Origin of the sequence: Acinetobacter sp. 161(2023), assembly GCF_037027805.1 — a bacterium.
Taxonomy (GTDB): domain Bacteria; phylum Pseudomonadota; class Gammaproteobacteria; order Pseudomonadales; family Moraxellaceae; genus Acinetobacter.
Window position 1 is genome coordinate 173015 of record NZ_JAZEYD010000005.1, and the last position, 57671, is coordinate 230685.

51 protein-coding genes, 6 tRNA genes and 2 pseudogenes (2 of these 59 running past the window's edge) are annotated in these 57671 nt (G+C 39.8%); 29 read left to right on the top strand and 30 right to left on the bottom strand.

Annotated features, from left to right (window positions below):
* Nucleotides 1–851, bottom strand: partial view of a pilus assembly protein PilM gene (locus tag WA249_RS06485; RefSeq protein ID WP_336167185.1) — the 5' portion only. The gene continues 208 nt to the left of window position 1, outside the view; the window shows 851 of its 1059 coding nt (coding positions 1–851); the start codon lies at nucleotides 849–851; the stop codon falls past the left edge of the window.
* Nucleotides 852–1012: 161 nt separating this feature from the next.
* Between WA249_RS06485 and ponA the strand changes: the two genes are divergently transcribed.
* The gene (gene ponA / locus WA249_RS06490) at nucleotides 1013–3571 is read left to right on the top strand and encodes a penicillin-binding protein PBP1a (protein ID WP_336167187.1); all 2559 of its coding nucleotides are present in this window, start codon (nucleotides 1013–1015) and stop codon (nucleotides 3569–3571) included.
* Between the two features lie 91 nt (nucleotides 3572–3662).
* Here the strand turns inward: ponA and WA249_RS06495 are convergent, their stop codons facing one another.
* From WA249_RS06495 to WA249_RS06530, 8 genes are all read right to left on the bottom strand, one after another.
* Nucleotides 3663–4481, bottom strand: coding sequence for a putative RNA methyltransferase (locus WA249_RS06495; RefSeq protein WP_336167189.1), 819 nt, complete (start codon nucleotides 4479–4481; stop codon nucleotides 3663–3665).
* 52 nt (nucleotides 4482–4533) lie between these two features.
* Entirely contained in the window at nucleotides 4534–5652 is a 1119-nt protein-coding gene (gene mraY, locus WA249_RS06500) for a phospho-N-acetylmuramoyl-pentapeptide-transferase (RefSeq protein WP_336167191.1), read from the bottom strand.
* Complete coding sequence (locus tag WA249_RS06505; RefSeq protein ID WP_336167193.1) at nucleotides 5653–7053, bottom strand: UDP-N-acetylmuramoyl-tripeptide--D-alanyl-D-alanine ligase; 1401 nt, start codon at nucleotides 7051–7053, stop codon at nucleotides 5653–5655.
* Nucleotides 7054–7061: 8 nt separating this feature from the next.
* On the bottom strand, nucleotides 7062–8561 hold the full coding sequence (locus tag WA249_RS06510; protein ID WP_336167195.1) for a UDP-N-acetylmuramoyl-L-alanyl-D-glutamate--2,6-diaminopimelate ligase: 1500 nt from the start codon (nucleotides 8559–8561) through the stop codon (nucleotides 7062–7064).
* A gap of 3 nt (nucleotides 8562–8564) precedes the next feature.
* Complete coding sequence (gene ftsI, locus WA249_RS06515) at nucleotides 8565–10397, bottom strand: penicillin-binding protein PBP3 (protein WP_336167197.1); 1833 nt, start codon at nucleotides 10395–10397, stop codon at nucleotides 8565–8567.
* Nucleotides 10398–10408: 11 nt separating this feature from the next.
* A complete protein-coding gene (gene ftsL / locus WA249_RS06520; protein ID WP_004789835.1) occupies nucleotides 10409–10741 on the bottom strand; it encodes a cell division protein FtsL in 333 nt (110 codons plus the stop codon).
* On the bottom strand, nucleotides 10741–11664 hold the full coding sequence (rsmH, locus tag WA249_RS06525; RefSeq protein WP_336167199.1) for a 16S rRNA (cytosine(1402)-N(4))-methyltransferase RsmH: 924 nt from the start codon (nucleotides 11662–11664) through the stop codon (nucleotides 10741–10743). The genes ftsL and rsmH overlap by 1 nt, the downstream gene beginning before the upstream one ends.
* A gap of 257 nt (nucleotides 11665–11921) precedes the next feature.
* Entirely contained in the window at nucleotides 11922–12527 is a 606-nt protein-coding gene (locus tag WA249_RS06530) for an NAD(P)H-dependent oxidoreductase (RefSeq protein ID WP_336167201.1), read from the bottom strand.
* Between the two features lie 122 nt (nucleotides 12528–12649).
* Between WA249_RS06530 and WA249_RS06535 the strand changes: the two genes are divergently transcribed.
* Nucleotides 12650–13249, top strand: coding sequence for a TetR/AcrR family transcriptional regulator (locus WA249_RS06535; protein WP_336167203.1), 600 nt, complete (start codon nucleotides 12650–12652; stop codon nucleotides 13247–13249).
* Nucleotides 13250–13327: 78 nt separating this feature from the next.
* On the opposite strand, the gene WA249_RS06540 is transcribed toward WA249_RS06535, so the two are convergent.
* A complete protein-coding gene (locus WA249_RS06540) occupies nucleotides 13328–14329 on the bottom strand; it encodes a sulfate ABC transporter substrate-binding protein (RefSeq protein WP_336167205.1) in 1002 nt (333 codons plus the stop codon).
* 399 nt (nucleotides 14330–14728) lie between these two features.
* Here WA249_RS06540 and WA249_RS06545 point away from each other — a divergent pair, with 399 nt between their 5' ends.
* The 8 genes and pseudogenes from WA249_RS06545 to WA249_RS06580 all read left to right on the top strand — a co-directional run bounded on the left by WA249_RS06545 (nucleotide 14729) and on the right by WA249_RS06580 (nucleotide 19761).
* Entirely contained in the window at nucleotides 14729–15028 is a 300-nt protein-coding gene (locus tag WA249_RS06545) for a DUF4179 domain-containing protein (RefSeq protein ID WP_336167207.1), read from the top strand.
* Between the two features lie 116 nt (nucleotides 15029–15144).
* Entirely contained in the window at nucleotides 15145–16653 is a 1509-nt protein-coding gene (gene gltX, locus WA249_RS06550; RefSeq protein ID WP_336167209.1) for a glutamate--tRNA ligase, read from the top strand.
* Nucleotides 16654–16710: 57 nt separating this feature from the next.
* Nucleotides 16711–16786 (top strand) — tRNA-Ala (locus WA249_RS06555).
* A gap of 25 nt (nucleotides 16787–16811) precedes the next feature.
* Nucleotides 16812–16887: transfer RNA gene (locus tag WA249_RS06560), tRNA-Glu, on the top strand.
* A gap of 128 nt (nucleotides 16888–17015) precedes the next feature.
* Entirely contained in the window at nucleotides 17016–18437 is a 1422-nt protein-coding gene (locus tag WA249_RS06565; protein WP_336167211.1) for an amino acid permease, read from the top strand.
* A 119-nt stretch (nucleotides 18438–18556) separates the two neighbouring features.
* Nucleotides 18557–19457: pseudogene (locus WA249_RS06570) on the top strand (hypothetical protein).
* 121 nt (nucleotides 19458–19578) lie between these two features.
* Nucleotides 19579–19654: transfer RNA gene (locus tag WA249_RS06575), tRNA-Glu, on the top strand.
* A gap of 31 nt (nucleotides 19655–19685) precedes the next feature.
* A tRNA-Glu gene (locus tag WA249_RS06580) sits at nucleotides 19686–19761 on the top strand.
* A 91-nt stretch (nucleotides 19762–19852) separates the two neighbouring features.
* Here the strand turns inward: WA249_RS06580 and WA249_RS06585 are convergent.
* A complete protein-coding gene (locus WA249_RS06585; protein WP_336167216.1) occupies nucleotides 19853–20800 on the bottom strand; it encodes a hypothetical protein in 948 nt (315 codons plus the stop codon).
* A gap of 274 nt (nucleotides 20801–21074) precedes the next feature.
* Here WA249_RS06585 and WA249_RS06590 point away from each other — a divergent pair, with 274 nt between their 5' ends.
* Nucleotides 21075–21413, top strand: a complete 339-nt coding sequence (locus WA249_RS06590) for a hypothetical protein (protein WP_336167218.1) — start codon at nucleotides 21075–21077, stop codon at nucleotides 21411–21413.
* An 18-nt stretch (nucleotides 21414–21431) separates the two neighbouring features.
* On the opposite strand, the gene WA249_RS06595 is transcribed toward WA249_RS06590, so the two are convergent.
* The 5 genes from WA249_RS06595 to WA249_RS06615 all read right to left on the bottom strand — a co-directional run bounded on the left by WA249_RS06595 (nucleotide 21432) and on the right by WA249_RS06615 (nucleotide 28756).
* Nucleotides 21432–22388, bottom strand: coding sequence for a cation diffusion facilitator family transporter (locus tag WA249_RS06595; RefSeq protein ID WP_336167220.1), 957 nt, complete (start codon nucleotides 22386–22388; stop codon nucleotides 21432–21434).
* A 131-nt stretch (nucleotides 22389–22519) separates the two neighbouring features.
* On the bottom strand, nucleotides 22520–25678 hold the full coding sequence (locus WA249_RS06600; protein WP_336167222.1) for an efflux RND transporter permease subunit: 3159 nt from the start codon (nucleotides 25676–25678) through the stop codon (nucleotides 22520–22522).
* Nucleotides 25668–26885 carry an efflux RND transporter periplasmic adaptor subunit gene (locus WA249_RS06605; protein ID WP_336167224.1) on the bottom strand — a complete coding sequence of 406 codons (1218 nt, stop codon included), beginning with the start codon at nucleotides 26883–26885 and terminating at the stop codon, nucleotides 25668–25670. The genes WA249_RS06600 and WA249_RS06605 overlap by 11 nt, the downstream gene beginning before the upstream one ends.
* 2 nt (nucleotides 26886–26887) lie before the next feature.
* Nucleotides 26888–28303 carry a TolC family protein gene (locus tag WA249_RS06610; protein ID WP_336167227.1) on the bottom strand — a complete coding sequence of 472 codons (1416 nt, stop codon included), beginning with the start codon at nucleotides 28301–28303 and terminating at the stop codon, nucleotides 26888–26890.
* 54 nt (nucleotides 28304–28357) lie between these two features.
* Nucleotides 28358–28756, bottom strand: coding sequence for a cation efflux protein, CzcI-like (locus WA249_RS06615; RefSeq protein ID WP_336167229.1), 399 nt, complete (start codon nucleotides 28754–28756; stop codon nucleotides 28358–28360).
* Nucleotides 28757–28913: 157 nt separating this feature from the next.
* Between WA249_RS06615 and WA249_RS06620 the strand changes: the two genes are divergently transcribed.
* Entirely contained in the window at nucleotides 28914–29606 is a 693-nt protein-coding gene (locus WA249_RS06620) for a hypothetical protein (protein WP_336167231.1), read from the top strand.
* Nucleotides 29607–29954: 348 nt separating this feature from the next.
* Nucleotides 29955–30338, top strand: a complete 384-nt coding sequence (locus WA249_RS06625; protein WP_336167233.1) for a tetratricopeptide repeat protein — start codon at nucleotides 29955–29957, stop codon at nucleotides 30336–30338.
* A 43-nt stretch (nucleotides 30339–30381) separates the two neighbouring features.
* Here WA249_RS06625 and ettA read toward each other — a convergent pair whose 3' ends face one another.
* Nucleotides 30382–32043, bottom strand: coding sequence for an energy-dependent translational throttle protein EttA (gene ettA, locus WA249_RS06630; RefSeq protein ID WP_004639772.1), 1662 nt, complete (start codon nucleotides 32041–32043; stop codon nucleotides 30382–30384).
* A 295-nt stretch (nucleotides 32044–32338) separates the two neighbouring features.
* Between ettA and WA249_RS06635 the strand changes: the two genes are divergently transcribed.
* Together WA249_RS06635 and WA249_RS06640 are read left to right on the top strand one after the other, a co-directional pair.
* Nucleotides 32339–33616, top strand: a complete 1278-nt coding sequence (locus tag WA249_RS06635) for an O-acetylhomoserine aminocarboxypropyltransferase/cysteine synthase family protein (protein WP_336167236.1) — start codon at nucleotides 32339–32341, stop codon at nucleotides 33614–33616.
* A gap of 273 nt (nucleotides 33617–33889) precedes the next feature.
* Complete coding sequence (locus WA249_RS06640; RefSeq protein WP_336167238.1) at nucleotides 33890–34780, top strand: SDR family NAD(P)-dependent oxidoreductase; 891 nt, start codon at nucleotides 33890–33892, stop codon at nucleotides 34778–34780.
* Between the two features lie 66 nt (nucleotides 34781–34846).
* On the opposite strand, the gene WA249_RS06645 is transcribed toward WA249_RS06640, so the two are convergent.
* Together WA249_RS06645 and WA249_RS06650 are read right to left on the bottom strand one after the other, a co-directional pair.
* Nucleotides 34847–37033 carry a bifunctional SulP family inorganic anion transporter/carbonic anhydrase gene (locus WA249_RS06645; protein ID WP_336167240.1) on the bottom strand — a complete coding sequence of 729 codons (2187 nt, stop codon included), beginning with the start codon at nucleotides 37031–37033 and terminating at the stop codon, nucleotides 34847–34849.
* Nucleotides 37034–37330: 297 nt separating this feature from the next.
* Nucleotides 37331–39679, bottom strand: a complete 2349-nt coding sequence (locus tag WA249_RS06650) for a Tex family protein (RefSeq protein WP_336167242.1) — start codon at nucleotides 39677–39679, stop codon at nucleotides 37331–37333.
* Between the two features lie 669 nt (nucleotides 39680–40348).
* On the opposite strand from WA249_RS06650, the gene ompR reads away from it, so the two are divergent.
* The 5 genes and pseudogenes from ompR to WA249_RS06675 all read left to right on the top strand — a co-directional run bounded on the left by ompR (nucleotide 40349) and on the right by WA249_RS06675 (nucleotide 44855).
* Nucleotides 40349–41113, top strand: coding sequence for an osmolarity response regulator transcription factor OmpR (gene ompR, locus WA249_RS06655; protein WP_000060753.1), 765 nt, complete (start codon nucleotides 40349–40351; stop codon nucleotides 41111–41113).
* A gap of 17 nt (nucleotides 41114–41130) precedes the next feature.
* Nucleotides 41131–42588, top strand: a complete 1458-nt coding sequence (locus WA249_RS06660; protein ID WP_336167244.1) for an ATP-binding protein — start codon at nucleotides 41131–41133, stop codon at nucleotides 42586–42588.
* A 45-nt stretch (nucleotides 42589–42633) separates the two neighbouring features.
* Nucleotides 42634–42744: pseudogene (locus tag WA249_RS06665) on the top strand (hypothetical protein).
* A 35-nt stretch (nucleotides 42745–42779) separates the two neighbouring features.
* Nucleotides 42780–44294, top strand: a complete 1515-nt coding sequence (locus tag WA249_RS06670; RefSeq protein ID WP_336167246.1) for an acetyl-CoA hydrolase/transferase family protein — start codon at nucleotides 42780–42782, stop codon at nucleotides 44292–44294.
* Between the two features lie 129 nt (nucleotides 44295–44423).
* Nucleotides 44424–44855: a GNAT family acetyltransferase gene (locus tag WA249_RS06675; protein ID WP_336167248.1), complete on the top strand. Its 432-nt coding sequence runs from the start codon at nucleotides 44424–44426 to the stop codon at nucleotides 44853–44855.
* A gap of 172 nt (nucleotides 44856–45027) precedes the next feature.
* Here WA249_RS06675 and WA249_RS06680 read toward each other — a convergent pair.
* The 3 genes from WA249_RS06680 to WA249_RS06690 form a co-directional block, all read right to left on the bottom strand.
* Nucleotides 45028–45103 (bottom strand) — tRNA-Phe (locus WA249_RS06680).
* 127 nt (nucleotides 45104–45230) lie between these two features.
* A tRNA-Phe gene (locus WA249_RS06685) sits at nucleotides 45231–45306 on the bottom strand.
* 105 nt (nucleotides 45307–45411) lie between these two features.
* Complete coding sequence (locus WA249_RS06690) at nucleotides 45412–45795, bottom strand: GNAT family N-acetyltransferase (RefSeq protein ID WP_336167250.1); 384 nt, start codon at nucleotides 45793–45795, stop codon at nucleotides 45412–45414.
* 102 nt (nucleotides 45796–45897) lie between these two features.
* Here WA249_RS06690 and hisB point away from each other — a divergent pair, with 102 nt between their 5' ends.
* From hisB to hisA, 5 genes are all read left to right on the top strand, one after another.
* On the top strand, nucleotides 45898–46491 hold the full coding sequence (gene hisB, locus WA249_RS06695; protein ID WP_002116767.1) for an imidazoleglycerol-phosphate dehydratase HisB: 594 nt from the start codon (nucleotides 45898–45900) through the stop codon (nucleotides 46489–46491).
* Nucleotides 46491–47108 (top strand): imidazole glycerol phosphate synthase subunit HisH, encoded by a 618-nt coding sequence (hisH, locus tag WA249_RS06700; protein ID WP_336167252.1) that lies wholly within the window; start codon nucleotides 46491–46493, stop codon nucleotides 47106–47108. Before hisB ends, hisH begins: the two co-directional genes overlap by 1 nt.
* Before the next feature lie 151 nt (nucleotides 47109–47259).
* Nucleotides 47260–47805, top strand: coding sequence for a DUF805 domain-containing protein (locus WA249_RS06705; protein ID WP_336167254.1), 546 nt, complete (start codon nucleotides 47260–47262; stop codon nucleotides 47803–47805).
* A gap of 86 nt (nucleotides 47806–47891) precedes the next feature.
* Nucleotides 47892–48533: a 3'-5' exonuclease gene (locus WA249_RS06710; RefSeq protein ID WP_336167256.1), complete on the top strand. Its 642-nt coding sequence runs from the start codon at nucleotides 47892–47894 to the stop codon at nucleotides 48531–48533.
* Nucleotides 48534–48627: 94 nt separating this feature from the next.
* Nucleotides 48628–49359, top strand: a complete 732-nt coding sequence (gene hisA / locus WA249_RS06715) for a 1-(5-phosphoribosyl)-5-[(5-phosphoribosylamino)methylideneamino]imidazole-4-carboxamide isomerase (RefSeq protein WP_336167258.1) — start codon at nucleotides 48628–48630, stop codon at nucleotides 49357–49359.
* Nucleotides 49360–49428: 69 nt separating this feature from the next.
* On the opposite strand, the gene WA249_RS06720 is transcribed toward hisA, so the two are convergent.
* Nucleotides 49429–49980, bottom strand: a complete 552-nt coding sequence (locus WA249_RS06720; protein WP_336167260.1) for an XRE family transcriptional regulator — start codon at nucleotides 49978–49980, stop codon at nucleotides 49429–49431.
* A gap of 98 nt (nucleotides 49981–50078) precedes the next feature.
* Here WA249_RS06720 and WA249_RS06725 point away from each other — a divergent pair, with 98 nt between their 5' ends.
* A complete protein-coding gene (locus WA249_RS06725; protein WP_336167261.1) occupies nucleotides 50079–50981 on the top strand; it encodes a DMT family transporter in 903 nt (300 codons plus the stop codon).
* 34 nt (nucleotides 50982–51015) lie between these two features.
* On the opposite strand, the gene WA249_RS06730 is transcribed toward WA249_RS06725, so the two are convergent.
* Genes WA249_RS06730 through WA249_RS06745 form a run of 4 tightly spaced genes read right to left on the bottom strand, consistent with a single transcriptional unit; the run spans nucleotide 51016 to nucleotide 53344 of the window.
* Nucleotides 51016–51321, bottom strand: coding sequence for an antibiotic biosynthesis monooxygenase family protein (locus tag WA249_RS06730; RefSeq protein ID WP_336167263.1), 306 nt, complete (start codon nucleotides 51319–51321; stop codon nucleotides 51016–51018).
* Nucleotides 51322–51324: 3 nt separating this feature from the next.
* Nucleotides 51325–51717, bottom strand: a complete 393-nt coding sequence (locus tag WA249_RS06735) for a DUF4870 family protein (protein ID WP_016139947.1) — start codon at nucleotides 51715–51717, stop codon at nucleotides 51325–51327.
* A gap of 36 nt (nucleotides 51718–51753) precedes the next feature.
* Nucleotides 51754–52383 (bottom strand): DUF1294 domain-containing protein, encoded by a 630-nt coding sequence (locus WA249_RS06740; RefSeq protein ID WP_336167266.1) that lies wholly within the window; start codon nucleotides 52381–52383, stop codon nucleotides 51754–51756.
* A 10-nt stretch (nucleotides 52384–52393) separates the two neighbouring features.
* A complete protein-coding gene (locus WA249_RS06745) occupies nucleotides 52394–53344 on the bottom strand; it encodes a homoserine kinase (protein ID WP_336167268.1) in 951 nt (316 codons plus the stop codon).
* 112 nt (nucleotides 53345–53456) lie between these two features.
* Between WA249_RS06745 and hisF the strand changes: the two genes are divergently transcribed.
* Nucleotides 53457–54215 (top strand): imidazole glycerol phosphate synthase subunit HisF, encoded by a 759-nt coding sequence (gene hisF, locus WA249_RS06750; RefSeq protein ID WP_049837475.1) that lies wholly within the window; start codon nucleotides 53457–53459, stop codon nucleotides 54213–54215.
* A 41-nt stretch (nucleotides 54216–54256) separates the two neighbouring features.
* On the opposite strand, the gene WA249_RS06755 is transcribed toward hisF, so the two are convergent.
* Nucleotides 54257–54895, bottom strand: coding sequence for a hypothetical protein (locus WA249_RS06755; RefSeq protein ID WP_336167272.1), 639 nt, complete (start codon nucleotides 54893–54895; stop codon nucleotides 54257–54259).
* A gap of 108 nt (nucleotides 54896–55003) precedes the next feature.
* Between WA249_RS06755 and WA249_RS06760 the strand changes: the two genes are divergently transcribed.
* Together WA249_RS06760 and aqpZ are read left to right on the top strand one after the other, a co-directional pair.
* Nucleotides 55004–56008 (top strand): AraC family transcriptional regulator, encoded by a 1005-nt coding sequence (locus tag WA249_RS06760; protein ID WP_336167274.1) that lies wholly within the window; start codon nucleotides 55004–55006, stop codon nucleotides 56006–56008.
* Nucleotides 56009–56140: 132 nt separating this feature from the next.
* A complete protein-coding gene (aqpZ, locus tag WA249_RS06765) occupies nucleotides 56141–56830 on the top strand; it encodes an aquaporin Z (RefSeq protein ID WP_336167276.1) in 690 nt (229 codons plus the stop codon).
* 216 nt (nucleotides 56831–57046) lie between these two features.
* Here aqpZ and WA249_RS06770 read toward each other — a convergent pair whose 3' ends face one another.
* Together WA249_RS06770 and WA249_RS06775 are read right to left on the bottom strand one after the other, a co-directional pair.
* Complete coding sequence (locus WA249_RS06770; protein ID WP_336167278.1) at nucleotides 57047–57289, bottom strand: hypothetical protein; 243 nt, start codon at nucleotides 57287–57289, stop codon at nucleotides 57047–57049.
* Between the two features lie 45 nt (nucleotides 57290–57334).
* Nucleotides 57335–57671, bottom strand: the 3' portion of a protein-coding gene (locus WA249_RS06775; RefSeq protein WP_336167280.1) for a LysE family translocator. The gene runs 263 nt beyond the window's last position; 337 of the gene's 600 nt are visible here — the last part of the coding sequence; the start codon falls outside the window, past its right edge; it ends in the stop codon at nucleotides 57335–57337.

A 57671-nucleotide genomic window follows, 5' to 3' on the forward strand; every position in this document is an offset into this window, starting at 1 on the left:
TTGAATTGTGATGAAGAGAAGAAAAATTGTAGAGATCTAGCTGCTTGCTGCACGACAGCATCAAGAAATGGCTCTAAGATTTCGATGTCATAATCATCTGGTAAAGAGCGCTCTTTTTTAGCCCGTCCCGCTTCTTCTAAAGACAAACCATAACGACTTTGGATTTCCAAACTAAGCTGTTTGCCACCAAAGACTTGTTCACGGGTATAAACAATTTTGCCATTTTGCATAACCGATAATGTCGTCATGGTATGACCGATATCTAAAATACCAATGGTATTTGCACCCATTGGCAAGCTATCAGCAAATACACTAAAAGCACGCTCAACAGCATAACTTTCTACATCAGCAAGCTTAGGCGTTAAATCCACCAGTTCAAGCACTTCCACTCGTGTTTCAACATTTTCTGTTCTTGTTGCAACTAGAAGTACATTTACACGGTTTGGATTAGGTAAGCGATCCGATAAAACCTCAAAATCGAGGCTCACTTCATCCAAAGGGAACGGTATATACTGCTCCGCATCTAATCGAATCTGAACCTCTCGCTCATCATCATTCATATCTGCATCCATTTCGATGGTTTTATGAATAACCGTCGATGTTGGAACAGCAATTGCAGCATTACTGGTTTGGGGATTTGCTAAATTCATCGCCCGCTCCAAAGCTTCTGCAACTGCCTCTGGATTCAAGATATTTTTTTCAACTACACTGTTCTCAGGTAAAGGCATCAAAGCATAGCTTTCCACCCAATACTTACCGTTCTTAACAGAGAGCTCCAACAACTTAACAGAAGTCGAACTAATATCGACCCCCATTAACCCCTTATTCGGTTTACGATATAACCTGAGCACACTATTGTCCTATTATTTTTTTATCCCCAAAAAAAATTACAAACCAATAATCTAGGTCTTTATTTTTACGCGGATACAATATCTCATCTAACAATCCGCATGTCTAAAGGCTATACTGACCACAATTAGTTTGTATTCGATCTTATTAAAGCTTACTTATCATGAAAAAGCTATCCAGTTTGGGCTTCGTGCGTCCAATTTTTTTGATCATTATTATTATCTTAGTCTCACTTCCGATGGGCTTTTATGGCATGTATCTCTATATCGCCCCATCGCTCCCTGAAATGAGTTCACTAAAAAAAGCTCCGCTTTTAAAACCACTACAGGTCTACACCTCCGACAATCAGCTGATTGCCGAGTATGGTGGTAAGCTTTCTATTCCAGTTGAATACAAACAAATTCCTCCTGCTTTTATTCATGCATTTTTAGCAGCAGAAGATTCTTCTTTCTTTGAACATAGCGGGATCAGTTTTAAGGGTTTAGGGCGCGCTTTAAGTGAAAGCGTCACTGGCTCTGATGTGCAAACTGGTGGTTCAACCATTACCATGCAGGTTGCCAAGAATTATTATTTGAGCCCAGAAAGAACATTAAAACGGAAAATAACCGAGATCTTTTTGGCTCGAAAAATTGAGCAAAATTTATCCAAAGAAGAAATTCTCAGTCTCTATGTGAATAAAATTTTCTTAGGGAAGAATGCCTACGGCATCGCCGCCGCCTCAAAAATTTATTACAACAAAAGTATTAATGAGCTAAGTATTGCTCAAATGGCAATGATCGCCGGCTTACCGAAAGCGCCATCTAAATACAACCCAGTAGTTAACCCTGAGCGTGCACTTGAACGTCGTAACTGGATTTTAGGCCGCATGTTACAGCTGGGTTATATCTCTCAAGCAGAATATCAAAAAGCTGTTGCAGAGCCGATCAATTTGAACATGCCCAATCGCGACCTAAATAATATTCACCCATATGCAGGTGAAATGGTTCGTTCAGAGCTTGTAAAACATTTTGGCGAACAAGCCATTGATTCTGGCTATAAAGTCTATACAACCATCAATGCTAAACGCCAAGCGATTGCAGAGAAATCTGTGCAAGATGGTCTTGAAGCTTATGATCGTCGTCATGGCTGGCGTGGTGCGGAAGCACACGATAAGCCCTTAAGTGAATTTAGAGCATATGCCAATACTTACCCTGCACAAGTCACCAAGGTAAATAGCAGCTCTTTTGAAGCACTCATGCAAGATGGCACAACGGTTACTGTACAGTGGTCAGGTATGTCATGGGCTCGCCCCTATCACAATGCGAATAGTGTAGGTGGTGCTCCTTCCCGTGCCTCTCAAATTGTTCAAGTTAAAGATATTGTACGCTTGCGTCCAAATGATGCTAAAACCGCATGGTCTTTAGTTCAAGTTCCAAAAGCTCAAGGTCAGCTCATTGCAATTAATCCAAATGATGGTTCAATTGAAGCAATTGTAGGTGGCTATAATTTCTATCAATCGAAATTTAACCGTGCTTTACAAGGATGGCGTCAACCTGGCTCTACCATCAAACCATTCCTCTATGCTTTAGCATTAGAACGTGGTATGACACCTTACAGCATGGTTAACGATAGTCCTATCACGATTGGCAAGTGGACGCCTAAGAACTCAGATGGTCGTTACCTAGGTATGATTCCATTACGTCGTGCTTTGTACTTATCGCGTAATACCGTATCAGTAAGACTTCTACAAACAGTAGGCATCGAACGTACTCGCCAATTATTTATGGATTTTGGTTTACAAGAAGATCAAATTCCACGTAACTACACTATTGCCTTAGGTACACCTCAAGTGTTACCAATTCAAATGGCAACTGGTTATGCCTCGTTCGCAAACGGTGGCTACCGTGTGCAACCACACTTTATTCAGCGTATTGAAGATGCATATGGCAAAGTAATTTACGAAGCTAAACCAGAATATGCATGCATTCCATGTATTAATGCTCCTGAGACAACTGAAGATGCACAGGCAACTACACTAGATGATCAAGTTATCGAAGTTACGAATAAAGAGCTAGAGCAGAAAGATAAAGCAGCCAAACAACTTAACCTTAAACAAACGGATAAGAACAATAGTCAATATCGTCAGGCACAGCGTATTTTAAAATCAAGCTCTGCTTATGATATGGCGAACATTTTACGTGATGTAATTGAGCATGGTACAGGTCGTGCTGCGCTTAAAATTGGCCGTAGTGATTTAGGTGGTAAAACAGGTACAACTAACGATGCAAAAGATGCATGGTTTGCAGGCTTTAATGGTAAGTTAGTTGCGATTACTTGGGTCGGTTTCGACCAACCTACTACACTGGGTCGCCGCGAGTATGGTGGTATTGCAGCATTGCCAATCTGGATTAACTTTATGGACCAATCCCTTAAAGGTACTCCAGCTGCTTGGGTTCGCTTAGAAAAAGATGCGCAAGCCCCTATTTCTCGTGACAAACAAGCAGCCATTACTGAAGTAGGCGATAAGAAAACCTATCGTGCAGCTCCACCATTAGCACGTCCACTCTATCGTCCAGCACCGCCGCAACCGAAAGTTAACGCAAATAATGACTTTGCCGATTTACCGGGTGAGGAAATTGTTATTCCATCAAAAGCTGCACCTCCTGCCATGAAACCTTCACAGGGAGCAGCACCGAAGCGTGAGAAAGATGAACTAGAAAATCTGATTAATCAGATTGAATAGCAAAAAAAAGCCATCATACGATGGCTTTTTTTTGCACTTTTAAAAACAGATCATCAGATGGCTTCTTTTTTTGCGCTTTTAAAATCTGCTGTTAGATAGCTTGTTTATTACGTTTCTGAAAGACATAAATTTGAAAAGATGCTGTTACCTCTAATTGCGATTGCTGCTCTAACTGCAAACGACGCTCAGGAGATGCTTTATAAGCATAAGGCGTCATAGCAATCAGATTTTTTAAAGCCTGTTGATCAAGCACAAAAGGGGCATTAATAATTTGCTCTTGTTTGAGCTCAAACAAATCTTGCAACTGCTCTACAAACTTCTCTGGTGTATGGGGGTTAACCTGCTCAAACAAAGCTTCACGCATTGCATATAAATGCTCAGATGCAGGAGTGACAACAATTAAATATCCATCATCTTTTAAAATACGTGCAATTTCTGCTTGTGGAATTGGGCTAAACAAACTGGTACATGCATCCATGCTTTGATCAAGCACAGGTAAAGTTGCACCAGTTCCTACAACCCAAGTCACCTCAGCATTGAGCTTTGCTGCGCGCTGTACCGCATTTTTTGCAATATCAACACCAACACATTGCTCAACCACTTGCTGCATGGCACTAGTGTAGTAGCCTTCACCACACCCAATATCAAGTACGGTTTTTACACCTAATTGTTTTAATAAGGCGACTACAGCATGTTGTAAAGGCTGATAATAACCACCTTGTAAAAAAGCTCTTCGTGCATCGACCGACTCTGGCGTATCCCCAGGGTTCTTACTATGTTTATGTTGCACAACATGTAAGTTCACATAACCTTGTTTAGCGGCATCATAACTATGCCCTCTTTCACAACGCCAAGTTTTATCCAGTAGATCTAAAGGCTGACGGCAAACAGGACACATCAATACGCTCATGTTTTTCTCTCAATAAAAAAGCCGGCAATGCCGGCTCTTGTGAAAACCTTTCTTAACGCAATTTTAAAGTCATTAGACCTAAAACTACTAATATAATTGTAATAATCCAAAAACGAATCACAACTTGGGTTTCTTTCCAGCCCTGCTTTTCATAGTGATGATGCAACGGCGCCATTAAGAACACGCGTTTATTACGCATCCGCAGCGAGCCAATTTGCAAGAAGACAGATACTGCCTCCATTACAAATACACCACCCATAATCGCAAATACGATTTCTTGGCGTACCATGACAGCAATTGTTCCAAGCATCGCACCTAAAGCCAAAGCACCTACATCACCCATAAAGATTTGAGCAGGGTGTGCGTTATACCAAAGAAATGCTAAACCTGCACCAATCATGGCAGAACAGATCACAACAAGCTCAGAGGTATATTTCACATATGGAATATGCAAATAGTTAGCAAAACGAATATCACCTGACAAGTAAGCAAATACGCCTAAGCCCGTAGCTACCATGACAACAGGCATAATGGCCAAACCATCTAAACCGTCAGTTAGGTTAACCGCGTTAGAAGCTCCATTAATGACCAGATAGGTAAATAGAATAAATGCCAAGCCTAAAGGAACGATAGAGAGTGGAATTGAAAGATTCTTAAAGAAAGGAATCAATAAATCCAGCATATTTGCTGTGTGCTCTGCATTAGATTGTTCAGTTGCAATTAAATATAACGCGATACCGGCACCAAGTGACGCAATAGAAGTCCAGAAGAATTTCTTACGAGCAGGTAAACCAGCATTGTCTTTATAGCGAATTTTAATCCAGTCATCTGCCCAGCCAACTGCACCGAACACGACCATTACACCAAGCACAATCCAGACATAAGGGTTCGATAAATCAGCCCAGAGTAAAGTACTAATACCAATTGAAAGCAGAATTAAAATCCCGCCCATCGTTGGTGTACCCATCTTTTTAGCATGATTCTCAGGAGCAAATGAACTTACTGCCTGACCGTACTTTAACGCTTGTAATTTACGAATCATGATCGGTCCAAGGACCAAACCAATGGTCAGTGAAGTTAATACACTGAGTAAAGAACGTAATGTTAAATAACGAACGACCTGAAACGAACTGTGATAGCCCGCAAGGTGTTCAAACAACCATAACAGCATTTAAAGTTTCTCCATCAAATCAGCCATCAACGTTTCCATATGAGTAAAGCGAGAACCTTTAAACAGGAAACTCATGGACTGTGGTTGATGTGTTTGGATTAGATTGATTAGAAATGGAAGCGCCTCAGCTTGTGTCTGAAATGCTTTCACTTTATTGGAATGAGAGTCTGCACCCTCGAAAACGGCTGATGCAAATTGCCCAACCGCAATAATATGATCTAAAGGAAGCTCGGCAAGATCACGGCCTAAATCATGATGCTCTTGCCAACTGCTATCTCCTAACTCACCAATATCACCCATGACCATCACTTTTACGCCTTGTTGCTGCAACAACACTTGTGCAGCAGCGCGCATTGAAGTCGGATTGGCATTATAAGTATCATCAATAAATAAGTAAGGTGACTTTTGAATAAAGTTAAGACGGCCTTTAGCTCCCTGAGCTTGCTCTAAGCCTTGGACAATATCTTCTAGTCCAATACCAATTGCTAAAGCAAAGGCTACAGCTGCGGTTGCATTTTGAACATTATGCTCGCCTGCAAAAGGGAGTCTAACAGCACTGACGCCTTGCGGCGTATGTAGCGTAAAATTTGTTGATTGAGGTAATAATTCAATATCTGTTGCATACACATCGCCATCTACACCAAATGTAGAAATACGATGCGCTTTTGCGGCGTCAAGAATCTCAGCAGTGAAATCATCTTGTTGCGGTACGATTGCAACGCCATTTGGTAAAATATGACGATAAATTTCCGATTTAGCTCGGCAAATACCTTCACGCCCGCCAAATTCACCCAAATGAGCGGTACCAATATTCAAAATGCCTGCAACATGGGGCTGAACAAGTTTTGATGTGTAATCAATCTCGCCTTGATGGCTTGCACCCAACTCCATCACCGCATATTGATGTTCCTTGCGAAGCTCTAGCAGCATCATCGGTACACCAAGGTCATTATTTAAATTACCACGGGTGATTAATGTTGGCGCTAAGCGCGACAATATACTTCCTAACATTTCTTTAGCTGTGGTTTTACCGCTACTGCCTGTTAAAGCAATCACTTTTAATTGGGTATTTTGCTCACGACGATAAGCTCCTAGTTGCCCCAAAGCCAAGCGAGTATCGGCCACAACCAATTGTGCAATTTCTACATCTAAAGGGCGGTCAACAATAGCGATTTGACAACCATTCGCTGCAACCTGAGCTACAAAGTCGTGCGCGTCAAAACGTTCACCCTTAAGTGCTAAAAAGGCGTCCCCAGTTTCCGCATGACGAGAGTCCGTCAAAATACGTTTAATTTCAGTTTGAGGGATTTGGTCTTTATGCCAATAGCCCTGCGTTGCCTGTTGTAATTGTTGAGCTGTCCACGGTTCCAAAGGCACGGTACTAGTGGTTGAAGTATGCATAAATAATCCTATTGTGCAGGGTAAGCAGCGTCTACAGTATGGTGCTGTGCAGAAATTGCTGATTGTACTTCGACAACATCATCAAACCAGTGACGCACACCATTAATTTCTTGATAGTTTTCATGACCTTTACCAGCAATAACCACAATATCACCAGCTTGAGCTTGCTCTGCAACAAATTTAATTGCTTCACGGCGGTCATGAATTTCATGCATACGGTGCCCTGAAAAATCGATTCCTTGCTTCATGTCAGCAAAAATTTGCTCAGGGTCTTCTGTTCTTGGATTATCTGAAGTCAAAATAACAGGATTTGCTCCATCCAAAGCTGCTTGAGTCATGAGTGGACGTTTACCACGATCGCGGTCCCCACCACATCCGAAAACGGCCCAAAGCTGATTAGATACATGTCGTTTTAAAGTTTTGAGTACTTGAATTAAAGCATCAGGTGTGTGCGCATAATCCACAACAAATAAACGCTCACCATCGCGAATGACCTGCATTCGTCCCGGCGCACCAATAAGCTTAGGAACAAAAGCGACTAAAGCTTCTAAATCAAAACCTGCTTGTTCAGCAGCAATAAGTGCTGCAATCAGATTTTCGACATTGAAATGCCCCAATAATGGACTTTGAACAGCAAAAGAACCTTGCGAGCTGACTAAATTAAAAGTCGCCCCTGCCAAACTGTAACTTAAGTCACTAATATAATAATCAGCAGTATTTTGGGTAAGTGAATACGTCAGAATCTTTGGCTGAGCAGGATTTTGTTTTGCTGCATTGATCATAAGAGCAGCATGCTCATCATCAAGATTAATAACAGCTACCTTTAAAGAATTAAAACGGAATAAGAGAGCTTTTGCTTCTGCGTAAGCCTCTAAAGTGCCGTGATAATCCAGATGATCACGACTCAAATTACTATAAACAGCAATTTCAATCGCACAACCATTTAAACGACCTTGCTCTAAACCATGTGAGCTTGCTTCCAAAGAAGCGAAAGTTGCACCTTGTTTAGCATAATCATGTAATGCATTTTGTAGTTGTAAAGCATCGAGCGTAGTATGAGTTGATGGTGTCAGATCAGGCAAAATACCATTACCTGTTGTTCCCATCACCGCACAGCGCTGTTGTTGTGAACTAATTAATTCAGCAACTAGACGCGAAATTGTTGTTTTCCCATTTGTGCCTGTTACTGCAACAATACGTGCTGGTGTAACAGGGTCAATATGTTGCAAATAACGCTCTTGCCATTCGCCCATACGCTGACGTACGTCAGGGCATACCCATTCATTTGCCACACCCAGCTCAGTTTCACTAATGATCGCAAGTGCACCATTTGCTAGCGCTGACTCAGCGAAAGCACGTGTTTTTTCAGGTTGGCTATAACTGGTCAAAGCAATAAAAATTTGGCCCGATTCAACCTTACGACTATCTAAACTAAAGCCATAAAAAGGTTGCTTAGACCAATGTGCATTAATCTCGACTGGATTAATTTCTTGAAAAGAAACAGACATAGCTTACCTGCGAATAGGATTTACTGAAGTATCAAGCGGCTTATCAAGCGGTACATTCATTAAACGTAATGATTCTTGCATAATGCGTGCAAAAACAGGTGCCGCAACTAAACCACCGTAATAACGACCTTGTGGGTTTTCAACAACGACAATAACGGCTAAACGTGGGTCACTAATTGGAGCAACACCAGCAAATAAAGCACGGTATTCATTATTTGAATAACCTTTACGGTCTGCACGGAGTTTATGAGCAGTACCTGTTTTACCGCCCACACGATAACCCGGAATATTAGCTTGCTTTGCAGTACCGCCAGGCATCGTAACCTGTTCTAGCATGAGCAAAACCTGATCGGCAATTTTTGGAGCAAGAACTTGTTCACCTTTAGGTGCGTGATCTAACTTATGTAGGCTTAAAGGCATTTTCTGCCCATGATTTGCAAGCATTGCATAGCCTTGCGCCAACTGAAGAATCGTCGCATTTAGACCATAACCATAAGCCATGGTACCAATTTGGGACGAGTTTAATTTACTTACAGGAAGCACTAAACCTGAGCTTTCACCCGGAAATTTAACAGCCGAACGTTTACCAAAACCTGCACGATTAAAGAAGCTTGGCAATGTTTCTTTTGGAAGTGACAATGCAATTTTTGCAGAACCCACGTTTGAAGATTTAATAATCACGCCGCTTACAGTTAAAGCACCATAATTATGCGTATCACGAATCGTATGCCAACCTAAACGCATTGAGCCTGGAGACGTATTTACAATCGTGTTAGGCGTATATTGGCCAGTTTCTAATGCAGAAGAAATTGTAAATGGTTTCATGGTTGAACCCGGCTCGAACATATCAATCGCACCGCGGTTACGCATGGCATCTTTATTAGATAAACCGTTTTTATCATTCGGGTTATATGACGGCCAACTGGTCATTGCCAGAATTTCACCAGTCTTAACATCTACAGCAATTGCAGTTGCCGAACGCGCATTATTTGCAACACCAGCTGCGGTCAACTCTCTATACATAATGTATTGCAAACGAGAGTCAATGCTTAAAGTGATGTTTTCGCCTGGCTCACCCTCACGAATAACCTCTGAAACTTTTAAACGGTTTCCGCGCTTATCACGAATAACTTTTTGCTCACCATCCACACCTGACAGCTGTTTATTGAGCTGCATTTCCAAGCCTTCAATCCCTTGGCCTTCGCTGTTGGTTAAACCAATAATCTGGGCATTTGGCTGTGGTTGAGGATAATAACGCTTATACGTTTTCTCGGCATATACCCCTTGAAAGTTACCCTTCGTAATGAGATCTGCCTGTTGCGGTGGGATTTCTTTTTTCAAAACCAGATAACGAGAACGTGGTCGTGCATTCATCTGTTTTTTAAGATCGGCACGGTCTAAACCAACGACATCTGCCAACTCATCAAGATTCAAGTTTTTATCGGGTAATTGTCTTTTTAATTTACGATTATTCGGATCTTTCTTTAATTCCGCTGTAATCTGGTCATATAAGTGCTTGGTATCGAAATAATCACGTGGATCCATTACGATTTTCATGATTGGTGTACTAATTGCCAAAGGCACACCATGGCGATCGCTAATCACGCCACGCATAGCTTCCACACGCTCAGTACGCAAAATATTGGCATTGGCCTTGTTTTGTAAAAAATCCTTATTAATTACTTGTACATAAAATGCACGTGCAATTAAAACAACAAAACAGAGTAACACTACTGCCCAGAGCAGATAAAACCGCCACATATCAAAGGCAAGAGTTGGTTTTTCCGAAATAGACTGCTGTTTTTTCCGTGTTTGTTTTGTTCGCTTATCTACCATACAGCAAGGCCTTACTTATTTTGCTCTGAGGTCATTGGTAAAGAAATTACCACCGTTTCTGCAGCCGGTGGAGAAAACATCCGTAGCTGAGTTACAGCACGTGTACCAATCTGTGCCGTTGCACCAAAGGTTTGTTGCTCAATGAGCAAACGCCCCCATTCAGCATTGAGATCATCACGTTCACGCATATAAGAGCTAAGCTCTCTATAATCATGACGATATTCAAATACTTGAAATACCACCATCATGGCACTTATAAAGACAAGCGCCACTAATACTGTATACACCACAACTTTTTTCACCACTTTGTTTTCTGTGGTGGCGATTTCATCACTGCTTTTCATTACGCGCCTTTTTCTTCCAAGCGTTCAGCAACCCGAAGCCATGCACTACGTGATCGAGGGTTCGCTTTTACTTCTTCTTCACTCGCACGAACCCGTGAAATTTTCTTTAATCTTCTTGTATCTACACGCTGCTCAGGCATTCCCCAACCGAAATCTTCTGCTAACGTTGATTCTTTTTGAATAAACTGCTTAATCAGTCGGTCTTCAAGAGAATGGAAACTAATAACAGACAAACGTCCTTCCGGTTTAAGTAAGTCTACAGCTTGCGGCAAAAATACTTCAATATCTTCTAGCTCTTTATTAATAGCAATTCGAATAGCCTGAAATGCACGTGTCGCTGGATGTTTATGTTTTTCCCATTTTGGATGAGCAGTTTTAACAACTTCCGCCAATTGGGCTGTCGTTTCTAGTTTTCCAGCGAGTTTAATGGCTTTAGCAATACGTCGACTATAACGCTCTTCACCATATTGATAAATAATATTTGCTAATTGTTCTTCTTCAATTTTAAGTAACCACTCGGCCGCAGTTAAACCCTTAGAATTATCCATTCGCATGTCCAACGGACCATCTTGCATAAAGCTAAAACCACGCTCAGCCTGATCAAGTTGAGGAGATGACACCCCCAGATCAGCCATAATGCCATCAACACTCATCACGCCAATTTCCTGCATCTTCTCTTTGATATCAGCAAAACTGGCATGGATGATGGTAAATCTTGGATCTTCTTGTGCCAAAGTAGCAGCAACTTCCAATGCTTGAGGGTCTTTATCAAATGCGTACACTCGCGCATTTTCATCAAGTTTAGAAAGCAATAAACGGGTATGCCCACCTCTTCCAAAGGTTGCATCGATATACACCCCAGTTGTGCGATCTGCCAATAAGCTCTCAACGGTCTCAAAAAGTAAGACAGAAATATGCGACATAGGTGTTAAATCATAGCGTGAAAATGTAACTGCACATTATCACCTTGTTTATGACCAACGCCAAACGGCTTTTTGTAGGAAAATATTAATTTTTCATAGATAAAACCGTTTTGTTAGCACTTTTTAAGCAAAATAATAAAGTAAGGATAATTTTTTAGAGTTAAATACGAATTTATAAAACTTTTTATTAAACGCTTTACTTAAAAAATTCTCTTTATCTTTCCGTTTATCTCATTAGAAACTCTCACGGATTTGCATTAAGTCGAGATGAGATGACAATCTTTCTCGGCATATTTACCGATTTCATTTAACCATTTTTGCCGTTGGTTTGAACTTGCTCCCCGCACGGTTCCAATATAATTAACTTTGACTTTGCGGACCCCACAAAATTGCAAAGTCGCTTTTTTAAGTTGACGCGTACTTGGCTCACCATAGTACCAACGATAAAACCAGCCTGGCTGATCTAAAGTCGTAATGAGTCGTGCTGATTTGGACTGTAAATGACCAATAACACGATTACTGTTTTCTCGGTAACTAAAAACAAGATTTGGTAAAAAGAGTCTGTCAATAAAACCTTTAGCTATGGCTGGAAGCCCTCCCCACCAAACTGGAAAGAACCATACCAAATGATCTGCAGCCTGAATTTTTTCAAGCGCACTCATTAAATCGGGTTCCAGATCCATCCGTCTCTCATAGCCATATTTTAAATTAGGCTCGAAATCCAACTTAGCAATTTCGATGAGATCGACGTGAACACCTAATGTTTTTACGTGTTCTACATAGTTGTGAGCTAATGCATGATTAAAACTAATATCGGATGGATGACCATTGATAACTACAATACGTTTAGAGACTTGAGACATATATCGCCTTTATTGTCGCGCAGTCAAATATCAAGTGATATCTGAAATAAATAAGTAGCGAAAATATCTTATAAAAATTAAGATATCAAGTGATATCTCAACTATTCTTTTAGCTGGCTCTTATGACTCTTTCTCGCAATGAAAAACAGATACAAACTCGACAGCATCTCATTGACGCTGGGTTTGCCCTCATTTCTGAATACGGTTATAACGCAGTATCTATCAGGAATCTATCTAAACAAGCGGGTTATACTCAAGGTGCCTTCTACTCGAATTTCAACAATAAAGAAGAGTTTTTGCTTGAGCTTATGCAGCTTCAATTCGCTAAAGAAAATTTACAATTACAAGAAATCTTTACCAGTGCCCCCTCAAATACAGAGCAACTCATTGATTCATTGCGCCAATGGCTGACCGCTTTTTTCAGAAACGATGAATGGCTTAAGATATCAATAGAACTACAACTATTTGCTGCACGTGATATTACCTTCGCCGAGGAGTATCAAAAGGTTTGGAAAACTCATCAGCAAGAAGTAACTAAAATTATGAAGCAGTTCTTTTCTTTAATGGATATGACTGAGCCTGATGACTATGATTCTATTGTTATAGAGCTTGTATCATTAAGTTATGGGCTGGCCTTACAATATATGATTTTTAAAGATGATATAGACCACTACATTAATATCTTTATCAACACTTTATTAAAAAGATTGGGCAACTTCTAAGTTAATCAAAATTAGATGTAAAAATACAAAAAGCCGCTTAATGATTAAATAAGCGGCTACATAGAAAAGCTTAATTCATTATTGCTTCCCATCGTAAATTTGATCGAAGACAGCTCCATTAGCAAAGTGAGTTTTTTGAGCTTTAGCCCAGCCGCCAAAAACATCATTAATAGTAAATAATTTAATTTTTGGGAATTGCGCTGCATATTTAGCAGCCACTTGAGCATTACGCGGTCGGAAATAATGTTTAGCAGCCAACTCTTGCCCTAACGGTGAATATAAAAAGTTCAAATAGCCTTTTGCTAAAGTTCGGTTCCCATCTTTATCTACGGTTTTATCTACAATCGCGACTGATGGCTCTGCCAAAATTGAGATTGATGGGTAAACGATTTGATATTTGTCTTTATCAGGTCCTTTAGTTGCCAATAAAGCTTCATTTTCCCATGATAACAAAACGTCACCAATTCCACGCTCAGCAAATGTTGTTAGCGAACCACGTGCTCCCGAATCAAGTACTTTTACATTGTGATAAAGTTTTTTAACTAACTCACGAGCTTTAGCATCATTACCGCCCGGTTGTTTTAAGGCATAACCCCATGCCGACAAATAAATCCAACGAGGTGCACCACCTGTTTTAGGATTGGGGGTGATAATTTCAACACCCGGTTTGGTTAAATCATTCCAGTCACGTATATTTTTCGGATTACCTTTTCGAACTAGAAACACAACAGTAGAAGTATACGGCGCAGAATTATTCGGAAATTCTTTTTGCCAATTCGGTTGGATAAAACCCGCTTTCACAATCTCATCAATATCATTAGCTAACGCTAACGTGACAACATCAGCTTCTAGGCCTGTGGCTACCGCCCGAGCTTGTTTACCAGATCCACCATGTGATTGTTTAAATTCAACATCCTGTCCTGTGCGCTGTTTCCAGAACTTACCAAAAGCCTGATTATATTCTTGATAAAATTCTCGGGTGGGATCATAAGAAACATTTAAAAAAGAGGTAGCTGCTTGAGCTGCTGTTACTGCCATTCCCAAGTACACAGCTACAGCCATTATTGATATTTTTTTCATTTACAAAATCCATCATTGGTTTTAGTTTTACTATATTTTTAATTTTATAATTTACAATCAATTACTTATATTAATATATTTTTTATTAATCTCTTTAAAAGATATAGATTAAGATGACTAAGTTATTTCTTTTTTGAAAAATTTTGTAATTATTCTTCTAAATTAATGAGGACCTTCACTTTATCTACACATTAATTTGTTAAATAATGAAGCGCAAAGGATACATATGACCTACACTTGGGTCGACCAGATTAAAATATAGATATTTTTTGTAAAAAGTGTGACTCAGTTCAACTTCTTTATTAAGATTTATGTTTAAATCGTAGCATTACCGTAATTTTACATTTCGTTAAACTCAAAAAATAGATGAAATGTAATGAACAGAGGGGATGATTAATAATGAAAATTCATTATGGAAAAGCGTTAAGCTTAAGTTTGGTGCTAGGTTTTGCATCACAGTTTTCTGCAGCAGCGGCACTTAAAGATACTCCAAATAAAATTGGGTCAGATAAGCAAACTTCGCTTATTGGAAAAGCTTTAGATCAACAGAAACGTAATCTCGTTGTATTACCTTCTACAGATGATGAGCTTAAAGTACTCAATACTATTCGCGTTACACCGACTCAAAATTTCCTCGCTGCTCAGCATGAACGTTTTTCACGTTTTGTTCAGGCAATCTTTCAGCCACATACTTCTTAAAACCTGAAACATCCCCTCTTCGTTTCAGTTTTAGCCCAGTCTGATGTTAAATAAAACGTCAGAATACTGGGCTTTTTCGTTATAATAGTTTCAATTTTTATTTTGACCCATTACCTATGAAAGTTCGTACTCGTATTGCACCATCCCCTACTGGTTTTCCTCATGTGGGCACCGCCTACATCGCCTTATTTAACATGTGTTTTGCGAAACAACACGGCGGAGAATTCATTTTAAGGATTGAAGATACAGACCAGCTTCGCTCTACACCAGAATCTGAAAAAATGATTTTAGATTCATTGCGTTGGTTAGGTCTAAATTGGTCGGAAGGTCCAGATATTGGCGGCCCTCATGCACCGTATCGCCAATCTGAACGTATGGGAATTTATAAGCAATACGCATTAGAACTTGTTGAAAAAGGTCATGCTTTTTATTGTTTCGCGACAGCCGAAGAACTAGACCAGATGCGTGCAGAACAACAAGCACGTGGTGAAACACCAAAATATGATGGCCGTGGGTTAAAACTTTCTCAAGAAGAAGTAACACGTCGCTTAGAAGCGGATGAACCACATGTCATCCGTATGAAAGTACCTGAAGAAGGTATTTGTAAATTTAATGATTTATTACGCGGGGAAGTTGAAATTCCTTGGGTACAAGTCGACATGCAAGTTCTTCTTAAAAATGATGGATTACCAACTTATCATTTGGCCAATGTAGTTGATGACCATTTAATGGAAATCACTCATGTATTGCGCGGTGAAGAATGGCTTCCATCTGCCCCAAAACATCAGTTGCTCTACCAATATTTTGGTTGGGAAATGCCAACACTTTGCCATATGCCATTGTTGCGTAACCCAGATAAATCAAAATTATCTAAACGTAAAAACCCGACATCAATTAACTACTACCGCGATATCGGCGTTTTACCAGAAGCCTTATTAAACTATTTAGGCCGTATGGGCTGGTCAATGCCAGATGAGCGTGAAGTGTTTACGCTACAAGACATGATGGATAGCTTTGATATTCAACGTGTTTCACTAGGTGGACCAATTTTTGATGTTGAAAAACTGAATTGGTTAAATGGTCAATGGATCAAAGGTTTAACCCCTGGCCAATTATTAGACCGTTTATTAACATGGAAAAGTGATCGCAGCACTTTAGAAGATATTGCAGCTGCCATTCAACCACGTATTAATTTACTTTCAGAAGCTGTGAATTGGGCTGGTTTCTATTTTAACCATATGCCTCAAATTACCGCTGAAATGTTTGAAAGCAAAAAATTGACTCAAGAACAGGTTCGTCAAAGTCTACAATTTGCAATTTGGCGTCTTGAAGGCCAGTTTACTTGGAATAACGACACTGTTAGTCAAACCCTAATGGATCTTGCAAACCAGATGGAGATTAAATTACGCGATTTCATGCCAGCGTTCTTTATCGCAATTGCCGGTTCAACCAGCTCAACACCTGTAATGCAGTCAATGGTTACTCTTGGGCCTGATTTAACTTTCGCTCGTTTACGTCGCGCCTTAGAAATTGTGGGTGGACCAAGCAAGAAAGAAGTTAAAAATTGGGAAAAACTCAATGAAAGCTTAAAATTGCCGAAAAATGAAGCAACTAGCGAAGCTTAATTCACTTTTTTGTTGACGTGTGAGCGCATTCGCCCTAATATTGCGCTCACACAAACTGGGGTCATAGCTCAGTTGGTAGAGCGCTACAATGGCATTGTAGAGGTCAGCGGTTCGATCCCGCTTGACTCCACCACGCTCCTTTGTGTTTGCCTCATCAAGTCCCTATCGTCTAGAGGCCTAGGACATCGCCCTTTCACGGCGGTAACCGGGGTTCGAATCCCCGTAGGGACGCCATATTCTGCTTTAAAAATTATAAAAAGACTCTATCGTCACCTTACTGTTTATTCTTTATCTCTTTCTAGATTGCACATTTGTCTATTTTATCTAAAATAGCGTCTTTCTTAATTCTCTCAATGTGTAATATGCAGCCATCTGACAATCAACTAGATGCTCATCAGCATCAGAACAGTACTGCACCTTTAAAAAGAGCTATGAGCACTCGCCATCTTGTAATGCTATCACTCGGCGGGGCAATCGGAACTGGTTTATTTTTAGGTTCAGGGGAAGTCATTTCACAAACTGGAGCTATTGGCGCAATTATTGCCTACATTCTTGGTGGCGCGATTGCGTATATGGTCATGCTCTGCCTAGGAGAGCTTGCTGTACACATGCCTGTTTCAGGTTCTTTTGGTGCATATGCTAAAAAATATATTAGTCCTAGTACAGGCTATATGATTTCTTGGATGTACTGGCTGACTTGGACTGCAACGCTTGGAACTGAATTCACAGCTGCGGCGTTACTCATGCAGGAATGGTTCCCACATATTTCAATGTGGATCTGGACAATTGTTTTTGCAATCACTATTTTTGGTTTAAATATTAGTTCAACTCGCATTTTTGCTGAGTCTGAGTTTTGGCTAGCTCTTATTAAAGTCATTACTGTTATTGCTTTTATTGTGCTCGGCCTCTTAGCAATTTTTGGTTTAATTCCTTTTCATGGTAGCCAAACTGCACCGCTATTTAGCAATCTTACAGCTCAAGGCTGGTTTCCACACGGTTTAATTCCTATTTTTACCACTATGCTCATTGTTAACTTTGCTTTCTCAGGCACTGAATTAATTGGCGTAGCAGCAGGTGAAACCAAAGATCCGGCTCAGAATGTACCCAAAGCAATTAACGCTGCGATTTGGCGCCTTCTTATTTTCTTTGTCGGAACCATTATTGTTATTAGCGCTTTGCTTCCCTTCCAGCTTGCAGGTTTAGGCAGTGAAAGCGTAAGTAGTAGTCCTTTCGTTACCGTATTTAATTATATTGGCATTCCATATGCGGATGACATTATTCGATTTGTAATTATTACCGCCCTACTTTCAGCAGCAAACTCAGGACTTTACGCCGCTTCGCGTATGATGTGGTCACTGTCAGAACAAAAATTATTACCTAGCGTATTTGCTACGCTTTCGAAAAGTGGAACACCGATTGTTGCACTAGTTGTAACAATGTTTGGAGCAATTCCTGGTTTGTTATCAGAGCAATTTGCACCAGAGACTATCTTTAAAAATCTGCTTGGCGTTGCTGCATTTACGATGGTTATTGTCTGGATGAGCATTTGTTTAAGTCAATTTAATTTCCGTCGCCAATGGTACAAATCTGGCCATACAGTTAAAGACTTACAATATGCCGCTCCATTCTTTCCTATCGTGCCAATTTTAGGTTTTATTTTCTGCTTTATTACTTGTTTAAGTATGGCAGCAGATCCTGAAATGCGTGCTGGTTTTGTAGGCTGCCTAATTTTTACAGCTTTATGTTATGTCAGCTATTTTATTTTTTACCGCAATAAAGCCTAAATTGCTTTTATTGAATTAAAGTGTAGCAAAAAGCTACACTTTTTTTTGTCTATATACTGGTTTTATATAACATACCGTTGTAGATTAAAATTTATATTAAAAACAATTCCTTGTATAGAATGAAAATTATATTTATCCACGGGATGAATCAACAGAATTACACTGCTCATCGCTTGAAAGAGCATTGGCTAAAAGTATTTAAGCTTGGCCTAAAACAGATGCCTTGCAAAGTTAACATGCGCGATCTTCATATCCACATGCCATTTTATGGCGATCTAATGACTAAATATCAATTGAGCAATCAATTAGACCTAAATACTTTATTACCCAAGTCATTTATAAATAATTATTTACCCATTCATTTACATCACCATAATCCCCCAGCTAAAGAACACACTCCATTTGTTCCTTTATTACTACCAGCAACCGATCCAGCTGAAAAAAGCTTTTCGGAACGACTCTATCTCACCTCTCAGCTCGTAAAAGACCGAGTACTTAAAGAGTTGGTTGTTCTTTTAAATAATTTCCCTAAATTGCATGAAAGCTTGATACAGCAGTTTCTGATTGAAACTTATATGTATTTATCTAATCCTGAATTTATGCAAGAAGTGAATGAGCGGATTTTAAAGAAAATGCGAGAAGAAGAAGATTATATTATCGTTGCACACTCTCTTGGTTCAGTTATCGCTTTTAACCTACTTTCAAACCCTTCACATCGGTTTTCAATTAAAAGATTTATAACTTTAGCTTCCCCTTTATCTTTTCGGGTTATTCAAAGTAAGCTTCCTAGTCCTATTGTCAGACCACCATGTATTCATGGTGAATGGTTTAATTTTTACTCTCAAGATGATTTTCTGACTGCATTTCCCTTATGTGAACCTCCTTTTACCTTTGACCCACCTATTATTAATCAGAAAATTTTCACCTTCGCCAACCAACCACATGAGATTTTAGGATATTTACAACATCCCTCCGTTATAAAAGCAATTATTGAACCTTTTCAAGAAAAATGAGGGCTAAATATATATATTTTCTACAATTTGAGTTATTTTTGAGCACTTGACTGTTTTTTTTAATATTTCTTCAGAAAACTATTTGACACTTTTATTAAATCGACCTAATATACGCCCACCTCTGAAACGTCCCTATCGTCTAGAGGCCTAGGACATCGCCCTTTCACGGCGGTAACCGGGGTTCGAATCCCCGTAGGGACGCCAGTAATTTCTTCAGATGTATGCCTCACATATTGTCCCTATCGTCTAGAGGCCTAGGACATCGCCCTTTCACGGCGGTAACCGGGGTTCGAATCCCCGTAGGGACGCCAAATTCTAAAAAGCCACTGCATAACGTCAGTGGCTTTTTTCTTGTCTTTAAAAAATGAAAAGCCAATCAATGACCAGCTTTTCTACACTCTATTAACTCGCGATTCCCACTTGCACTTCAAGACGACCCGACTGTACCCGTAGCCCTCTAATTTCAAATTGATCTACCAATTGCTGGACCAGCTCTCGGCTTTCTCTCAAAATATTTAAACCCGGTAAAATACTAAAGTCGGTCAAACTCAAAAGCTTTTCAACCATCCATGAACGGTTATTAATAAAGTCAATAAACCCTGCTTGCTCTAGGTCAATAAACCACATACGGTGACCATCGCGTTGAATGCCAGGAATATCACCAATCAAATGATTAATGAGTGATGGAATCGGTAACATATTTACGACTTCAAAACCAACTCGACCAATACGGCGCACAGCCCAGTTTGATAATGTTCCCCCATGGCGAATCTGGACATCGAGGCTTTCATCCATTTGACGTAGGCGCAAAAATTTTTCCTGCCCAATACGGCATTCCAATACTTTAAAGTCTAAACTTAAACGATACATGAACCGATGGTAGTGCCCATCGATCTCGACTTGGAAACTGTCATTGCCGCACTTGATTTTAATATCATCAATTTCCGAGCGGTCTATGCGTTTACGAATTTGATTATTTAATAACATTTCAGGTAAGTACAACGTTAAGGTACTCTTGCCTAAAAATGTACGTGCCATTATCAACGCAACTTGGCGTGCAGTTTCACTGGTTTCAGACACCATATCTCGGACAGTGCCAGCTGCCAGATTTGTCATTCCGACAACTCCACGTTTGGTGTGGGTAGTCACTTGGTCGAGCGCATCTAATGCAGCATCCGCGACCTCTGCAATATTACGTGTCGTATCACTAGCAAACCCGACCGCATCTTGGGCGTGTTGCAATGTTTTATGCAGTAATCGACGAGATAATGACGGTTTTGCGGTATCGGGGGTGACTACAACTGATGGTGTCGTTGTAGGTTTCGACTCATTGTCATCTTGTTGACCCAAGTCCCTCTCTCCTTTTTATATTTATTCCACATCCTATTTATGAGTATTTAAGCTCATTTATAGTGCTAATCACACTTGATTTTTCTGTAGATTAGCATGCTCTGCAATATTATTTTAAATTTTGTGTGTACGGATAAATCATCTACTTTTTGTATTTCGTTGTTTATTAAAAATTATTTTTTTGCTAGTTCAAAGCACTTCATCGATATCTTACAAATTTTTTTCTTTTTCGTCATTTCCGTTAGAATAGATTCAAACTGAATGTGGAGTTCCCATGCAATATCGTTGCCCTCAATGTCAAAGTGTTAAAATTATGCCTGTAAGCCAAGGCATTAACAGCGCAAAACCAGCAGTTCCTAAAAGCCTTGTGATCTTAATTCCTGCAATTTTTATGCTTTTACTCTTGGTTGTGATTAGCATTTTTATGTGGATTTTTGGCAATGGTGCAGGTAGCTCTCTCCAAATTGCAACTGTAGTTGTTTTTGTTGTGACTGTAGGAGCAGGTTTTATGTTTTGGCGTGATTTGCCAGACTTTAAACTGTCTATGCAAGCATTTATGCAGTCACAAAAACACTGGAAATGCCGTGACTGCAATCACGAATGGGAAATTTAAAAAAGTGTTCACATCAGCTTAATGCTGATGTGAATGTTCTTTGTCATTATCGTCATGCTCGTGTGAAGCATGTTGAGCAACATGCTGACAATTGATCTCGGCATCGTCCTCAATTTGCAATGTCACTTCGCCAATGCCATGTTCGTGAGAAAGCATTTCAACCGCATCTTGATAGAGCTTGGTACGGTCCGCTTGTGGCGCAAATAAGTGCACCGTTAAATGGATATTTTTAGAAGTAATCGCCCATACTTTGAGTTGATGAATACTCTCAACACCATTTAAAGAAAGCAGATCTGTACGTAATTTCTCAATATCCACTTCTTCTGGCACACCTTCGAGCAAAATATTAATGCTCTGTTTAAGCAAAATCCATGTTCTTGGTAATACCCAAAAGCCTATGAGTACAGCAATAAGCGTGTCAATCCAGTACCAATTAGTGAAGTAAATAACAATTGCACCAATAATCACGCCTACCGAACCTAGTGCATCGCTTAAAACTTCTAAATAGGCACCTTTAATATTTAGGCTAGAGTTGGCATTCGACATCAGAATTTTCATTGAGATGAGGTTAATCACTAAACCAATGGTCGCCACAATGAGCATACCCACGCTTTGGATTTCAGGTGGCTTAGAGAACCGAATATAGGCCTCATATAAAATATAAACCGCCACTACAAACAGCATGAGCGCATTAAATAAAGCGGCCAAAATTTCAAAGCGTTGATAGCCAAAAGTACGCTTATTATCAGCGGGACGTTTGGAAATTTGAATGGCAACCAAAGCAATTGCCAAAGCAGCTGCATCTGTAAACATATGCGCAGCGTCAGAAAGCAATGCCAAACTTTGTGTGATTAAACCTGCAACGACCTCAACGATTAAAAACGTTGTCGTAAGCGCTAAAGCAATCGTTAATTTCTTAGCATTACCTTCAGTCACTACAGCATGACTATGATCATGACCATGATGTCCACCCATTTTGCGGACTCCTTTTTATTTATCTTTATGGTGAGTTAAAAGTAACGATAAAGACACCATTACCTTTAACTCTTTCAAACACTTTTTTGAATTGACTCTGTCATCAAAAAAGATATCTCAAAACGATGACATTATGAATGTTCAACGCTTTTCGCCTTGCCTTCATTCATCCATCGATAAATAACCGGTAATAAAACCAGCGTTAATATCGTAGATGAAATAATGCCACCGATTACTACCGTTGCCAAAGGCCGTTGTACTTCTGCACCAGTTCCAGTTGCCAAAGCCATTGGAATAAAGCCAAGTGAAGCAACACAAGCCGTCATGAGTACAGGTCTTAAACGTAAGATCGCCCCATTCCATGTTGCAGTTTGAATATCAAATTTTTCTCTAAGCTCTTTAATAAAGCTCAGCATCACCAGACCATTCAAAACAGCGACACCTGACAAAGCAATAAACCCGACTCCCGCAGACATTGAAAGCGGAATATCTCTTAGCCAAAGCGCAATAAGACCACCTGACAAAGCAAACGGCACGCCGCTAAACACTAACAGACTTTCTTTAACATTATGGAATACAGCCATGAGTAGAATGAAAATCATAGCAAGCGCCAACGGAACAACAATTTTCATTCGCGCAGCAGCTGAGGCTAGATTTTCAAATTGACCGCCATATTCCAACCAATACCCAGCTGGTAGTTGTTCTTTTGCCAGAGTCGCTCTTAACTCTTGAACAAATGATCCTAAATCACGGCCTTCTACGTTTGCAGTAATAATGACACGACGCTTACCATTTTCACGTCCTACCTGATTTAAGCCTGAGGTACGTTCAACTTTCGCGACATCTTGAAGCTGGATCAGTCCACCATTTGGTAGCTGAATCGGAAGTTGGGCTAAGTTTTGGATAGTACGTTGCTGGTCTTCTAGGCGAATTTCAAAATCAAATCGTCTATCACCTTGTAAAATCTGCCCAACATTTTGTCCACCTACACTTGCCGCCACAATATCTTGAATGGCTTTTGCAGATAATCCGTATTGAGCCGCCAGAAGTCGATTAATTTCAACACTCAGCACCGGTAAACCGCTAGTTTGTTCTACCTTAACCGCGGTAGCGCCTGAAATTTTTTGTACTTTCTGAGCAAATGCCTGAGCCTGCTCATTAAGTACTTGCATATCATCACCAAAAATCTTGACGCCAATATCACTCCGGATCCCTGAAATTAGCTCATTAAAGCGCAGCTCGATCGGTTGAGAGAACTCACTGTTATTACCGGGTAATGTCGCTAAAAAAGCTTCCATACGTGAACGCAGCTCAGCTAGCGTCTCTTTAGAGTTTGGCCATTGATCATGCGGTTTAAGTAAAATGACCGCATCAGAGATATTAGGCGGCATCACATCCGTTGCAACCTCAGCCGTTCCTGTTCGAGCAAAAACAGCCTTTACCTCTGGAAAGTTTTTCAAAATGAGCTTTTCAGTATTTTCCTGCATTCGCAGTGATTGCTCGAGCCCAGTACTCGGTGAACGCATTTGCTGCAAGGCAAAATCACCTTCGCTAAGTTGCGGTGCAAATTCACTGCCCATTTTGGTAGCTAACACGCCTGTAAGCACTAAAATACTTAATGCAAAACTAACAACCACAATCTTAAGTTGATAAGCCTGATCGAGGACATCTCGGTATTTCTGCTTTAAAAGTAACATCCAACGTGTTTCTTTTTCTTTCACCTCACCCGTAACAAAAAGAGCAACTGCTGCAGGTACAAATGTCACAGAAAGAATCATGGCACCCAATAATGCCATAACCACAGTCATGGCCATTGGATGGAACATTTTTGCTTCAACGCCAGATAAAGCGAAAATAGGTAGGTAAACCACTAAAATAATCATTTGCCCGAAAATAAGCGGTCGGCGGGCCTGTTTCGCTGCAAGGAAAACTTCTTTGAATCGCTCAGCTCGTGTAAGTGGTCGATGTAAAGCATGCTGTGCTTCCGCTAGACGTCGAATACAGTTCTCTACAATAACAACAGCACCATCTACAATAATCCCGAAATCAAGTGCTCCCAAGCTCATGAGGTTGGCACTAATGTTTTGCTCAGCCATTCCCGTAAGGGTAAATAACATCGAAAGTGGAATAACACAGGCTGTGATTAAAGCTGCTCGGAAATTTCCAAGGAAAATAAACAGAATCACAATAACCAGAATTGCACCTTCAACAAGGTTCTTCTGTACTGTTGCAATTGCTTTGTTTACCAAACTCGTTCGGTCATAAACCGTTTCGATTTCTACACCTTTAGGTAGGGTAGATTGGATTTCCTTAATTTTGGTATCAACCGCCTGAGCAACGGTACGGCTATTTTCTCCCATCATCATCATGGCTATGCCAAGAACAGTTTCCTCACCGTTGTAAGTTGCAGCTCCTGTTCTTAAATCATGCCCAATAGAAACATTCGCCACATCTGCCACACGAATTGGTAACCCATTTTTGGTGCTCACAGCAATGTTTTGAATATCTTCAACACTACTTAGCATGCCCGGCACACGAACGGTGAGTTGCTCTCCGTTTTCTTCAATAAAACCTGCACCGCGATTTTCATTATTTTCTTGCAGCGCAGTTTGAAATTCATTGATTGAAATCTGAAGCTGCTGCAAACGTTTTAAATCAGGCGACACAATATAAGTTTTATTGTAGCCACCAATACTGTTAATTTCGGCTACGCCTTTCACACGCTGCAATTGAGGACGCACAATCCAGTCCTGAATTTCACGTAAATCCATGGCTGTGTAGGCCGTGCCATCTGCTTTTTTAGCGCCAGTTTTTGCTTTTACGACCCATTGGTAAATTTCACCTAAACCTGTTGAAACAGGAGACATGACTGGATCAACTGATTCGGGTAGTTGTCCGTTCGCCTCTTGTAAACGCTGGTTAATCAGCTGTCTTGCCCAATAAATATCGGTCCCATCTTTAAAAATGATGGTGACTTGGGAAAGCCCATAACGTGAAATAGAGCGGGTTTGTTCCAGATTAGGAATTCCGGCCATCGCATTTTCAATAGGATAGGTAATCCGCTGTTCGACCTCTAAAGCCGTATATCCATTTGCTTGAGTATTAATCTGGACCTGAGCATTGGTAATGTCTGGAACCGCATCAATAGGAAGCTTTTGATAACTCCAGATCCCGACTCCAATCCACGTCAGTACAAATAACATGACCCAAATAGCATTTTGAATAGCAAACTGAATAACTCTATCAAACAACCCTTCTGGCTTGGGCAGCTCAGGTTTATTAATGTCCATGCTCCGCCTCTCCTTTTTCCAGTTCGGATTTCAGCAAGAAGCTGCCTTCTGCAACATAACGCTGGCTTGGATTAATACCTTTTACAACTTCGACCCACTGACCATCTTTAGCACGTTGCCCCAACTGCACTGTGACAGGTTCAAACTCAAAGCCTGTTTTAACCATTTTTGGGGTAAAGATAACGTCTTTACCTTCGACTTGTTGAATCGCCTGAGCTTTTACACGTGTCACTTTTTGCGTTGTGCCTGAATTTAACTCCACGTTAACCATTAAGTTTGGACGCAATTCACTACTATTTGCCAAGACCTTGGCACGTACTTGTAAACGCCCCGTTTGAGCATCGGCTTCAGTTGTTAAACTTTGAACTTGAGCGTTAAATGCATTCCCAGTTTGCAAAGATTTAAATTCAATCTGCTGATTTGGCTGTAAATTTAGATTTGCGGTGCTTGGTAAAATAAACTCAAGCCACAACTGATCAAGCTGATTAATAATAAAAAGCTGGTCTGCTAGCTGTACGTTTTCACCTACTACAATATCTTTATTACTGACCATACCAGCAATTGGTGCGGTTAAGGTGTAGCGTCCTCCTGAGCCTGAACCCGCCCCGAACGCACTTAAGCGCGAGCGAGCTGCCTTTACTTGAATTTGGGCTTGTTGATAGGCGTTATATGCTTTTTGATAATCTTGTTTAGCAGAAATTCCTTGAGACCATAAGCTATGTTCACGCTCATAGTCCTGACGTGCTAAATCAAGATTAGACTGTGCAATTTGCAAATTCGCTTGTTGATCGACTAGATCTGGGACCAATAAACTTGCAAGAGCCTGCCCTTTTTTAACCTGTTGCCCCAATTCAACATATACCGCTTCGACACGACCACTAAAACTTGGTGAGACATGAGCTTGTCGGTCTGTATTGACAACCAGTTTGGCTGGATAAGTTTGAAGTTGAGGAACTTCGCCTAGTTCAGCTTGTTCAATTTTTAAATTTTGTTCTTGCATTTGTTGAGCAGTGAGTAGCAATGTTTTTTCACCCTCATCATGCTGTTCTTTACCCTCTTCTTTAGCATGCTCATGGCCTTCCGATGCTTCGGAAGAATTAGATTTATTTTTTGAATTTAAAACCAGTAAACCAATTAATATTGAGGTGATTGCAGCAATCACTCCCACCCAAAGCCATTGAGAATTTTTCTTTAGATTTGTCGACATTATTATTCTCCTGCCTGAGTTGGGAATGTTTGACTTTGTTGCCAAGCACGTTGATTGAGTTGCATTAAGGCATCTTTCGCCATGATCTGTTCTGGTTCTAACCCAAGACGCAAACTTTGAATTTCAATTGAGTTTTGCCACGCCTGTTTTAATAGCTCGACTTTGCGTAAGCGCACGTCTTGCAATTGCATGGTGGCTTGCTGAACATCGGTAACGGCGAACTTACCCAAACGAAAACCTTGCAATGTTTTTTGCTGAACTTGAATAGCAAGAGGAACTTGCTGATCATTCAGTTGTTTAAACTGGATGCATAAACCTTTTAACTCTGACATTAGAGTTTCAATATCAACTTGATTTTGCTGTCGATAAAAGCTTTGCTGACGTTGAGATAGCTCTTGTTTGGCCTGAGCAATCTTGATTCCGTATTGCTGGCGATTAAAAAGATTTAAAGGAATTTCCACACCTAAACGAATTTGGTTATCTGTACTCTGTTCCGGCGAACGCTTGTTATTAACACCCAGAGTTACAGTAGGTTGTGGTCTGGCTTTTGCTTTAAGCTGTTGAATAGTGGCTTGCTGCGCAAGGGCATCTAACTGGAAAGAACGCTCTAATAAATTATTTTGCGCATCTTGGCTTGGTTCTACATTCGCTGCCAACGCCCATAACTGATTTGGACTTTGGAGTAGCTGAAACTGACTTGAACCACCACCCCACAAGTTGACCAGTTGCTGTTTCGCAACTTGCAGTTTTAAATCGACTTGTTGATATAAACGCTGATTTTCCAAGTGAGACATCCGCACTCGATCTACATCAACTTGCGCAATACTTCCTGCTTGATAACGCTTTTCTGATGCCAATAAATTTTCTTGGCTAACGGATAGCTGCTCTGCAATAAGAGACTTTTCAAGCTCAAATAAAGCCACTTGTGACCAGAAATATTTAACAATTAATCCAAGCTCAGCTTGATAACGCTGCTCAGCCAAATCAATTTTTGATATTTCCACTTTTGCTAAGTTTTGCGCAGCTTTACGTTGTCCAAAAATATCTAAAGGCTGAGAAATACCTATCGCGAGTTCTTTTTCTTGATCACTCTGGAAACCTGTTTGCTCAATGGAAAGACTTGGGTTGGCCCATAAACGACTTTGTTTTAAATTAGCCTCAGCCATTTGCTGCTGTGCTTGCCAAACACCTTGCTGACTTTGATATTTTTGTACCTGCTCTAAAGCTTGGTCAAAAGTAAACGCTGCTTTTTGAATATAATGTTCTTGTTGAATATCAGACTGAGCCATCACTGCTTGCCCAGCCAATAGTATGGCAATAGATAGACTTGAGATCGTTAAAACCTTTTTTAACGTTATCTTAATGTTACTCTCTAAGTGAGAAGTAGAACTCACTCGAGTTGAAAAAATAGAAGACATGTTTTTGCCCCGCAATAAATAAGAGATGCGGTGGGCTTGTTTTGGCTACCCCACCTATAGCGGGGTTAAAACAGGAGGAGGTTTTAAAGCAGTAAGATGGGGCGACTGGTAAGAATTAGACCAGTGATAAATTTGTGAAAGTTCCTGCACATGGACTACAGGTGCTTCAGCTTGCTTTGCAACTTCAATCATCACAACATGAAAACATGAAGGCAAATGATCATGATGATCCTGCAAATTTAAAGGCGCTTTATGAGAAGTATTTCCGGCATCTTTCTGTTCATTATGAGCTTGATGTGAAGATTGATATATATTCAAAGCTGCATGATGCCCGAAATGATGCAATGCTTTTTCCTGATTTTCATGCGCGCAAAATGCAGCTGCCACATTCCATAAACTTTGGAATATGAGCAAACTAAACAAGACGGACATAAAAATTGCAGAACGTGGCAAAAGCACACCATTAAACTAAAAAGTTGAATAAAGGCACTATAACAGGCTCTAGGCATGTAATAAAATTACAAAACCTCGATTCATAAATCTCCGTTTTTTAATTTAGAACTTATCTCACATTACACGAGACAAAAATAATTTCTTTTGAGTAATCATTATGTACAAGCTTTTTTCTGCATCTATATTAACAATTTGTCTGGGCTTAACGGGCTGCGCGACCAATATGTTGTCCACTGCTTTACCAAATGAAACAACTGAAATTAAAACAACCGTTCTAAAAACCGATCAAATTATTGCATTGGGTCAAGCAGTTAAAAATGAGCAAGAACAAGGCCTTGTGTTTATTGGCCAAGATTATAATTATTTGATGACCGAAGGGAGTTCTAAATTTCTAAATATTATTAAAAATATTCCAGCAGAACAGAGAACTCTGAATATTTCATCACCTCTTATCCTTGAAATGGATGATCCCACCCATTTTCACGGAGAACTTCAATTTCAATATAAAACTCCTCTATCAAAACTTTCTGATCAACAAAAAGAAAATTTAAAGAACTTGGGATTTAAAAATCATTTTGTCGTGATGGAAAGCCAAAAAGAAGTTTTATATCCATATGCCTTTCTTTCTTTTAAAGGACAAATTTATAAAGCTCCAAGCACACAAAAAATTCAACAAGCCATGCCTACTCCCTACCCAGTCGCTTTACAGCAAAAAGATGAATTAACTAAGAAACATCCGTTTAAACGTGTAACACGGATGGCGTTATATCCTTTAGCAATGACCTTTGACGTGATTACAGTAGCCCCATCATTAATTTGGTCTGACCTACATGGGGACTTCAATAAATAAAAGTTATAAAGACCTAAAACAAAACTAGTCCTTAGACTGGTTTTGTTTAAAAAAATTTCTTTTGTTTGATATTTATAAATTTTTATAAAGGAAATAAAAGACCAATAATTTAAATAAAATTATTTTCTCGTTTTTAAAACCTGTTATACGCAAAGTATAAACAGAGGATCTGAACTAATTCCGTTTAATATAAAAACACGTGTAACTTTTATGTAAGCCAAAACCTCTTTATTTTTCATCCAAATGCGCTATATCACATTTACAAAAAAAAACATAAGATTTCAATATAAGGGACTAGCTTAAAAGTGTGAGTCAATTCAATCAAATTGAGGAACAAGGGAGACTATCATGAATATGAAATCAATCAAGCATGGGCTTAATCACTTGTTTGCTTTTGAAAACTTACATGCCGATATGCATTCGCAAGCTGTAGATGAAATTGAACAAGGTTTACGCTTTGAAGAGTTAGCCGTACAAGATCATGAACGTATGCAAAATTGGCTAGATATTACTCCAAACGACCGCAATGCAATGTGGTGCTACCTCCGCGCAGCTCTAAGAGGTAATGCTAATGCTTCATTTAAACTTGGTATTGGTTATCTAAATGGTCAATTTGGCCTCGATAAAAATTATAGTGAAGCTGAAAAATGGCTGAAAAAAGCAGCCAGTCAAGGTCACCCTGATGCCGAGCATTGCTTACAAGAAGCATTTAGTAAACTAGCTTTCTCATAAAACAAAAACCAGCCCTTAGGCTGGTTTTTTTAATTAGCAGAAATTATCCGCTAATTTTTTTGTATTTCGTACGTTTTTGAGCAGCGTCATCACCTAAACGTGACTGACGATATGCTTCGTATTCTGCATAGTTACCTGCGTAGAATTCTGGCTGTTCATTTTCAAATGACAAAATGTGTGTCGCAATACGGTCAAGGAACCAACGGTCATGCGATACCACCATTACAGTACCTGGGAATACAAGAATTGCATCCTCAAGCGCACGTAAAGTTTCAATATCCAAGTCGTTTGATGGCTCATCCAGTAAGATTACGTTTGCACCTAACTGTAAGATCTTCGCTAGTTGTAAACGATTACGCTCACCACCAGATAATTCACCTACACGTTTTTGCTGATCTTGACCTTTAAAGTTAAAACGGCCGATATAAGCACGTGACGCGATTTCGTAATCACCAATTTTTAAGATATCTAAACCGCCAGAAACTTCTTCCCAAACAGTTTTATTATTATCTAGAGTGTCACGGATCTGACCAACATAAGCAACTTTAACTGACTCACCTAAGGTCACAGTACCTGTATCAGGTTGCTGTTCGCCGGTCATCATACGGAATAAAGTCGTTTTACCTGCCCCGTTTGGACCAACGATACCAACAATCGCTGTTGGTGGCACAGTAAAGCTTAAGTTTTGGTACAGTAAACGGCCGTCAAATGATTTGCTGATGCCTTCCACTTCCACAACTTTGTTACCCAAACGTGGACCAGGTGGAATATAGATTTCAGACGTTTCATTACGTTGCTGGAATTCTTTAGAGTTAAGCTCTTCAAAACGTTCCATACGCGCTTTGTTTTTCTTTTGCTGACCTTTAGCATTTGAACGAACCCATTCAAGTTCTTTTTTCAATGCTTTAGCAAAAGATTCTTCTTGTTTATTTTCCTGCTCTAAACGAGCATTCTTTTGTTCTAACCAAGAAGAATAGTTACCTTGATAAGGAATACCCATACCACGGTCAAGTTCAAGAATCCATTCAGCCACGTTATCCAAGAAATAACGGTCATGCGTAATCGCAACGATAGTGCCAGGGAAATCTTTCAAGAAACGTTCTAACCAAGTTACAGATTCTGCATCCAAATGGTTCGTCGGTTCGTCCAGAAGTAACATATCTGGTTTCGAGAGCAATAAACGGCAAAGTGCAACACGACGGCGCTCACCACCAGAAAGTAATGATACGTCTGCATCCCAAGCTGGAAGATTCAACGCATCCGCAGCAATTTCAAGCTGGTTGTTTAGGTTATGTGCATCCCAAGCATGGATAATTGATTCTAATTTTTCCTGCTCTTTTGCAAGTGCATCAAAATCTGCATCTGGGTCTGCATATTCTGCAAAAACCTGATCAAGACGCTCTAATGCATCTAAAGCTTCACGCACGCCATCTTCAACGTTACCACGAACGTCTTTTGTCGGATCTAGCGGTGGTTCTTGCTCTAAATAGCCGATTTTAATTCCAGGTTGTGCACGAGCTTCACCAGAGAAATCTTTATCTACGCCAGCCATAATACGAAGCAGGGTAGATTTACCTGCACCGTTCAAACCGAGCACACCAATTTTGGCACCCGGGAAAAATGATAAAGAGATGTCTTTTAAGATTTCGCGCTTTGGCGGAACCATTTTAGACACTCGGTTCATCGTATAAATATATTGGGCCACGCAGGACTCCTCAATTGAAAAACCAATACATCGCATAAGCGATAAATAATCGCGCGTATTATACGCTGAAAACCTCTATGACTTGAAGTTATGATTTCCATCGTACGGATTTATCAAACAATTTTCTTTTTCAATAAGTTGCAAAATGTTTATGTATAAGATTTATACAGCGTTTCAGCGTATATTTTTCTATCTTTATTCCTAAAATTAGAAAACAAACCAGAATTTCTGCAATTTTCTTTATTAATTTTAGGCTAGACTCGCTCAATATTTAACTCACGAAGATGAAGTAATCATGACTTATAAAGATGAAACTCTAGCAATTCATGCTGGCTATTCACCAGAGGCAACCACAAAAGCTGTTGCGGTCCCTATTTATCAAACTACTTCTTATGCATTTGATAATACACAGCACGGTGCTGACCTTTTCGATTTAAAGGTTCAGGGTAATATCTATACCCGTATTATGAACCCGACCACTAGTGTACTTGAGCAACGCCTTGCTGCACTCGAAGGCGGAATTGGCGCTTTAGCTTTGGCTTCTGGTATGGCAGCAATTACCTATGCTATTCAGACAATTACTGAGGCGGGAGACAATATTGCTTCTGTCTCAACCTTATATGGCGGGACCTATAATCTATTTGCCCACACCTTACCAAAACAAGGGATCGAAGTTCGCTTTTTTGATTACCAAAAGCCTGAAAGCTTACGTAACTTAATTGATGATAAAACCAAACTTGTTTTTGTTGAGTCGATTGGTAATCCGCTTGGAAATATCATCGATTTAGAAGAAATTGCAAAAATTGCACATGAATATGGTGTACCTGTCATTGTCGATAATACGGTTGCTACCCCTGCCTTATTAAAACCTTTTGAATATGGTGCCGATATCGTCATTCATTCACTTACTAAATATATCGGTGGACATGGCAATAGCATTGGTGGAGCAATTGTAGATAGCGGTAAATTCCCTTGGGGTAAATATCCTGAGCGCTTTAAAGTTTTGAACACGCCTGACCCAAGTTATCACGGGGTTAATTATGTTGAAGCTTTAGGCGAAGCAGCCTATATTGCCCGCGCACGCGTAGTTCCATTACGTAATACAGGCGCGGCAATTAGCCCACTGAGTGTTTTCTTGATTTTACAAGGTTTAGAAACATTGAATCTTCGAATGGAACGCCATACTGAAAATGCTCAGAAAATTGCGGAATATTTAAAAAATCATCCCAAAGTGAAATGGGTTAATTACGCAGGTTTAAAAGATCATCCTCAGCACCAGCTTGCTCAAAAATATGTAAAAGGGAAACCATCTGCAATCTTATCTTTTGGTGTGCAAGATGGTCTCGAAGGCGGTACTCGATTCATCGATACACTTCAGCTATTTACTCGTCTCGTAAATATTGGCGATGCAAAAAGTTTGGCGTGTCATCCTGCAACGACGACTCACCGCCAGCTCAATGAAGAAGAACTTAAAGCTGCAGGCGTGAGTAAAGATATGGTTCGTCTTTCAATTGGAATTGAGCACATCGATGACTTAATTGCCGATTTAGAACAAGCACTTTCAGCTGTATAATTTTTAAACTAATTAACAACCCTCTGGAAATAGAGGGTTTTTTATTTTCTACATACTCTACAATTAAAAGAAATTAATGGATTAAGATACTATTTTAGAGCTTTTACTCTAAATAAATTGTTGAATTTCATATATTTACAGACTAGACAATTTTTAAACATCTATTAAGATAATAGCCATATTTATGAGTTCATTTGGATGAACCTACGGTTGTAAAAAATAAAAATTACATACCGGAATAAATAGTCCCTGCCCCTAATTAGGTAAAATGCTGTGAATAAAAAATTAGAAGCTCTGTTCCAGGAAAAGGTACAAGATAAAGTCATTTTAGTGACAGGCGCCTCGAGTGGAATCGGATTGACGATTTCAAACAAACTTGCTGATGCTGGTGCTCATGTTTTACTGGTTGCCCGTACTCAAGAAACTTTGGAAGAAGTGAAAGCAGATATTGAAAGTCGTGGCGGTAAGGCAACAATTTTCCCATGTGATCTCAATGACATGGATATGATTGATCAAGTATCTAAAGAAATTTTAGCGACTGTTGATCACATTGATATTTTAATTAATAACGCAGGACGCTCTATTCGCCGTGCCGTACATGAGTCTTATGATCGTTTTCATGACTTTGAACGTACGATGCAATTAAATTATTTTGGCGCAGTGCGCTTAGTTCTTAATATTTTGCCGCATATGATTCAACGTAAAGACGGGCAAATCATTAATATTAGCTCGATTGGTGTGTTGGCAAATGCGACTCGCTTTTCTGCCTATGTTGCGTCTAAAGCTGCTCTTGATGCGTTTAGTCGCTGTCTATCGGCCGAAGTTCATGCGCATAAAATCGCAATTACTTCAATTTATATGCCATTGGTTCGTACCCCAATGATTGCACCGACTAAAATTTATAAATATGTACCAACACTTTCACCTGACCAAGCTGCTGACTTAATTGCTTATGCAATTGTGAAACGTCCGAAACGTATGGCAACTAACTTAGGCCGCTTAGCTTCCATGACATATTCGGTTGCACCGGGTATCAACAATATGTTTATGTCGATTGGTTTCCGATTATTCCCAAGTTCAGATGCAGCAAAAGGTGAAAAAACTGAGAAATTAAACTGGGCACAAAAAGCATATGCACGAATTTTCCCAGGTGAGCACTGGTAATTTTGAGTTGATGCCATAGTGAAAAAAGCGCCTTAAATAAGGCGCTTTTTTTAATTAAAGAACTTATCAATCAAGAAACTGAACATGTCCTGTTTTTACATCATAAATTGCGCCAACAATTGTAATATCACCTCGCTCAACCATATCTTTGAGCACACTGCTGTTGTTAATAATATATTGAATATTGTAGTGAACATTCATGGCCGTCACCTGATTGATAAAGGCTTTGCTTAGTTCACGAGGTTTCATAATGTCATAAACACTATCAACTGAATGCATTAATGGTCCAAGCACATATTGAATATGTGGCATTTCCTTCACATCAGACACTTGCTTTTGTTCTAGACGTAATTGACATGCACTCGTCACCGCACCGCAATCGGTATGTCCTAAGACAACAATTACTTTAGAACCTTTAGCCTGACAAGCAAACTCAAGTGAGCCCAATACTTTTTGCCCAGCAATATTACCTGCAATTCGTAAGCTAAACAGATCACCAATACCGACATCAAAAATCATTTCGGTAGGTGCACGTGAATCCATACAACCAAGGACTGCTGCAATCGGATGCTGCCCTTCATCTGCAGTGACTCGAATTTGTCGATAAATATCACGTTGTAAACGTTCATTTTTTACAAAACGTTCGTTCCCTTCTTTAAGTAAGTTGACGACCTGTTGAGGACTCAACTTTTGTTGCAAATCATGTGTACTAATATCAATATCAAGTACCGCATCGTCAACGTCTTGATAGTGCTGTTTGAACCCAACCAGTTTAAGATTTACCTCACGTTTAATGGCCGTTTCACTTTGATAATCCTGAATAACTTGATAAATATCAGGATCGATCGAATCACATTGAGTCGCATCAATAATGAGTTGCTGATGTTTATGTACATGTTCCAATGCTGAAATAAGCGCAGAACGATTAAGAAAGGTCACTTGTGATGGAAGTTCAATACGAGTCACTACACCATGCAAGCGTTTCTCTCTATAAACACGAATACCTTTATTAAAATTACCATAGAGAATAAAAGCACTACTGGTGAACAGACCAATTAAAATTCCCATTAAAAGATCGGTCAGCAAAATTGCAACTAAGGTAATAATAAAAGGTAAAAACTGTTTCCAGCCTTTTTGATAAAGCTGTTTAAATAGTTTTGGATGAGTAAGCTTAAAGCCTGTCAAGATTAAGATCGCAGCCAATGCAGACAAAGGAATCATGTTCATTAATGGCACGAAGAACAAAACCGCTAACAGCAACAATACGCCATGAATAATGGTAGAGCATTTGCTACGCGCACCTGCATTTGCATTCACCGAGCTACGCACAATCACTGAGGTCACTGGCATTCCACCAATTAAACCAGAAATGATGTTACCTGTACCTTGTGCCCAGAGTTCACGATTAGGAGGAGAAGAGCGTTTTTGAGGATCGATTTTATCTGCGGCTTCCAGATTCAGTAATGTTTCTAAAGATGCCACAACAGCAAGCGTAATTGCCCCTGTGTAAATCATAGGCTCAGCTAAATAGCTAAAATCAGGAAAAATTAATACATCTTCGGGTGCTTGTAAGATATTCGGCAATTGAATGAGGTTATCAATTTGCACTGCCCATGCAGAGCCAATACTCACTAAAATAAAATTTAAACCCGCAGCAAGCACAACTGCGATTAGAGCAGAAGGTAAAGCTAGTTTTTTGAGTGGACTGCTATCCCACGCTAAAATTAAAAATAAACTGAGCAACCCAATAAGTGCAGCTCCGCTATCGAAACGCTGAAGGAATGCATCAGGTGTTGATGTCCAAACTTGTTTCCATGAAAAATCAGAAAGCCCAAACAGATAAGGTAATTGAGTCGCAATCAGGATGACACCAATAGCGGCTAGTAATCCTAAAATGACATTATTTGGGATAAAGTTCGCAAAAAAACCTAACTTGAATAATCCAAATAGAATTTGCAGGACGCCGGCAAAAATAATACATAATAAAAAGGCGGCATAATTGCCGCCTAATTGTTCTAACTGTACAAGAATGACGGCAGTCAGCCCTGCCGCTGGGCCTGCAACGCTAATGTGGGAACCACTCAGTAAACCAACAATAATACCGCCAACAATACCAGCAATAATGCCAGAGATAATGGGAGCTCCTGAGGCTAAAGCGATACCCAAACACAGCGGTAATGCCACAAGAAATACGACCACTCCGGACAGGAGGTCTTTTAAATGAAATCTATTTTTCAGGTTTAAAACCGACATAAAAAAACCATTTATAATATAAAGAAATAAGCAAAGTTGTACTATTACAGCCTGAAAGTGAGTAATTGCTTCAAGGCTTGGTTGATGGTGTCGGACAACTGAATATCGTTAAAGTTGAGTTATGCTATAACGTTGTATATTTGATTATAGGTTTCACAACGTTTTGTTGATCTTAAGATTCACCTCATCTTTACGACTGCGATTTTTTTCTTATTTGCTTTTATATAACTGTTAAAAAATAATTCTTAACCCATAAAAAAGCCTCCAATTGGAGGCCTTTTTATCAATTAAAAACTCTTATTTAGAGCCTTTAATCCCTGCTTGTAGTAACAATGCACCTAAACCGCCAATCTTTTGTTCTTGTGGTTTATCTTGCTTGCTACGCTGAGGGCGTTCAGCTTGATCTTTACGCGGTTGAGGACGTTTACCTTGTGGTTTGCGTTCAAAACGTTGTTCTGTATTTTGCTCACGGCGTGGTGGACGCTGTGCTTTTACAGGTGCAGAACCTTCAGCACGCATACTTAAGTTCACGCGGTTACGTTCAACATCAACCTGCATAACACGTACTTGTACAATCTGGCCCGGTTTTACAACTTTATGTGGATCAGATACAAACTCATTTGCTAATTCAGAAATATGAACTAAACCATCCTGATGTACACCAATATCAACAAAGGCACCAAAGTTTGTGACGTTAGTGATCACACCTTCAAGTTGCATACCTTCTGTCAATTGACCAACTTCAGTAATATCTTCACGGAATTTAGCAGTACGGAACTCTGGACGTGGATCACGACCTGGTTTTTCAAGTTCAGCTAAAACGTCTTGGATTGTTGGTAAACCAAATTTGTCATCAACAAATTCATCAGCTTTTACTTGGCGAATGATTTCACTATTACCGATGATGTCTTTAACAGTTGTTGCTTTTGCTGCAACAATTTTCTCAACAAGACCATAACTTTCAGGGTGAACTGAAGAAGCATCTAAAGGCTCAGAACCATTTTGAATGCGTAAGAAACCAGCCGCTTGTTCAAAAGTACGATCACCTAAACGTGGTACGCTTTTCAACGCTTGACGGTTGTCAAAACGACCATGCTCTTTGCGGTATTCAACAATCTGTTGAGCAATTGCTTTGTTTAAACCTGCAATATAAGCCAAGATTGCTGGTGAAGCAGTATTTACATCAACGCCTACAGCATTCACGCAGTCTTCTACCACTGCATCAAGTGTTTTTGCCAAACCAGTCTGGTTCACATCGTGTTGATATTGACCTACACCAATTGATTTCGGATCAATCTTCACAAGTTCAGCAAGTGGATCTTGTAAACGGCGGGCAATAGAAACTGCACCACGAATTGAAACATCAAGCTCTGGAAGTTCTGCCGATGCAAGTTCACTTGCAGAGTAAACAGATGCACCCGCTTCACTTACAGTGATTCGTGTTAAATTCAGATCAGTATTCGCAGCCATCATTTCAGCTACAACAGCTTCTGTTTCACGGCTCGCTGTACCATTACCAATTGCAATGAGCTCTACATTATATTCACGGCACAGGCGTGCAAGTTCAGCAATTGAGCCTTCTTTATCATCTTTTGGAGCAAATGGATAAATCGTGCTGTGAGCAAGTACATCACCTGCATCACTGATCACTGCCAGTTTCACGCCAGTACGAATACCAGGGTCAACACCCAAAGTCGTACGGCTACCAGCTGGCGCTGACAATAATAAATGACGAAGATTTTCAGCAAATACCTGCATTGCTTCTGCTTCGGCAGTAAGACGTTTTTCTGTCAGCAATGAATGCTCAATTTGAGGACGAATCTTGCCTAACCAGAATAATTTTGCAGTTTGCTTTAAGAAATCCTGACGTGCTTGAGGTTGAGTTTGCTCAAGGTTGTATTCAGTTTCAATACGTGCCAATGGCGCATCATCGTCACCATCTACTTTCAAACCCAATACGTTTTCTTGACGACCACGTAACATCGCCAATAAACGATGAGAAGGTAATTTGTTTAAACCTTCAGAGAATTCAAAGTAATCACGGAATTTTTTACCAACTTCTTTCTTTTCTTCAGATGCAACTGCACTTTTTAAAACCGCAGTTTTTGCAAAAGTTGTTTTTAATTCTGTAGTAAGCGCAATATTTTGTGCCCAGTCATCAATCAGAATATGCTGAATCGCATCTAATTGACTTTCAACATCTGGATAGTCTTCATGACTAAAACCAGCCAATGCTTCTGTCGGTTCAACTTGTTCTGCAATAATTTTTTCAGCAATTGGTCCTAAACCTGCTTCTTTTGCTTTAAAAGATTTACTTGTACGCTTAGGGCGATACGGTGCATAAAGTTCTTCTAAAGCATTTTTTGTTTCGGCTGCATTCACCCGCGCCAACAAGTCATCATTCAATTTATTCTGTTCTTGCAATGACTGAATGACTTTTTCACGGCGCTCATATAAATCACGTAAATACGCTAAACGAGTATCTAATTGGCGTAACTGCGTATCATCTAAACCTTGTGTTACTTCTTTACGGTAACGGGCAATAAATGGAACACTGGCACCTTCATCAATTAAGCGGATGGCAGCTTCTACTTGGTTTGGACGTACGGCAAGCTCACTTGCCAACTGCTGAACTAAGTCAGTCATCGTGTTTGATCCCACAAGGATAAAGTTTAAAAGCACTGATTATAAAGACCAAGCCCATAAAATCCACACTTGTTTGCGTATTCAAAACGTTTTTTTGTATTGACTCTGAATATTTATGCTTTTTAGGACTACTCGAGCACATAAAATCAGGCATTTACGTCTAAAAAAATTAAAGCTGGATCTGATCTTTACTCTTTATAAAATTATAAACGCACAACTTATGTCATGAAAGTGACAAAATTTTATTATAATTTATGAGAAAATGAACATATTGGTACACTCCTCAAAAGATAAAAATATAGAGATTCAACAAGGTTTTATTCGTCTCATCTTTGTATCACCTCTTACAATCTGCCTACATCAATAATTAAAAGCTTTCTAACACCCCATTCAGCCTATCTAAAATAACTTATTTGAAACAATTAGTTATTACTATTTAATTATTAAAAAATTATCAAATATTTAAGTATTTGTTTTTTTAGATCAGTCTTTGCTAAATTATGGGCTTAAGATGTTGTTTTTTGGTTTCAAACTACCTTGAAAATTGTAATTTTGAGCAAATTGATACATAGTCTTAACAAGAACATCAGCATTATACTGAGGACTTGTTGGCAATAAGCCTCACCGACCCAATAATATATAAATTATGACTTTAAAAGGGAGTACATCATGAGTTTAGTTGTACCTGCTGAACATCCTGAAACCGTACACAACGAAACGGATCGTGTCGAACGTATTTTAGTGGTCGATGACGATGTGCGTTTACGTACCCTCTTGCAACGTTTTTTGGAAGATAAAGGCTTTGTTGTAAAAACTGCCCACGATGCTTCGCAAATGGACCGTCTATTACAACGTGAGTTATTTTCACTTATCGTACTCGACTTTATGTTGCCAGTTGAAGATGGTTTGAGTATTTGCCGTCGTTTACGCCAATCAAATATTGATACACCAATCATCATGCTAACAGCACGCGGTAGCGATTCAGACCGTATTGCAGGTCTTGAAGCTGGTGCAGACGATTACTTGCCAAAACCATTTAATCCAAATGAGCTTTTAGCCCGTATCCGTGCTGTATTGCGTCGCCAAGTTCGTGAAGTTCCAGGTGCTCCAAGCCAACAAGTTGAAGTTGTAAGCTTTGGTCCATGGTCTTTAGACTTGTCTACCCGCACGCTGACACGCGAAGGACAAATCGTTACGTTAACGACTGGTGAATTTGCAGTATTAAAAGCATTGGTACAACACCCACGTGAACCATTAACACGCGACAAACTCATGAATTTGGCTCGTGGTCGTGAATGGGGTGCAATGGAACGTTCAATTGACGTTCAAGTATCTCGCCTACGTCGTTTAATTGAAGATAATCCTGCACGTGCACGTTATATTCAAACGGTATGGGGCGTAGGTTATGTATTTGTTCCAGATGGTGCGGAATAAGTTTGAGATAAAATAGAGTGAGTTTAGAACCAATCGCGCCACAAAACTTTACTGATTACGCTACCTACTCTGAACGGAGACGAACTCGGTGGGAACGTTTTCTCGACAAAATTAAGCCACGCTCTGCTGCTATGCGTACCACCATTCTGGTACTGCTGGTGGTGTTTTTTAGCTTATTTATGTCGTTATGGTTCTTTTGGCGCACTCTTTATTTACCTGAAATTCAACAGCACGCCCGTTATCTTGCAGTTGAACTTGAACTCGTCAACAATCCGGATATACGGATTTTTCATCGAGACACTCAAGTAGATGTAGATGAGTGGTTACGTAAGCGTGTAGGGATTGAATACATTACCAACCCGAAAGAATATCCAAGTGTCCGCGATAAAGTAATTGCTGAGATTTTTACCAATCAGGTCGAACAAAAACTAGCTAATGAGATTGGTGCTAATGATGTTACGGTTTACTTCCAGTTTAAACCTAGCCCACGCATTTGGATTCAAACCCCTGAAATGCACGGGAACTGGGTCCGCGAGCCTTTAAAAACCTATGCAAACTATAGCCCTGAGCTATTAATTGGTTGGGTCGTTGGTGTTCCATTAGTGTCGGCTATCATTATTTTGATTCTAGTCAGACAAATGAACCGCCCTCTACGCCGTTTGCAAAATGCTGCCAATGAATATAGTAAGTCAGGAACAGCACCTTACTTAGATACCAATCACGGTCCCTTAGAAATTAGGCAAGTGAACCAAGCCTTTAACCGCATGGTCTATACACTTGATCAAACCGAGCGTGAACGACGTATTATGTTGGCAGGCATTTCTCATGATTTGCGAACTCCTCTAACACGCATTCGCTTAACAGCAGAAATGTTACCTGATGAGTTCTTACGTGAAGGTTTAGTCTATGACGTAGATGATATGGACGCAATTCTTAATCAATTTATTTCATATATGCGTGATGGCTCAGATGAGGAACTGCGAGACACCAATATCAATATGCTTTTACAAGAACTTGTTGTCCAGTTTAAGCCCCTTGAGATTCACTTCAAGATACAAGATGTGCCCATTATTCCGGCACGCAGCCTTTCTTTAAAACGACTTATTGCCAACCTGATTAATAATGCAAAACGCTATGGCGCTGAACCTATAGATCTAAGTGCAAAAGTTGAAAATGAACATATTTTAATTACCGTTGCCGATCATGGTGAGGGTATTCCACCAGATCAAATTGAAGAGTTAATGCAACCGTTTGTCCGCGGAGACTCAGCAAGAACGATTCAAGGTAGTGGACTTGGCCTTGCCATTGTCAAACGTATTGTCGATATTCACCAAGGTGAAATTCAGATTCATAACCGTGAACAAGGTGGTTTAGAAGTTATTGTTTCTTTACCCATCCCTAAACCAATCACTGAAGAAAATAGCCCAATTAATCCATTAGAAAAAATAAAGCAAACTTTGAGTGAGCGCTTTTAATTTAACCAGTTAGTGATTAAAAGCCTCATTTTAAAGACAAATAAAATGATTAAAAATCAATAAAATAAAAACCATAAATTTAATTTATACCACCATTTATTTACAAAATTAGACCTTAGCCTAACACCTATGCACTTTTCAATTTTTCATAGCTAAAATCCCCTATGTTTTGACAATTCTGAGGATGTCCAATGTCTTTAAGTCGTATTCGCCTAGCTTCTCTTCATGACAAGGTCATCAGTGCTGAACAAGCTGCGCAATTCATCGAAGATGGAATGACCGTAGGTATGAGTGGTTTTACTCGTGCTGGTGAAGCTAAAGCTGTTCCACAAGCACTTGTAGAACTTGCAAAGAAAAATCCGTTAAAAATCACGTTAATTACGGGTGCAAGCTTAGGTAACGACTTAGACAAACAACTCACGGAAGCAGGTGTTTTATCTCGTCGTATGCCATTCCAAGTGGACAACACTTTACGTCGTGCCATTAACAATGGCGAAGTTATGTTTATTGACCAACATTTATCTGAAACTGTTGAGCAAATGCGTAACCAACAACTTAAACGTCCTGATGTTGCAGTGATTGAAGCAATTGCAATTACTGAAGATGGTGGCATTATTCCAACGACTTCTGTAGGTAACTCTGCAAGTTTTGCTATTTTTGCCGAAAAAGTTATTGTTGAAATCAACACATCTTTAAGTGAAAGCTTTGAAGGTTTGCACGACATCTATATTCCAACTTATCGTCCAACACGTACTCCAATTCCATTAACCAAAGTGGATGAGCGTATTGGTACAACAGCAATCCAAATTGATCCTGCAAAAATTGTTGGTATTGTATTTAACGATACCCACGACTCACCATCAACGGTAACTCCGCCAGATGATGAAACTCAAGGTATTGCAAACCACCTCATTGCTTTCTTTAATAAAGAAGTTGCTGAAGGTCGTTTACCGAAGAGCCTTGGCCCATTACAAGCAGGTATCGGTTCTATTGCCAATGCTGTATTAACAGGTTTAAAAGATTCTGACTTTGAAGACCTCATCATGTACTCAGAAGTATTACAAGACTGTACTTTTGAATTAATTGATGCAGGCAAAATGAAATTTGCTTCTGGTAGTTCAATTACGCTTTCTGCAAAATGTGGTGAAAAAGTTTTTGGCAATATCGAAGCTTACAAAGACAAATTAGTACTTCGTCCACAAGAAATTTCTAACCACCCTGAACTGGTTCGCCGTTTAGGTATTATCGGTATTAATACTGCGCTTGAGTTTGATATTTACGGTAACGTGAACTCGACTCATGTGTGCGGTACTAAAATGATGAACGGTATTGGTGGTTCAGGTGACTTCGCTCGTAATGCTCACTTGGCGATCTTTGTGACTAAATCAATTGCTAAAGGCGGCGATATCTCTTCTATCGTGCCAATGGTGAGCCATGTTGACCACAGTGAACATGATGTTGATATTTTAGTGACAGAACAAGGTTTAGCAGACTTACGCGGTTTAGCACCTCGTGAACGCGCTCGTGTCGTTATCGACAATTGTGTACACCCACTTTACCGTGATGCATTAAATGATTACTTTGATCGTGCATGTGCTAAAGGTGGACACACTCCTCATTTACTTCGTGAAGCGTTGTCTTGGCATGCAAACTTCGAAGAAACTGGTCAAATGCTTCAAGCAGCACAAGTTGCAAAATCAGCTTAAGTAACTAGTTAAATTCAAGCACTCCTACGGGGGTGCTTTTTTATTTGTGTAAATTATGAATAAACACTGCTCAAGCCCGAATTTTTATTTTATCTTTTGAGCACATCAAAACAAAAAGTAGAAATCTATATGTTTATCATTCGTCAATTTACAAGTGCGGATCTGGAAGATGTCGTCATTTTATGGGAAAGCTGTGGCCTGACTCGACCTTGGAATAATCCTGAAACCGATATTTTTAGAAAAGTCTCACAACAAGATGATTTGTTTCTAGTTGCGATTAAAGATGAGCAACTCATTGGCACGCTGATGGGCGGCTATGACGGCCATAGAGGCTGGATTAATTATTTGGCTGTTCATCCCCACCAACAACGCTTAGGAATAGCTACAGCGCTTGTTCAGCAGCTTGAAAAACGGCTGATTGCGCGAGGCTGCCCAAAACTACAATTATTGGTGCGTAAAGATAACCTAAATGTACTGAATTTTTATGAACAGCTCGGTTATGACGAAGTAGAAGCGGTGTGTCTAGGGAAACGTTTAATTAGCGATAGTTCACATGATTAGGCCCTTACTTATAATAGCTTTGACATAATAAGAAAAGTAATCAGAACTTGGGGATAAGTGAGTGTGCTTGTGGATAAATCTCATTTTACCCACAACTAAACAAATAATGCTTTAGATAAAATCACAAGTATGAAAAAAGCCTCATACGTTATGTATGAGGCTTTTTCGAATATGGTGGCGAGACCCAGGATCGAACTGGGGACACACGGATTTTCAATCCGTTGCTCTACCTACTGAGCTATCACGCCGTTGGCCTGTATTAAGCCGTATCGCAGAACAATAGTCAACAATTATCCTGAGTTTTTGATTTAAATGAGTATTTTTTATACTTAAAAAAAAATCCCTGATGGGATCAGGGATTGAAAACACTAATAATGGTGGCGAGACCCAGGATCGAACTGGGGACACACGGATTTTCAATCCGTTGCTCTACCTACTGAGCTATCACGCCGAAGTGGGCATATTAAACAATGTTTATATGATCAGGTCAAGCAACTTCCGCATTTTTTGTAACAAGTGATTATTTTTAAATCATCACCACATACGAACAGAGCTTTTAATAATGTAATTTACCAATATGAGCCAAACAGCGATGAATTGCCCCACACCCTGGCTCAAAAATTTTAACGCCTTTTGACTCTTCTATACGACAAGCTTCTTCAACTAAGCGCTCTGCAACCCCACGGCCCCGGTTAGCAGGATGTACAACAATATATTCAAGGACCTTGCTTTCACCTTGTCCTGAAGACCAGATTGCCCCTATAATTTTGGTGTTAAATTCAGCAGTATATAGCGTGGTATACTGTTTTAAATCTTGTTCAAGTTGTTCAATCGCATCGTGCCCGTCACCAAACTCCGGACTTGTATCATACAGTCGCTCAAGCTGATCTCGAATCTCTGAATTATCTAGAGAACTATAAGCATGTACGGTAATAGGCATTGATTAACCCTCCTGAGCAAACTATGATGCTGTCACGAATTCGTCACAGCGAAATTATCGTTACATCCAATCATTTTTGACGTTTTTTTGAGGAACGTGTCCATGACGCAACGTATCAGTGAAGTGGTTAGAAATACCAATGAAACCAAAATTCGAGTTCGTTTAAATCTCGACGGTACTGGTCAAGGCACACTAAACACTGGAGTTCCATTTTTAGACCATATGATTGATCAAATCAAGCGACATGGCTTATTTGATATCGATATTCATTGTGACGGAGACCTCGAGATTGATGATCACCACACTGTAGAAGACTGTGGAATCACGCTTGGACAAGCTTTTGCACAAGCTTTAGGCGATAAAAAAGGTTTAAAACGCTATGGTCACTTTTATGCACCATTAGATGAAGCTTTATCTCGCGTTGTTGTAGATTTATCTGGTCGCCCGGGTTTATTCATGGATATTCCATTTACCCGCGCGCGCATCGGTACCTTTGATGTCGATTTATTTTCTGAGTTCTTCCAAGGTTTCGTAAACCATGCGCTTATGACCTTACACATCGATAATTTGAAAGGTAAAAATAGCCACCATCAAATTGAAAGTGTGTTCAAAGCGCTTGCTCGTGCTTTACGTATGGCATGTGAAGTTGATCCACGTGCAGAAAACACGATTGCATCGACCAAAGGTAGCCTCTAATGACACGTATCGCGTTACTTGATTATGGCATGGGCAATTTACACTCAGCAGCTAAAGCACTTGAGTATGTAGGCGCTACAGTCGATGTGACCAATGATCCAAAACTAATTGCACAAGCCGACAAAATTGTTTTCCCGGGCGTTGGGGCAATGCGTGACTGTATGCAAGGCATGCGTGAAGCAGGCATTGATGAAGTCGTACGCAAAGCTGCTTTTAATAAGCCAGTTCTTGCGATTTGTGTAGGTATGCAAGCACTACTACAAAGCTCAGAAGAAAATGGCGGTGTAGAAGCACTCGGTATTTTTGACGGCGTAGTAAAACACTTCCCTCAAATGGAAGGTTTAAAAGTACCACACATGGGCTGGAACCAAGTTCACCAAATGGATCCAAGCCATCCAATGTGGAACAACATTGAGCAAGATGCCCGCTTCTACTTTGTACATAGTTACTATGTCGAACCAAAAGATGAAAGCTTAGTTGCTGCAACATGTGACTATGGTGTGAACTTCTGTACAGCAATTCACAAAGATAATTTATTTGCGACCCAATTCCACCCAGAGAAAAGTCACACTGCTGGTTTGCAGTTACTTAAAAACTTTGTGGAATGGAATATTTAATTTCATTTAAAACCAAAATAGATCAGGTCGAGATGGCCTGATCTATTTTTTTATTTATAATAACAACCAATCATTTATAGAATGATATTTTATTCAACAAAATATTGAATATTCATACTTTTAAATAAAACCAAATGATCAGGAAAACAAAATGAATGCCCCTTTTGAAAATCAAGCAACCCAACAAGATTCCCCCTTTAAAGCAAATGGTCGTTTCGGACGACTCTCTTATGCGGCATGGACTCTCTTATTTTCCTTTGTAATTGTGATCGCCATTATTATTATTGCTTTCACTTTTGGACTGACAAATAAAGATTTAACAGGCCATTCCACCGCAGGAATGATTCTTATAGGTATTGTTTATATTGTCTGTATCTATTTCAACTTTATTTTTACTATTCGTCGCTTGCATGACCGCAATAATACGGGATGGCTATCATTACTGATGCTCATACCTGTCGTAAACTTTATTTTTATGATTTATCTCTTTGCAGCCAAAGGTACGGAAGGCACTAATGATTACGGTCCACAGCGCCCAACTCTTGGCTGGGAACGCGTTTTAGGCTGGATCTATATTGTCCTAATTCCACTTGCTTTTGTTTTTGCTATTGTTGCCACAATCATGGCTCCTACCTATGAAGGTTATGTCGAGAAAAGCGAAAGCGTTGTCATTGGTACACCATCTCAGTCTCAATAATTTTTGAAGACAGTCATAAAGCCTAGTCCTCTAGGCTTTATTCATATATAAAGCTAATAGCCCAATTCATTTGTACGCTGTTAAATATGTTCGAAGCCTCTCCCCTCCTTGATAAAGCATTTATTCAGCAGCTTCCTCCTTTTGAAAATCTTACACACCAAAATATTGTTGTGATTGAAAATATTGAGCAATGTAAAAGTATTGAAAATGAATTAAAAAACGCTGTAATTTTGGGATTTGATTCTGAATCTAAACCGACTTTTCGGGTAGGTGAAGTCTCGACAGGTCCACATCTGATTCAGCTTGCTACGGAACACAAAGCATATTTATTTCACGTCAATTCATCGACTTTAAAATTTTTGCAGCCATTTTTGTCTAATCCTCAGCAAATTAAAGTTGGCTTTGGCCTTAAAAATGATAAGCACATTTTTCATAAAAAAGGCATTGAACTGGAAAGTTGTGTCGATCTTGCTAAAGGCTTTAGCCACTTCGGTTTTACACAGCAAATGGGTGTACAAAAAGCGGTTGCACTGTTATTTGGGCAATATCTTGTAAAGTCGAAAAAAATTGGAACTTCAAATTGGGCACGAAAGCCGCTTAGCTCTCAGCAAATCAGCTACGCTGCCGCCGATGCATATGCTGCTTTATTGGTATTTGAAGAGCTCAGAAAACAAAAACTATTACCCACTCACATTTCTCAAACTATTCAAACTGCACTTCAAGCGTAAAGTTATAAAAGTCTTTTCTAAGGCTTAGCGATTGATCAATACTTTGCTAAGATGTGCAAAATTTCATAATCATGATGAAGCAAGGAGCGGAAGCATGCTAATCATTCCTGCAATTGACCTGAAAGATGGTAAATGTGTGCGTTTAAAACAAGGGCGTATGGAAGACGATACTGTTTTCTCTGACGATCCAGTTGCAACTGCCCAGCATTGGGTAAATGAAGGCGCACGTCGTTTGCATTTGGTCGATTTGAATGGCGCTTTCGCAGGCACTCCAATTCATAAACCTGTTGTTGAAGCAATTGCTAAAGCACAGCCAGAATTACCAATTCAAATTGGCGGTGGTATTCGCTCATTAGAAACCATCGAGCACTATTTAGAAGCTGGCGTGACTTTTGTCATTATCGGTACTAAAGCAGTTCAAGAGCCTGAATTTGTAGAAGAAGCTTGTAAACGCTTTGCTGGTCACATCATTGTTGGTATTGATGCGATAAATGGCATGGTTGCAACTGATGGCTGGGCAAATGTTACTGACGTTAAAGCAACTGACTTAGCTAAACGCTTTGCAGATGCAGGCGTGTCTAGCATTGTTTATACAGACATCGCTCGTGACGGCATGATGCAAGGTGTAAATGTTGAGCAGACTGTAAACTTGGCTCAATATTCAGGTTTACCAGTAATTGCTTCTGGTGGTGTAACAAATCTTGATGATGTACGTAACTTAATCGGCCAACCGGGCATTTTAGGTGCAATCACAGGTCGTGCAATTTATGAAGGTACTTTAAACCTTCGTGAAGCTCAGCTTTTGTTAGATGAAAACCGTCTTTAATTTTTAAGATGTAAAAAAAGAGCCACTTTAGGCTCTTTTTTATATCTTATATGACAAATATATTCCTAATCAATAAACTACATTTCGCATAAATTTAAGGACTTGGTTACCACTATTGATATAGGTGTAAGTCACAGAACTAGCAAAACTAAAAGATGAACCAGCAGAAATTATTTTCATGCTATCGGTAAATTGTATGGTCAACTCACCTTCTAATACATAAATCAGTTCTTGCCATCCTTCCGCATCTGCTTCGGCAACATAAGACTCGCCTACTGCTAATGACCACGTCCAAAGCTCAACTTGTGAACGCGATGGAACTGAAGCCAATAAGGTTGCTCTGCTTTCTTCCTTTTCACCTTGCCAAGCAAGTGCATTGACCAAAGCTTGTTCTTTATGCTCAGGTGCACTCACAATCGTTCCAAAGTCTACTCCCAACACTGCCGCAATCGCATCAAGTTTAGCTAGGCTAATATTAACTTGCCCTGTTTCCAAAGCTGCGATTGTCCGTCTGCTCACCCCTGCCTGATCGGCCAATTCCTGTTGGCTTAAATCTCGTTCATCTCTTAAGGAACGAATGTTTGTGCCGACATGCTGTAAAACGGTACTGGACTGGCTCATAAATTAACGCAGCAAATAAAATATGAGCAATATATTGCACAAAATAGAAGAATAGCGCAATATGTGCAGTATATTGCACAATTCTTTCTAATTTGAATATGTCACCAATTTCTTTGAGTTCAAGCAAAGCCCCACAATTAGCACTCGTTTTAATTACGATCATTTGGGGTGGAACATTCCTTACTGTGCAATATGCACTGAATTTTTCATCGCCTATGTTTTTTGTAGGCTGCCGCTTTGCTGTCGCGGCGCTTACCTTGCTGCTTATTTCTTTCAAGAGTATGAAAGGCGTTACTTTAAAAGATTTAGGTGCTGGCAGTGCGATTGGTCTTGTAATTGTGGGAGGCTATGGAACTCAGACAATTGGCCTACAAACCATTCCAAGTAGTGAGTCGGCTTTTTTAACAGCGCTTTATGTTCCACTTGTACCTATTTTAATGTGGCTCATCTTTAGAAAAGTTCCACACATTATGACTTGGGTGGGAGCAGTCCTTGCTTTTGCTGGCCTTATTTTATTGACAGGTAATGGTTTTGAAAAAATCTCTTTAAATTTTGGACAGCTTGTAACAGTACTCGGATCACTTGCGATTGCATTAGAAATTATTTTTATTAGTTATTTTGCTGGAAAAGTAAATTTACGTCGCGTCACCGTCATTCAACTCGCTGTCGCCTCTCTGGTTTCTTTTGCCATTATGCCTGCGGTGGGTGAACATACAATTCCTGCATTTTCATGGCCACTTGTACTCCTTGCTGTTGCATTAGGTTTAGCCAGTGCGCTTATTCAATTTGTGATGAACTGGGCTCAACGTATGGTTGATCCTTCCCGTGCTGCGATTATCTATGCAGGAGAACCTGTTTGGGCAGGTATTATTGGTCGAATTGCGGGTGAGCGTTTACCAGTTATTGCTCTTTTGGGTGGTGCTTTAGTGGTATTAGGTGTTTTAGTGAGTGAATTAAAACTTAAGTTGCCAAGCAAAAAAGTCAAAAGTATACGAGAATAAAAAAGAGAGCTTAACGCTCTCTTTTTTTTATCTATTATTTTTTCTTCAATAATATAGAGGGTTGGTAATACTCAACCGTTGGCATTGGATCATAAAATGGATGGAGCAATGCTTTCCATTCCTGATAAGCCTCAGACTTTCTAAACCCTTCTGTATGATTTTCAATCTCATCCCAAGAGATCATTAAAATATAATGATGTGGGTCAGTTGCATGTCTAATGAGTTGGACAGCATTGAAGCCCTCCATTGGATAAACAATATGTTTCGCCTGCTCAAAAGCCTCAAGAAATGCTTCACTTTGCCCAGACTTTATATTCAAATGCACATGTTCAATAATCATGATTTATTGATACATCGGACGGTTATCATTTAAAGCAATCAAGCCGCGAATTGCACGATATACAATCCAGATCCATGCAGCACCAATTACACCCACACAGAATACGGTCGATGAAATTGCAACACCTGCAAACAGGTCAGTATTTTCACCTGTAAAGAACAAGAAAATAAACGGCAGAAAGGCAATAATATTCCAAGCGAGATACCACCAGAATGTTCGGATTTGCCATGTAAAGTGGCTCGCAAAAATTGAACCTTGCACATCGGAACGTTTTACATAGTTAATAATTAAAGCAATAACCGCAAGTAAGCCGCCTGTAAAAATAGCGACAATATAAAGTACATATAAAATAAGCGTTAAAGTACGATTTGAATCTTGGTCGATAGAACTATTCATTTTTATACCTCTCAAGTTTAATAAAACGATTTACTTTTATGAGCCCCGCAACACATTTAAGGGAGAAATTAGCCACAAAATCAAAAGTAAATGAAGGAATATGGTACAAAAATAAATCTTACGGAATGGTTGTTTTTGTGTTTTATGTCTCAGTTTTTGTTGTGCCCACCATGCAGCAGGCCAGCCTCCTAAAAAGCTGACAATGTGTAATGTTTGCTCAGGCACACGGCGATTACCCAATTGTGCAGCTTCTTTATCTTGTGAATATAACCAATAGCTCAGCACATTCATCATTAAAATAAACAATACGGTATAGGCTGGTAAAACATGGATAAAACTCATAATTCCCATTAAAACGAAATAAAACACGATCCCCATTTGCATTGCAGACCATGGACTGGCTTGAAAAGAAGATTGTGTTTTTACTGGTTTTGAAGCTTTACGGGTTTGAGATGCTTTTAAATAAGTGACCTGCTGGGCACGAAAGCGACCTTGTTCATCGAGAATAATCAGATATTCCAGTGCACAGCCGATAATTGGCCGAGGACCGGGGCGTGCAAAATCTTTGATATGCAAAAAGACTCGCTCTTTTTCAGCATCATCTGGCTGAATAAAGCCATAACCTTTTTCGTCGAACCATTCGACTAATCGCCCCTGATCTCGCATCTTTATTCCTTTATCCTTTTACGTGGCTCAAACGATCTTGCATCATTGCTCGCATTTCTTGCGGGTCTTTTTGCAAAATGTCGTCGCCTGTACGTCCTTCTTCTTTATTTTTTTGAGCAACTTGCAAACGCATTGACCAGAAACGGCATGCCGCCATTGCTAAGAATACATCTAAACACTCAAGTTCATCTGAAGTAAGCGCACGAACTTTTTGATAACTCTCTAAGTAAGCCGCCACTTTGTCTGAATTTAAATGTGCTGCTGGATATTCGGTACAGAAATCATTGATGGTAATCGCAATATCAAATAGCAATTCATCTTGATTTAATTCATAGAAATCTAAAATACCTTGTAATTGCTCACCTTCAAACAACGTATTGTCGCGGAATAAATCAGAGTGAATAAAACCTGTTGGTCGATTTGAGTACAACGCTGTTTTAGCATTAAAAGCTTGATAGACCTGCTCCAGTAAAGTTTGGTCTTCTTGAGTCATATTTGGTTTAAGCTGCTCTGCAACGGCTGTCCAATATTGATGATCACGTCTATATTCACGCTCAAGCGGAAAATCTTGTAAAGCCACATGTAGCTTGGCCTGTGCATCTGCAATTGCTGCAACTTGTGCGACGGTGGTTTGCATGGGATGGTGACCCATGAGACGTGGTGCAATCTGTGCAGGCTTTTCTGCAATAACATGAACCGCTTGTCCGCTATGTTTTAATGGCACCGCCACTGGCACATCATGAGTCCCCAATTGTTCAAGAACAGGAATGAGTTCACCTGCCCCTTGTGCATCTAACTCTTCAAACACGGTGAGTACATATTGTTTGCGGTTTACATCAACCAGAAAATAATTGGTGTTTTGAATACCTCCCTGAATTGGGTTCAGCTCCAACACCTCTAATCCATAAGGTGCAGCAAAGGTGCGAACTTCATCTAAACTCAACGGGGTATAAACCGACATGGAAAACCTGCAAAAAACATCTGTGAAGTTTGATAGAATACCTCTTCCCTCCATGAAGGTGTAGCGCCTGTGTAGGAACTTTCACCAACGGCGATTATTTTTGGAAAAAGTTATGCTTGCTAAACGTATTATTCCTTGCCTAGACGTTGATAACGGACGCGTAGTTAAAGGCGTTCAATTCCTCGATATTCGTGATGCTGGCGACCCTGTTGAAGTGGCACGTCGCTATAACGAACAAGGTGCAGACGAAATTACTTTCTTAGACATTACCGCTACACATCATGGACGCGATACCACTTACCGTACTGTTGAACGTATGGCCGAGACTGTATTTGTGCCATTAACTGTTGGTGGTGGTGTACGTAAGGTTGAAGATATTCGTGCGTTATTAAATGCGGGTGCAGATAAAGTGAGTATTAACTCGGCTGCCGTATTTAACCCTGAATTTGTTCAAGAAGCTTCTCAGCACTTTGGCGCACAATGTATTGTGGTTGCGATTGATGCCAAAAAAACTGGTGATAACAAATGGGAAATCTTTACTCACGGTGGTCGTAAACCAACGGGCATTGATGCGATTGAATGGGCTGTACAAATGGCTGACTACGGTGCGGGCGAGTTACTCATTACCAGTATGGATGCCGATGGTACGAAAGCGGGTTACGACATTGCTTTAATGCGTGCCATTAATGACCGCGTTACCATTCCTACGATTGCTTCAGGTGGTGTAGGTAACTTACAACATCTAGCAGATGGGATTTTACAAGGTGGTGCCGATGCAGTATTGGCTGCAAGTATTTTCCACTTTGGCCAATACACCATTCCAGAAGCTAAGCAATATTTGGCTGACCAAGGTATCGAAATGCGCTTGTAAGCTTATTTATATTTAAAGGGGCAATATGCCCCTTTATTTTTTTATGCAGCGCCATCTACAGCATTCACCACACTAGTAAGTTCAGGCTTTTCTTTTTTCTCGACCCATTTTGCAGGAAAGATTTTTTCTATAGCTTGAGATAATGGTCTAGCAAACGCAACAGGTAAACGAACACCCAAAGGATTTTGTTCTTTTAAATCTGCCGAAGACACCACACGTGTTCCCATCACATAGTCAAACCAAGGTTTGGTTACACACCAATTGGCATCTTGATTAGAGTTCATATGGTGATCGTAATGCCAAGGAATTTTACGCTTCGCCCAGTCAGGCTCCAGATGTGCACGGCGATGAATATAATAATAATTTCCTGCACTGTACCAAGCTGCAAGTGCCATACCTTTTGAAAATGGATAGAAAATTGCACTTGAAACGGTTGCCACGACTGCCAGTGAAATTAACTCATTTTTAGTTCGCCAGTTGCCAACGCCCTCCACATAACAATCATCATGAAATTGCTGCTTACGGACTTCACGATGATGTGCCCAATGGGATTCCATACTTTTTGGCACGGGGCTATAGCGTGGCTTTCCAGCACGATGTACCCCATGCAGAATATATTTATGAGCTACCCATTCAAATGCATTGGCAACCGCAATTCCTGCAATAAACCCTTTTAACATCACCTAACTCCTTTTTCTTTTATTTAGAATATAAAATTCGCTATGCTAGGTATTGACCAGAATTTATAGTTTCATTGACAAATCACGACAAGAAAGAGGTGGTCAGGGATGCCACAATTAAAAAATTATACGGGTTCGGTCTATGGAGGACTCGGACATCTATTAAAAGCTTATTGCGAAGCCAATCAGTTAGCTATTCCTGAACAATTAGAGCAAATTCAAAATCTGGAACGCTTTGACTATGTAGTTTGGCGTGACCTATTAGAAGTGATTTATAAATTAGACCCGAAGCCGGGATTAGGCCTAGAAATTGCCAAATACGTGCAACCCAAACACTTAGGGATTATTGCCTACCTTGCTCTCTCGTGCGACAACCTAGGCGAAGCCTTAATTCGCTATCATGATTTTCACCGTCTGATTTATGACGGAAGTCCGTTAGTGGTTGAACTATATGGTCAATATGGCTCTATTCGCTGGGAAGAGACCGAGTTACACCCCACCCAACTGACTGATGAAATCGCGATTGCACTGGTTATTCAATTCTTACGACTTTTTATGTCTCATGAAGATATACATTTACATGAGGTACATTTTTTAAATGCGGCACCCAAGAACATTAGGGTTTATGAACAATACTTTCAATGTCCGGTCCGTTTTAGCCAGTCACGTACCGAGCTACTCATTCCAATTACGGAAATTCATAAGCCACTCAGCAGCGCAGACCACACATTACAACAACTATTGGTTCAGCAAGCACAAGCACTTTTAGAACAGTTACCAAATTCAACCCAGCTTGATCAGCGTTTACAGCATTCAATTTTGACTGGACTGCAAAAGAATCAGTATCAAATTGAATATATTGCTGCTCAGCTCGGCCTTTCGGTCCGACAACTCCAACGCCACTTGCAACAACAAGACACCACTTTTCAAGAACGTGTTCAGCAAGTAAGGTTTATGCTCGCAACCGAGTATTTAAAAGACCCGCATTTAAGCTTACAAGAGATTGCTCTTTTGCTTTGTTATTCAGAACAAAGTGCTTTTCAAAGAGCATTTAAACATTGGACCAATCAAACACCGCAACAATGGCGAGATCAATTTTTAGACAAAGAATAACCAACCAAAACTTACAAATCTTTTCTTGATTAAAACAACACTGAAAACAAAAATTTCATATAGTCACATGCTTTAAATTTATGTGACGTAATTCACATTAATTAAAATAGATTAAATAAATGAGTAATCAGAATGAATAAATATTTTGCTGAATTTCTAGGTACGTTTTGGCTAGTCTTTGGTGGTTGTGGTAGCGCAGTATTAGCCGCAGCTTTCCCTGAACTTGGTATTGGCTTTGCAGGTGTAGCCCTTGCCTTTGGTTTAACCGTACTCACAGGTGCCTATGCTCTAGGGCATATCTCAGGTGGACATTTTAATCCCGCGGTAAGCGTTGGCCTCTGGGTCGGCGGCCGCTTCGATGTTAAAGATTTGATTCCCTATATTGTTGCTCAAGTAGTCGGTGCGACTGCTGCTGCATTTGTTCTTTACATTATTGCTCAAGGTCAAGCTGGCTTTACTGGTGTTGGCGGTTTTGCTTCAAATGGTTTCGGTGATTTATCACCAAACAAGTTTGGCTTAGGTTCTGCTTTCATTATTGAAGTGGTACTTACAGCTTTCTTCTTAATCATTATTTTAGGATCAACACATGGTCGTGCACCTGCTGGCTTCGCCCCTATTGCTATTGGTTTAGGCTTAACGCTTATTCACTTAATCAGTATTCCAGTAACCAACACTTCGGTGAACCCTGCACGTAGTACAGGTGTTGCGTTCTTTGCTGAAACTGCTGCTTTAAGTCAGTTGTGGTTATTCTGGGTGGCGCCGATTTTGGGTGCTGTAATTGGTGCACTTATTTATAAGGTGGTTGCTGGAGAGAAGGATTAACTTTTCTTAGACTCAATATACTATCGCGGTGGGTGACATGGATGTCACCTGTTGAGCAGGGATAAACGGAAGTACCCTCTGATCAACAAAGCCTTTTGCTTACTTTTGGGCTTTCAAAAGTAAGAAATGTCTATACAAACTCAATAAGACCTAACATGGTATTAAAGACTGTATGGCAGCATGACTATGCTAAACATCACACATAGAATGCATAAATTATAAAAACGGATTATTAATTTCTTGTTCAGCTGGACGTTCAATTTTCTCTGGTAATTCTTCTTTTTCCAAAGCCGTAACCACTTCGTTTAAAAAGCTCTGTAAGGCTTTCGCTTGTTCTAGTCCAACTTTATCTTTAGTGATTTGCAAGTTGCCATAAATGCTGACGCAATCAATATCATTTTCTAATGTTAAATCTTCAATTGAAGAAGACTCTGTACCCTTTTCAAATGGCTTAAACATAGGTGTTGTCTCGTTGTTATATCTTGATAGTGTAATACGACCAATTTAAATAAAATCAATCAAAATTAAAAGTGCCGATAAAATTAAAAAAGCACCCATCAAGATATTAAAATATTTCAAACGGTTGCCATGATTTAATACGACTGAAAATTTATCACCGCACAGCCCCCAAAAGAACAAACATGCATAGCAAGTGAAAAAATAAATCACGATAAAGATCGGCAAAGCCTGTGGATTTTCAATGCTTGTAAACATGGTAATGCCCGATACACAAGCCAACCACGCTTTAGGATTAAGCCACTGTAACAAGAAACCATCTTTAAAATTGGGAATAATCAGCTGCTCTACAGGAGCACTTGCAATAGAAATGTTAGTCGCAGAA

Excerpts from the sequence above, each read along its gene's own strand:
- ponA (WP_336167187.1), top strand. The coding sequence starts at position 1,013 with ATGAAAAAGCTATCCAGTTTGGGCTTCGTGCGTCCAATTTTTTTGATC.
- WA249_RS06495 (WP_336167189.1), bottom strand. The coding sequence starts at position 4,481 with ATGAGCGTATTGATGTGTCCTGTTTGCCGTCAGCCTTTAGATCTACTG.
- mraY (WP_336167191.1), bottom strand. The coding sequence starts at position 5,652 with ATGCTGTTATGGTTGTTTGAACACCTTGCGGGCTATCACAGTTCGTTT.
- WA249_RS06505 (WP_336167193.1), bottom strand. The coding sequence starts at position 7,053 with ATGCATACTTCAACCACTAGTACCGTGCCTTTGGAACCGTGGACAGCT.
- WA249_RS06510 (WP_336167195.1), bottom strand. The coding sequence starts at position 8,561 with ATGTCTGTTTCTTTTCAAGAAATTAATCCAGTCGAGATTAATGCACAT.
- ftsI (WP_336167197.1), bottom strand. The coding sequence starts at position 10,397 with ATGGTAGATAAGCGAACAAAACAAACACGGAAAAAACAGCAGTCTATT.
- ftsL (WP_004789835.1), bottom strand. The coding sequence starts at position 10,741 with ATGAAAAGCAGTGATGAAATCGCCACCACAGAAAACAAAGTGGTGAAA.
- rsmH (WP_336167199.1), bottom strand. The coding sequence starts at position 11,664 with ATGTCGCATATTTCTGTCTTACTTTTTGAGACCGTTGAGAGCTTATTG.
- WA249_RS06530 (WP_336167201.1), bottom strand. The coding sequence starts at position 12,527 with ATGTCTCAAGTCTCTAAACGTATTGTAGTTATCAATGGTCATCCATCC.
- WA249_RS06535 (WP_336167203.1), top strand. The coding sequence starts at position 12,650 with ATGACTCTTTCTCGCAATGAAAAACAGATACAAACTCGACAGCATCTC.
- WA249_RS06540 (WP_336167205.1), bottom strand. The coding sequence starts at position 14,329 with ATGAAAAAAATATCAATAATGGCTGTAGCTGTGTACTTGGGAATGGCA.
- WA249_RS06545 (WP_336167207.1), top strand. The coding sequence starts at position 14,729 with ATGAAAATTCATTATGGAAAAGCGTTAAGCTTAAGTTTGGTGCTAGGT.
- gltX (WP_336167209.1), top strand. The coding sequence starts at position 15,145 with ATGAAAGTTCGTACTCGTATTGCACCATCCCCTACTGGTTTTCCTCAT.
- WA249_RS06565 (WP_336167211.1), top strand. The coding sequence starts at position 17,016 with ATGCAGCCATCTGACAATCAACTAGATGCTCATCAGCATCAGAACAGT.
- WA249_RS06590 (WP_336167218.1), top strand. The coding sequence starts at position 21,075 with ATGCAATATCGTTGCCCTCAATGTCAAAGTGTTAAAATTATGCCTGTA.
- WA249_RS06595 (WP_336167220.1), bottom strand. The coding sequence starts at position 22,388 with ATGGGTGGACATCATGGTCATGATCATAGTCATGCTGTAGTGACTGAA.
- WA249_RS06600 (WP_336167222.1), bottom strand. The coding sequence starts at position 25,678 with ATGGACATTAATAAACCTGAGCTGCCCAAGCCAGAAGGGTTGTTTGAT.
- WA249_RS06605 (WP_336167224.1), bottom strand. The coding sequence starts at position 26,885 with ATGTCGACAAATCTAAAGAAAAATTCTCAATGGCTTTGGGTGGGAGTG.
- WA249_RS06610 (WP_336167227.1), bottom strand. The coding sequence starts at position 28,303 with ATGTCTTCTATTTTTTCAACTCGAGTGAGTTCTACTTCTCACTTAGAG.
- WA249_RS06620 (WP_336167231.1), top strand. The coding sequence starts at position 28,914 with ATGTACAAGCTTTTTTCTGCATCTATATTAACAATTTGTCTGGGCTTA.
- WA249_RS06625 (WP_336167233.1), top strand. The coding sequence starts at position 29,955 with ATGAATATGAAATCAATCAAGCATGGGCTTAATCACTTGTTTGCTTTT.
- WA249_RS06635 (WP_336167236.1), top strand. The coding sequence starts at position 32,339 with ATGACTTATAAAGATGAAACTCTAGCAATTCATGCTGGCTATTCACCA.
- WA249_RS06645 (WP_336167240.1), bottom strand. The coding sequence starts at position 37,033 with ATGTCGGTTTTAAACCTGAAAAATAGATTTCATTTAAAAGACCTCCTG.
- WA249_RS06650 (WP_336167242.1), bottom strand. The coding sequence starts at position 39,679 with ATGACTGACTTAGTTCAGCAGTTGGCAAGTGAGCTTGCCGTACGTCCA.
- ompR (WP_000060753.1), top strand. The coding sequence starts at position 40,349 with ATGAGTTTAGTTGTACCTGCTGAACATCCTGAAACCGTACACAACGAA.
- WA249_RS06670 (WP_336167246.1), top strand. The coding sequence starts at position 42,780 with ATGTCTTTAAGTCGTATTCGCCTAGCTTCTCTTCATGACAAGGTCATC.
- WA249_RS06675 (WP_336167248.1), top strand. The coding sequence starts at position 44,424 with ATGTTTATCATTCGTCAATTTACAAGTGCGGATCTGGAAGATGTCGTC.
- WA249_RS06690 (WP_336167250.1), bottom strand. The coding sequence starts at position 45,795 with ATGCCTATTACCGTACATGCTTATAGTTCTCTAGATAATTCAGAGATT.
- hisB (WP_002116767.1), top strand. The coding sequence starts at position 45,898 with ATGACGCAACGTATCAGTGAAGTGGTTAGAAATACCAATGAAACCAAA.
- hisH (WP_336167252.1), top strand. The coding sequence starts at position 46,491 with ATGACACGTATCGCGTTACTTGATTATGGCATGGGCAATTTACACTCA.
- WA249_RS06705 (WP_336167254.1), top strand. The coding sequence starts at position 47,260 with ATGAATGCCCCTTTTGAAAATCAAGCAACCCAACAAGATTCCCCCTTT.
- WA249_RS06710 (WP_336167256.1), top strand. The coding sequence starts at position 47,892 with ATGTTCGAAGCCTCTCCCCTCCTTGATAAAGCATTTATTCAGCAGCTT.
- hisA (WP_336167258.1), top strand. The coding sequence starts at position 48,628 with ATGCTAATCATTCCTGCAATTGACCTGAAAGATGGTAAATGTGTGCGT.
- WA249_RS06720 (WP_336167260.1), bottom strand. The coding sequence starts at position 49,980 with ATGAGCCAGTCCAGTACCGTTTTACAGCATGTCGGCACAAACATTCGT.
- WA249_RS06725 (WP_336167261.1), top strand. The coding sequence starts at position 50,079 with ATGTCACCAATTTCTTTGAGTTCAAGCAAAGCCCCACAATTAGCACTC.
- WA249_RS06730 (WP_336167263.1), bottom strand. The coding sequence starts at position 51,321 with ATGATTATTGAACATGTGCATTTGAATATAAAGTCTGGGCAAAGTGAA.
- WA249_RS06735 (WP_016139947.1), bottom strand. The coding sequence starts at position 51,717 with ATGAATAGTTCTATCGACCAAGATTCAAATCGTACTTTAACGCTTATT.
- WA249_RS06740 (WP_336167266.1), bottom strand. The coding sequence starts at position 52,383 with ATGCGAGATCAGGGGCGATTAGTCGAATGGTTCGACGAAAAAGGTTAT.
- WA249_RS06745 (WP_336167268.1), bottom strand. The coding sequence starts at position 53,344 with ATGTCGGTTTATACCCCGTTGAGTTTAGATGAAGTTCGCACCTTTGCT.
- hisF (WP_049837475.1), top strand. The coding sequence starts at position 53,457 with ATGCTTGCTAAACGTATTATTCCTTGCCTAGACGTTGATAACGGACGC.
- WA249_RS06755 (WP_336167272.1), bottom strand. The coding sequence starts at position 54,895 with ATGTTAAAAGGGTTTATTGCAGGAATTGCGGTTGCCAATGCATTTGAA.
- WA249_RS06760 (WP_336167274.1), top strand. The coding sequence starts at position 55,004 with ATGCCACAATTAAAAAATTATACGGGTTCGGTCTATGGAGGACTCGGA.
- aqpZ (WP_336167276.1), top strand. The coding sequence starts at position 56,141 with ATGAATAAATATTTTGCTGAATTTCTAGGTACGTTTTGGCTAGTCTTT.
- WA249_RS06770 (WP_336167278.1), bottom strand. The coding sequence starts at position 57,289 with ATGTTTAAGCCATTTGAAAAGGGTACAGAGTCTTCTTCAATTGAAGAT.